This is a genomic window from Streptomyces sp. NPDC055189 (assembly GCF_053606765.1).
In genome coordinates, this window is sequence record NZ_JBSGSG010000032.1 from 1 (window position 1) to 56776 (window position 56776).

Annotated in this window: 53 protein-coding genes (1 of these 53 cut by a window edge); 38 read left to right on the forward strand and 15 right to left on the reverse strand. The window is 70.7% G+C overall.

Going from position 1 to position 56776, the window contains the following annotated elements; translation table 11 throughout:
* Positions 1-138: 138 nt before the first annotated feature.
* The 3 genes from ACWFR3_RS22780 to ACWFR3_RS22790 are packed head-to-tail and all read left to right on the forward strand — an operon-like array spanning position 139 to position 3291.
* A complete protein-coding gene (locus ACWFR3_RS22780; protein ID WP_249586856.1) occupies positions 139-1296 on the forward strand; it encodes an ROK family glucokinase in 1158 nt (385 codons plus the stop codon).
* A 4-nt stretch (positions 1297-1300) separates the two neighbouring features.
* Positions 1301-1903, forward strand: coding sequence for a sugar kinase (locus ACWFR3_RS22785; protein ID WP_453736436.1), 603 nt, complete (start codon positions 1301-1303; stop codon positions 1901-1903).
* A 53-nt stretch (positions 1904-1956) separates the two neighbouring features.
* The gene (locus tag ACWFR3_RS22790; protein WP_453736437.1) at positions 1957-3291 is read left to right on the forward strand and encodes a sulfite oxidase; all 1335 of its coding nucleotides are present in this window, start codon (positions 1957-1959) and stop codon (positions 3289-3291) included.
* 16 nt (positions 3292-3307) lie between these two features.
* On the opposite strand, the gene ACWFR3_RS22795 is transcribed toward ACWFR3_RS22790, so the two are convergent.
* Positions 3308-4246, reverse strand: a complete 939-nt coding sequence (locus ACWFR3_RS22795) for an ornithine cyclodeaminase family protein (RefSeq protein ID WP_453736438.1) — start codon at positions 4244-4246, stop codon at positions 3308-3310.
* A gap of 282 nt (positions 4247-4528) precedes the next feature.
* On the opposite strand from ACWFR3_RS22795, the gene pcaDC reads away from it, so the two are divergent.
* The 3 genes from pcaDC to ACWFR3_RS22810 are packed head-to-tail and all read left to right on the forward strand — an operon-like array spanning position 4529 to position 7315.
* A complete protein-coding gene (pcaDC, locus tag ACWFR3_RS22800) occupies positions 4529-5824 on the forward strand; it encodes a bifunctional 3-oxoadipate enol-lactonase/4-carboxymuconolactone decarboxylase PcaDC (RefSeq protein ID WP_453736439.1) in 1296 nt (431 codons plus the stop codon).
* A gap of 33 nt (positions 5825-5857) precedes the next feature.
* Positions 5858-6490, forward strand: a complete 633-nt coding sequence (locus ACWFR3_RS22805) for an MBL fold metallo-hydrolase (protein ID WP_453736505.1) — start codon at positions 5858-5860, stop codon at positions 6488-6490.
* A gap of 45 nt (positions 6491-6535) precedes the next feature.
* The gene (locus ACWFR3_RS22810) at positions 6536-7315 is read left to right on the forward strand and encodes an exodeoxyribonuclease III (protein WP_453736440.1); all 780 of its coding nucleotides are present in this window, start codon (positions 6536-6538) and stop codon (positions 7313-7315) included.
* Positions 7316-7359: 44 nt separating this feature from the next.
* On the opposite strand, the gene ACWFR3_RS22815 is transcribed toward ACWFR3_RS22810, so the two are convergent.
* Positions 7360-9141, reverse strand: a complete 1782-nt coding sequence (locus ACWFR3_RS22815; RefSeq protein WP_453736441.1) for an SGNH/GDSL hydrolase family protein — start codon at positions 9139-9141, stop codon at positions 7360-7362.
* A gap of 286 nt (positions 9142-9427) precedes the next feature.
* Between ACWFR3_RS22815 and ACWFR3_RS22820 the strand changes: the two genes are divergently transcribed.
* The 11 genes from ACWFR3_RS22820 to ACWFR3_RS22870 all read left to right on the forward strand — a co-directional run bounded on the left by ACWFR3_RS22820 (position 9428) and on the right by ACWFR3_RS22870 (position 24045).
* Positions 9428-9931, forward strand: coding sequence for a tetratricopeptide repeat protein (locus tag ACWFR3_RS22820; RefSeq protein ID WP_453736442.1), 504 nt, complete (start codon positions 9428-9430; stop codon positions 9929-9931).
* A gap of 162 nt (positions 9932-10093) precedes the next feature.
* On the forward strand, positions 10094-11641 hold the full coding sequence (gene yczR, locus ACWFR3_RS22825; RefSeq protein WP_453736443.1) for a MocR-like transcription factor YczR: 1548 nt from the start codon (positions 10094-10096) through the stop codon (positions 11639-11641).
* A gap of 468 nt (positions 11642-12109) precedes the next feature.
* Positions 12110-13300 carry a cupin domain-containing protein gene (locus ACWFR3_RS22830; RefSeq protein WP_453736444.1) on the forward strand — a complete coding sequence of 397 codons (1191 nt, stop codon included), beginning with the start codon at positions 12110-12112 and terminating at the stop codon, positions 13298-13300.
* Positions 13301-13352: 52 nt separating this feature from the next.
* Entirely contained in the window at positions 13353-14636 is a 1284-nt protein-coding gene (locus tag ACWFR3_RS22835) for a JmjC domain-containing protein (protein ID WP_453736445.1), read from the forward strand.
* Positions 14637-14645: 9 nt separating this feature from the next.
* The gene (locus ACWFR3_RS22840; RefSeq protein WP_453736446.1) at positions 14646-16001 is read left to right on the forward strand and encodes an MFS transporter; all 1356 of its coding nucleotides are present in this window, start codon (positions 14646-14648) and stop codon (positions 15999-16001) included.
* A complete protein-coding gene (locus ACWFR3_RS22845) occupies positions 15998-17944 on the forward strand; it encodes a M13-type metalloendopeptidase (RefSeq protein WP_453736447.1) in 1947 nt (648 codons plus the stop codon). Before ACWFR3_RS22840 ends, ACWFR3_RS22845 begins: the two co-directional genes overlap by 4 nt.
* 35 nt (positions 17945-17979) lie before the next feature.
* Positions 17980-19275: a tetratricopeptide repeat protein gene (locus ACWFR3_RS22850; RefSeq protein ID WP_453736448.1), complete on the forward strand. Its 1296-nt coding sequence runs from the start codon at positions 17980-17982 to the stop codon at positions 19273-19275.
* A gap of 224 nt (positions 19276-19499) precedes the next feature.
* A complete protein-coding gene (locus tag ACWFR3_RS22855) occupies positions 19500-19649 on the forward strand; it encodes a hypothetical protein (protein WP_453736449.1) in 150 nt (49 codons plus the stop codon).
* A 421-nt stretch (positions 19650-20070) separates the two neighbouring features.
* Positions 20071-22008, forward strand: coding sequence for a S9 family peptidase (locus ACWFR3_RS22860; protein WP_453736450.1), 1938 nt, complete (start codon positions 20071-20073; stop codon positions 22006-22008).
* 40 nt (positions 22009-22048) lie between these two features.
* On the forward strand, positions 22049-23335 hold the full coding sequence (locus ACWFR3_RS22865; protein ID WP_453736451.1) for a hydantoinase/carbamoylase family amidase: 1287 nt from the start codon (positions 22049-22051) through the stop codon (positions 23333-23335).
* Positions 23336-23457: 122 nt separating this feature from the next.
* Complete coding sequence (locus ACWFR3_RS22870; protein WP_453736452.1) at positions 23458-24045, forward strand: LOG family protein; 588 nt, start codon at positions 23458-23460, stop codon at positions 24043-24045.
* Position 24046: 1 nt separating this feature from the next.
* Here the strand turns inward: ACWFR3_RS22870 and ACWFR3_RS22875 are convergent, their stop codons facing one another.
* Positions 24047-25048, reverse strand: a complete 1002-nt coding sequence (locus ACWFR3_RS22875; protein WP_453736453.1) for a helix-turn-helix transcriptional regulator — start codon at positions 25046-25048, stop codon at positions 24047-24049.
* 227 nt (positions 25049-25275) lie between these two features.
* On the opposite strand from ACWFR3_RS22875, the gene ACWFR3_RS22880 reads away from it, so the two are divergent.
* The 8 genes from ACWFR3_RS22880 to ACWFR3_RS22915 all read left to right on the forward strand — a co-directional run bounded on the left by ACWFR3_RS22880 (position 25276) and on the right by ACWFR3_RS22915 (position 31095).
* Positions 25276-25569, forward strand: a complete 294-nt coding sequence (locus ACWFR3_RS22880; protein ID WP_453736454.1) for a hypothetical protein — start codon at positions 25276-25278, stop codon at positions 25567-25569.
* Between the two features lie 24 nt (positions 25570-25593).
* The gene (locus ACWFR3_RS22885; protein ID WP_453736455.1) at positions 25594-25869 is read left to right on the forward strand and encodes a hypothetical protein; all 276 of its coding nucleotides are present in this window, start codon (positions 25594-25596) and stop codon (positions 25867-25869) included.
* A 51-nt stretch (positions 25870-25920) separates the two neighbouring features.
* On the forward strand, positions 25921-27150 hold the full coding sequence (locus tag ACWFR3_RS22890) for a hypothetical protein (protein ID WP_453736456.1): 1230 nt from the start codon (positions 25921-25923) through the stop codon (positions 27148-27150).
* A gap of 200 nt (positions 27151-27350) precedes the next feature.
* Complete coding sequence (locus ACWFR3_RS22895; protein WP_453736457.1) at positions 27351-27791, forward strand: DUF6278 family protein; 441 nt, start codon at positions 27351-27353, stop codon at positions 27789-27791.
* 121 nt (positions 27792-27912) lie between these two features.
* Positions 27913-28656, forward strand: coding sequence for an amino acid ABC transporter ATP-binding protein (locus ACWFR3_RS22900; protein ID WP_453736458.1), 744 nt, complete (start codon positions 27913-27915; stop codon positions 28654-28656).
* 16 nt (positions 28657-28672) lie between these two features.
* Complete coding sequence (locus ACWFR3_RS22905) at positions 28673-29578, forward strand: glutamate ABC transporter substrate-binding protein (protein ID WP_453736506.1); 906 nt, start codon at positions 28673-28675, stop codon at positions 29576-29578.
* Between the two features lie 9 nt (positions 29579-29587).
* Positions 29588-30232, forward strand: a complete 645-nt coding sequence (locus ACWFR3_RS22910; RefSeq protein WP_249586797.1) for an amino acid ABC transporter permease — start codon at positions 29588-29590, stop codon at positions 30230-30232.
* Positions 30229-31095 (forward strand): amino acid ABC transporter permease, encoded by an 867-nt coding sequence (locus ACWFR3_RS22915; RefSeq protein ID WP_453736459.1) that lies wholly within the window; start codon positions 30229-30231, stop codon positions 31093-31095. The genes ACWFR3_RS22910 and ACWFR3_RS22915 overlap by 4 nt, the downstream gene beginning before the upstream one ends.
* 40 nt (positions 31096-31135) lie before the next feature.
* Here the strand turns inward: ACWFR3_RS22915 and ACWFR3_RS22920 are convergent, their stop codons facing one another.
* The 3 genes from ACWFR3_RS22920 to ACWFR3_RS22930 form a co-directional block, all read right to left on the reverse strand.
* Positions 31136-32731, reverse strand: a complete 1596-nt coding sequence (locus ACWFR3_RS22920; protein ID WP_453736460.1) for a CocE/NonD family hydrolase — start codon at positions 32729-32731, stop codon at positions 31136-31138.
* Positions 32732-32857: 126 nt separating this feature from the next.
* Positions 32858-34060 carry an Ig-like domain-containing protein gene (locus ACWFR3_RS22925; protein WP_453736461.1) on the reverse strand — a complete coding sequence of 401 codons (1203 nt, stop codon included), beginning with the start codon at positions 34058-34060 and terminating at the stop codon, positions 32858-32860.
* 146 nt (positions 34061-34206) lie between these two features.
* Positions 34207-34965, reverse strand: a complete 759-nt coding sequence (locus ACWFR3_RS22930) for a hypothetical protein (protein WP_453736462.1) — start codon at positions 34963-34965, stop codon at positions 34207-34209.
* Positions 34966-35069: 104 nt separating this feature from the next.
* On the opposite strand from ACWFR3_RS22930, the gene ggt reads away from it, so the two are divergent.
* Positions 35070-36881, forward strand: a complete 1812-nt coding sequence (ggt, locus tag ACWFR3_RS22935; RefSeq protein ID WP_453736463.1) for a gamma-glutamyltransferase — start codon at positions 35070-35072, stop codon at positions 36879-36881.
* A gap of 72 nt (positions 36882-36953) precedes the next feature.
* On the opposite strand, the gene ACWFR3_RS22940 is transcribed toward ggt, so the two are convergent.
* Positions 36954-38831, reverse strand: a complete 1878-nt coding sequence (locus ACWFR3_RS22940; RefSeq protein WP_453736464.1) for a hypothetical protein — start codon at positions 38829-38831, stop codon at positions 36954-36956.
* Positions 38832-38984: 153 nt separating this feature from the next.
* Here ACWFR3_RS22940 and ACWFR3_RS22945 point away from each other — a divergent pair, with 153 nt between their 5' ends.
* Entirely contained in the window at positions 38985-39242 is a 258-nt protein-coding gene (locus ACWFR3_RS22945) for a helix-turn-helix domain-containing protein (protein WP_453736465.1), read from the forward strand.
* A gap of 12 nt (positions 39243-39254) precedes the next feature.
* Here ACWFR3_RS22945 and ACWFR3_RS22950 read toward each other — a convergent pair whose 3' ends face one another.
* Positions 39255-40106, reverse strand: coding sequence for an NmrA family NAD(P)-binding protein (locus ACWFR3_RS22950; protein WP_453736466.1), 852 nt, complete (start codon positions 40104-40106; stop codon positions 39255-39257).
* On the reverse strand, positions 40103-40654 hold the full coding sequence (locus tag ACWFR3_RS22955) for a nuclear transport factor 2 family protein (RefSeq protein ID WP_453736467.1): 552 nt from the start codon (positions 40652-40654) through the stop codon (positions 40103-40105). The genes ACWFR3_RS22950 and ACWFR3_RS22955 overlap by 4 nt, the downstream gene beginning before the upstream one ends.
* Positions 40655-40817: 163 nt before the next feature.
* On the opposite strand from ACWFR3_RS22955, the gene ACWFR3_RS22960 reads away from it, so the two are divergent.
* From ACWFR3_RS22960 to ACWFR3_RS22985, 6 genes are all read left to right on the forward strand, one after another.
* A complete protein-coding gene (locus ACWFR3_RS22960; RefSeq protein ID WP_453736507.1) occupies positions 40818-41360 on the forward strand; it encodes a TetR/AcrR family transcriptional regulator in 543 nt (180 codons plus the stop codon).
* Between the two features lie 106 nt (positions 41361-41466).
* Positions 41467-43233, forward strand: coding sequence for a hypothetical protein (locus ACWFR3_RS22965; protein ID WP_453736468.1), 1767 nt, complete (start codon positions 41467-41469; stop codon positions 43231-43233).
* A gap of 192 nt (positions 43234-43425) precedes the next feature.
* Positions 43426-44268, forward strand: a complete 843-nt coding sequence (locus ACWFR3_RS22970; RefSeq protein WP_453736469.1) for a nitrilase-related carbon-nitrogen hydrolase — start codon at positions 43426-43428, stop codon at positions 44266-44268.
* Positions 44265-45548: an aspartate aminotransferase family protein gene (locus tag ACWFR3_RS22975; protein WP_453736470.1), complete on the forward strand. Its 1284-nt coding sequence runs from the start codon at positions 44265-44267 to the stop codon at positions 45546-45548. Before ACWFR3_RS22970 ends, ACWFR3_RS22975 begins: the two co-directional genes overlap by 4 nt.
* 51 nt (positions 45549-45599) lie before the next feature.
* Complete coding sequence (gene hydA, locus ACWFR3_RS22980; protein ID WP_453736471.1) at positions 45600-47003, forward strand: dihydropyrimidinase; 1404 nt, start codon at positions 45600-45602, stop codon at positions 47001-47003.
* A gap of 11 nt (positions 47004-47014) precedes the next feature.
* Entirely contained in the window at positions 47015-48031 is a 1017-nt protein-coding gene (locus tag ACWFR3_RS22985; RefSeq protein WP_453736472.1) for a TIGR03842 family LLM class F420-dependent oxidoreductase, read from the forward strand.
* A 37-nt stretch (positions 48032-48068) separates the two neighbouring features.
* On the opposite strand, the gene ACWFR3_RS22990 is transcribed toward ACWFR3_RS22985, so the two are convergent.
* Both ACWFR3_RS22990 and ACWFR3_RS22995 read right to left on the reverse strand, forming a co-directional pair.
* The gene (locus tag ACWFR3_RS22990; protein WP_453736473.1) at positions 48069-48614 is read right to left on the reverse strand and encodes a YceI family protein; all 546 of its coding nucleotides are present in this window, start codon (positions 48612-48614) and stop codon (positions 48069-48071) included.
* A gap of 53 nt (positions 48615-48667) precedes the next feature.
* Positions 48668-49141 carry a carboxymuconolactone decarboxylase family protein gene (locus ACWFR3_RS22995; RefSeq protein WP_453736474.1) on the reverse strand — a complete coding sequence of 158 codons (474 nt, stop codon included), beginning with the start codon at positions 49139-49141 and terminating at the stop codon, positions 48668-48670.
* 168 nt (positions 49142-49309) lie between these two features.
* Here ACWFR3_RS22995 and sigJ point away from each other — a divergent pair, with 168 nt between their 5' ends.
* The 3 genes from sigJ (at position 49310) to ACWFR3_RS23010 (ending at position 51797) form a co-directional block, all read left to right on the forward strand.
* The gene (sigJ, locus tag ACWFR3_RS23000; protein ID WP_453736475.1) at positions 49310-50263 is read left to right on the forward strand and encodes an RNA polymerase sigma factor SigJ; all 954 of its coding nucleotides are present in this window, start codon (positions 49310-49312) and stop codon (positions 50261-50263) included.
* A gap of 196 nt (positions 50264-50459) precedes the next feature.
* Positions 50460-50603 (forward strand): hypothetical protein, encoded by a 144-nt coding sequence (locus tag ACWFR3_RS23005; protein ID WP_453736476.1) that lies wholly within the window; start codon positions 50460-50462, stop codon positions 50601-50603.
* A 138-nt stretch (positions 50604-50741) separates the two neighbouring features.
* Complete coding sequence (locus ACWFR3_RS23010) at positions 50742-51797, forward strand: PucR family transcriptional regulator (RefSeq protein ID WP_453736477.1); 1056 nt, start codon at positions 50742-50744, stop codon at positions 51795-51797.
* A gap of 20 nt (positions 51798-51817) precedes the next feature.
* On the opposite strand, the gene ACWFR3_RS23015 is transcribed toward ACWFR3_RS23010, so the two are convergent.
* Entirely contained in the window at positions 51818-52105 is a 288-nt protein-coding gene (locus ACWFR3_RS23015) for a DUF3040 domain-containing protein (protein ID WP_453736478.1), read from the reverse strand.
* Positions 52106-52303: 198 nt separating this feature from the next.
* On the opposite strand from ACWFR3_RS23015, the gene ACWFR3_RS23020 reads away from it, so the two are divergent.
* Both ACWFR3_RS23020 and ACWFR3_RS23025 read left to right on the forward strand, forming a co-directional pair.
* Positions 52304-53257 carry a HAMP domain-containing sensor histidine kinase gene (locus ACWFR3_RS23020; protein WP_453736479.1) on the forward strand — a complete coding sequence of 318 codons (954 nt, stop codon included), beginning with the start codon at positions 52304-52306 and terminating at the stop codon, positions 53255-53257.
* Positions 53258-53259: 2 nt separating this feature from the next.
* Complete coding sequence (locus ACWFR3_RS23025; protein ID WP_453736480.1) at positions 53260-53922, forward strand: response regulator; 663 nt, start codon at positions 53260-53262, stop codon at positions 53920-53922.
* 29 nt (positions 53923-53951) lie between these two features.
* On the opposite strand, the gene ACWFR3_RS23030 is transcribed toward ACWFR3_RS23025, so the two are convergent.
* From ACWFR3_RS23030 to ACWFR3_RS23040, 3 genes are all read right to left on the reverse strand, one after another.
* Positions 53952-55388 (reverse strand): flotillin family protein, encoded by a 1437-nt coding sequence (locus tag ACWFR3_RS23030; protein ID WP_453736481.1) that lies wholly within the window; start codon positions 55386-55388, stop codon positions 53952-53954.
* 109 nt (positions 55389-55497) lie between these two features.
* The gene (locus ACWFR3_RS23035; RefSeq protein ID WP_453736482.1) at positions 55498-56013 is read right to left on the reverse strand and encodes a hypothetical protein; all 516 of its coding nucleotides are present in this window, start codon (positions 56011-56013) and stop codon (positions 55498-55500) included.
* Positions 56014-56208: 195 nt separating this feature from the next.
* Positions 56209-56776 carry the end of an NAD-binding protein gene (locus tag ACWFR3_RS23040; RefSeq protein ID WP_453736508.1) on the reverse strand. 1409 nt of this gene lie beyond the right edge of the window, so 568 of the gene's 1977 nt are visible here — the last part of the coding sequence; the start codon falls outside the window, past its right edge; the stop codon is at positions 56209-56211.

The following is a 56776-nucleotide window of genomic DNA, read 5'->3' on the forward strand; positions in this document are numbered from 1 at the left end:
GCCGCCCGGCAGACGCGACTGCGGCTTTTCTGTGGTTGCTCGCGCAGTTCCCCGCGCCCCTACGGGGCGCCCCCGGGTTTCCGGGCGCCCGGAGTCCCGTTGTGCGCGCCCCCGCGAGCGTGAGGCAGAATCGCCGCAATGAGCACCTACCGCGACCTCGCGCACCGCGGCTCCGCCCGAGCCACCGTTCTGCGGACCGTGGGCACGCGTGAGCGCCGATCACATCTGACGGCGCCCCGCGTCCCCACCGTCGGCATCGACATCGGCGGCACGAAGGTGATGGCGGGCGTCGTCGACGCCGACGGAAACATCCTGGAGACCCTCCGTACGGAGACCCCGGACAAGTCCAAGAGCCCCAAGGTCGTCGAGGACACCATCGTCGAGCTGGTCCTGGACCTCTCCGACCGGCACGACGTGCACGCGGTGGGCATCGGCGCGGCGGGCTGGGTCGACGCGGACCGCAACCGCGTCCTGTTCGCCCCGCACCTCTCCTGGCGCAACGAACCCCTCCGCGACCGCATCTCCGGCCGCCTCGCGGTCCCCGTGCTCGTCGACAACGACGCGAACACCGCCGCCTGGGCGGAGTGGCGCTTCGGCGCGGCCCGCGGCGAGGACCACCTGGTCATGATCACGCTGGGTACGGGCATCGGCGGCGCGATCCTGGAGGACGGTCAGGTCAAGCGCGGCAAGTTCGGGGTGGCCGGGGAGTTCGGCCATATGCAGGTCGTCCCCGGCGGCCACCGCTGCCCGTGCGGCAACCGCGGCTGCTGGGAGCAGTACAGCTCCGGCAACGCCCTGGTCAGGGAGGCCCGCGAGCTCGCAGCGGCCGACTCGCCGGTCGCGTACGGGATCATCGAGCGGGTCAAGGGCAACATCCCCGACATCACCGGCCCCCTGATCACCGAGCTGGCCCGGGACGGCGACGCGATGTGCGTCGAGCTCCTCCAGGACATCGGCCAGTGGCTGGGCGTCGGCATCGCGAACCTCGCGGCGGCCCTCGACCCCTCCTGCTTCGTCATCGGCGGCGGCGTCTCGGCCGCCGACGACCTCCTGATCGGCCCGGCACGCGACGCCTTCCGCCGTCAGCTGACGGGGCGCGGCTACCGCCCCGAGGCCCGTATCGCCCGCGCCCAGCTCGGCCCCGAGGCGGGCATGGTGGGCGCCGCCGACCTGGCCCGCCTGGTGGCCCGCCGCTTCCGCCGGGCGAACCGCCGCCGGGTGGAGCGCCACGAACGCTACGAGCGTTACGCCGAAGCCCGCCGCACCAACGACCGCACCTCTCAGGGAACTCAGTAGACAGATGACCGTCCCCCGCCAGCCCTCGTCCCCGGAGTCTCCGGAATCCCCGGATACCGCCGACGAGGGTGGCCGCCCCCGAGAGGGCCGCCGCCACATGATCCGCCGCCGCTGGCTGACGGCCACGATCATCGTGCTCCTGATCGGCGTACCGGCCGGCTATCTGGTGATCTCCGCGAACCAGAGCCGCAACAGCGGCCGCGACAAGGAGGCCAAGTACTCCGCGACCGGCCTCACCGCCGGCTGGCCCTCCAAGGTGCAGCGCCGCCTCTACGACGTGCCGATCGCCCCGTACTCCAGGGAAGTCGCCTACTACGAGACGAACAACTGGCGCACCAGTCGCCTGTACGCCCAGTTCCTGACGAGCAACAAGGGCCTGGACAAGTTCCTCAAGCAGATCGGCACGAGCACCGGCGAGCTGGAGAGGAACGACATAACGATCAGCAAGCGCGACCGCAAGGTGGTCGGCTGGCAGTTCACGGATCCGGGCCCCTGGCTGGGACTCACCCATCAGAAGAAGGACCCGGCGCCGACCCTGGACGTGGTGGTGAACCGCGTCAACCGGGATCACCCCATGGTCTATGTAGTGTCTACGACAACCCCGTAACTGGCGTGTTTCATCGGTGAGTTGCCGCGCGGTCGACTCGTACGATGACGCGCATGATCTCCAAAGAGACGTCCGAAGGGGCATCCGAAGAGGGGTACGACAGACGCCGGCGTGCCCAGTGGCTCGCGGGGGAGGCGCGCGCGGACGGGGTCGCCCGCAGGGACATGCTGCGGCTCCTTGCCGCGGCGTCGGTCACGGCGGGTGCCGCGGGCGCGCTCCCGGCGCTGGGAGCACCGCGGGCGACGGCGGCCACCGGTGCGGCGCCGACCACCGAGGCTGGTGCGGCACCGACCACCGCGGCCGCTTCCGGAATCGTGAAGCCGCTGCCCGCCGACCGCTTCACGATCCGGGGCACGAACGCGGAGACGAAGTTCGAGGCCCTCGCGGGGACCCCCTTCCTCACCCCCGCGTCCCACTTCTTCGTGCGCAACCACACGGCGACGCCGCGCCTGGACGCCGGGACGTGGAGCCTGAAGATCTGGGGCGACGGCCTGAAGGGCGGCGGGGCAAGGGAGTTCACGCTCGCGGACCTCAGGAAACTCCCGTCGGTGACGCGCACCGCCTTCGTCGAATGCGCGGGCAACGGCAGGAGTTTCTTCACCACCCAGCAGGGTCAGCCCGCCTCGGGCACGGCCTGGACCCTGGGCGCGATCGGCAACGCCCGCTGGCGCGGCGTACACCTCTCCGAAGTCCTGCGCCGGGCAGGTGTGTCCCGCGACGCGGTGGACGTACTGCCCAGGGGCCTGGACGCGGACTACGTCACGGACGACGGCACGAACCTGGGCAGGGTGCGCCGCCCGCTCCCGATCTCCAAGGCGCTCGACGACGTCATCCTCGCCTACGAGATGAACGGCGCCCCGCTCCCTCCTGACCACGGCTACCCGGTGAGGGTCCTGGTCCCGGCGTGGGTGGGCATCGCGTCGATCAAATGGGTGGGCGACATCGAAGTCTCGGCGCAGCCGCTCTACTCCCCGTGGAACACGCAGTTCTACCGCCTGTTCGGCGAGCACTACCCGCCGGAGGGCAGCACCCCCCTGACCCGCCAGACCCTGAAGTCCGCCTTCGAACTCCCCTTGAACGCAAGCGTCGACGCGGCCACGACCCACCACCTCACGGGCCGCTCGTGGTCGGCCGCGGGCGCGATCACCCGCGTGGACATCAGCACGGACGCGGGCACGACATGGCACCGGGCCCGCCTCAAGGACACCCCGCACCGCGCCACTTGGACCCGCTGGACCATTCCCTGGCGCCCCGGGTCCCGGGGCCCGACGACACTCCTGGCCCGCGCCACGGACAGCACCGGCCGAACCCAGCCGGAGGCGACGGTGCACAACAGTCAGGGGTATCTGTTCGATGCGGTTGTGCGGCACGCCGTGACGGTGGTCTGAGGGTGGGTAGCCGAGGTCAGCAGAGGCCCGCCCACCGCTCGTAGGCGGCCGCTCCCACGCCCAGGTCCTCCCAGGCCATCCCCGCCGACTTGAACAAGCGGGGACGGTCCTCGGCGAGCTTCACCTCGCCCCGCACCAGCTCGGCCAGCGTGCGCAGGCGGCTCATGGCGAAGGCGCCCGCGTCCACCGCGAGCACGATGTCGCCGCACTCGCGCAGTGCCACCTCGTGGGACTCGGCCACCACCAGCCCGCGGCGCAGCAGTTCTTCGTCGACCTCGCGTGCGTCCGGCTCGTGCGACCCCACCGCGGCGACCGTGGCGTGGGGCGGCAGCAGTGCGCTGTCGAAGAGCGGTTCGCGGGCCGTGGTGCAGCAGCAGACGACGTCGGCGGTGGCGACGTCCGCCGGGGTCGCGGGCGCCGCCGACAGGCCCGCATCGCGGCACCGGTCCACGAAGGCCGCCACCCGCTCCGGGTTCCGCGCCACCACGTCCACGTGGGTCAGCGACGGGCGCACCGCGCGGACCGCCTCCACGTGGCCCCAGGCCTGGGGCCCGGTGCCGAAGACCAAGAGGCGGCGGGCCTCCGGGACCGCCAGGTGGTTGATCGCCGCGCCCGACACCGCGGGGGTCCGCAGGGACGTCAGCGCGATGCCGTCGAGGAGGGCCAGGGGCGTGTGGGTCGTTCCGTCCAGGAGGAGGTACACGCCCTGGATACGGGGGAGGTCGCGGGCCGCGTTCTCCGGGGTGACCGTGGCGATCTTCACGCCGGTGTACGCCGTCGTGGAGGACGGCATCAGGAGCAGTTGGCCTCCCGGTACACCCACGACTCCCCGCGGAGGCTCGGCCTCCGGGTCCAGACCAGTCCGCAGGACGGCCTCCACCGCCTCGACGGCGGCGGACATCGGAACGAGCCGGGCGATCGCCTCGGCGTCGATGTAGGGCGGGGCCTCGCTCATGCGTGGTTCCTTTCAGATGTTCTGCGCGCTTCGGGGTGTTCTGCGCGCGGTCTCTTCGCGCGCATCACATCACGCTCATGATCACCCTCGTATGGAAGATCTCCACAGAACGCCTCCGGTGTGTGGTCGGTGGCGTGGGGCGGGGTGCGAGATGAACGCCCCTGGTGGCGGCGGTAGTTCAGGGTGCATGCGGTGCCGGAACCCGCGGCGGGGCGCGCTTTTCCGGTGAGACCTTTGGCACCCTCTTACTCACGCGTCAGCTCCGACCGTTAGCGTAGAGCGGTGAGCGAGACGACTACCCCTGCCCTCCAGTACCGCTTCGACGGCCCCGAAGACGCACCCGTGCTGATCCTCGGGCCCTCGCTCGGTACCACCTGGCACATGTGGGACCGGCAGGTGCCCGAGCTGATCAAGCAGTGGCGCGTGTTCCGCTTCGACATGCCCGGACACGGGGGCGCCCCCGCGCACCCCTGCGGCTCCGTCGGCGAGCTCGCCCAGCGGCTCCTGGCCACGCTCGACGAGGTCGGCGTGCAGCGCTTCGGCTACGCGGGCTGCGCGTTCGGCGGCGCGATCGGCGCCGAGCTCGCCCTGCGCCACCCGCAGCGCGTCGCCTCCCTGGCGCTGATATCCGCATCGCCGCGCTTCGGCAGCGCCGACGAGTTCCGCCAGCGCGGCGTCATCGTGCGCAGCAACGGCCTCGACCCCATCGCGCGCACGTCCCCCGAGCGCTGGTTCACGCCCGGCTTCGCCGCCGCGCAGCCCGCGATCACCGACTGGGCCGTACAGATGGTGCGTACGACCGACCCCGGCTGCTACATCGCCGCCTGCGAGGCCCTTGCCGCCTTCGACGTGCGCGCCGAGCTGGGGCGCATCGGCGTGCCCACGCTCGTCCTGGTCGGGTCGGAGGACCAGGTCACCGGGCAGGGCGAGGCCCGTACGCTCGTCGCCGGCATACCGGACGCCCGCCTCGCCGTGGTGCCGGGCGCATCGCACCTCGCGCCCGTCGAGCAGCCCGCCGCTGTCACCGACCTCCTCGTACGGCACTTCTCCACCGCCTGGCCGCTCGCGAACGACACGGGTACGCACGCGGCGATCGGCGCGCCGCCGGTCAAGCCGGTGCTCGCACCGCCGATCCCTGTCTTCCCCGTCGCCGAGATCGGCCCCACGGAGCAGCCCGAAGCCGTGGGCGGCGGGCGCCCCGACCCGTACGAGGCGGGGATCAAGGTCCGCCGCGAGGTGCTCGGCGACGCGCACGTCGACCGCGCGCTCGCCGCGGCCGACGACTTCTCCGAGGACTTCCAGGAGCTCATCACGCGCTACGCCTGGGGCGAGGTCTGGAACCGGCCCGGCCTCGACCGGCGCTCCCGCAGCTGCGTGACCCTCACCGCGCTCGTGGCGGGCGGCCACCTCGACGAGCTGGCCTTCCACACCCGCGCCGCCCTGCGCAACGGCCTCACTCCGCAGGAGATCAAGGAAGTGCTGCTCCAGGCGGCGGTCTACTGCGGCGTACCCGCGGCGAACTCCGCCTTCAAGGTCGCCCAGGCCGTGATCCGAGAGGAAACCACGCCCCAGGAGTAGCAGGATGGGGGCATGACGACTGCCGCGAAGCGCATCAAGCTCACCAAGAAGACGCACGCCTGTGTCCGCCTGGAGAGGGACGGTCAGAGGCTCGTCATCGACCCGGGCGGCTTCACCGAGGAGGACGCGGCGCTCGGCGCCGACGCGATCCTGGTCACGCACGAGCACCCCGACCACTTCAACGAGGACCGGCTGCGCGCCGCCATGGAGGCCAACGCGGCAGCCGAGATCTGGACCCTGCGCTCCGTCGCGGAGAAGATCTCGGCAGCCTTCCCGGGGCGGGTGCACACCGTCGGGAACGGCGACACCTTCACGGCCGCCGGGTTCGACGTGCAGGTGCACGGCGAGCTGCACGCCGTGATCCACCCGGACATCCCGCGCATCACCAACGTCGGCTATCTGGTGGACGGTTCGGTCTTCCACCCCGGCGACGCGCTGACCGTCCCCGACCAGCCGGTGGAGACGCTGATGCTGCCGGTGATGGCGCCCTGGAGCAAGATCTCCGAGGTCATCGACTATGTCCGCGAGGTCAAGCCGCAGCGCGCCTACGACGTCCACGACGCGCTGCTCACGGATCTGGCCCGCCCCATCTACGACTCGCAGATCGGATCCCTCGGCGGCGCCGAGCACCTGCGGCTCACTCCGGGGGAGTCGGCCGAACTGTGACCGGCCACCCCGGCACTGTCAGTGGCGGCCGGTAGGTTGTGAAGCATGCGCATTGCCACCTGGAACGTGAACTCGATCACCGCTCGGCTGCCGAGGCTGCTCGCCTGGCTGGAGAGCAGCGGTACGGATGTGCTGTGCATCCAGGAGACCAAGACCACCGCCGAGGGATTCCCCGCCGACGAGCTGCGCGAGCTGGGCTACGAATCGGCGGTGAACGCGACCGGCCGGTGGAACGGAGTCGCGCTGCTCTCCAAGGTCGGCCTCGAAGACGTGACGATCGGCCTGCCCGGCGGCCCCGACTACGAAGGGGTGCAGGAACCCCGCGCGATCTCCGCGACCTGCGGCCCCGCGCGGGTCTGGTCGGTGTACGTGCCCAACGGCCGCGAGGTGGACCACGCGCACTACGGCTACAAGCTGCAGTGGTTCGAGGCCCTGAAGGCCGCGGTCGCCTCCGACGCGACGGGCGCGCGGCCGTTCGCGGTCCTCGGTGACTTCAATGTCGCCCCGACCGACGCGGACGTATGGGACCCCGCCCTGTTCGAGGGCGCCACGCACGTGACCCCCGCCGAGCGCGCGGCCCTCGCGGCCCTGCGGGAAGCGGGCCTCTCGGACGTCGTGCCGCGCCCCCTGAAGTACGACCACCCGTTCACCTACTGGGACTACCGCCAGCTCGGCTTCCCCAAGAACCGCGGCATGCGCATCGACCTGGTGTACGGGAACGAGGCGTTCGCGAAGGCCGTGACGGACTCGTACGTGGACCGCGAGGAGCGCAAGGGCAAGGGCGCGTCCGACCACGCGCCGGTCGTGGTGGACCTGGAGGTCTGACCAGCTCCCCGCGCCCCCTCGGGGGCGCGGGGAAGCCCGTGTCGCTACGGCTCCAGCAGCCCCAGATCCACCGACTCCGCGATCGCCGCGAGCCCCGCGTCGCCCGGATGCAGATGGTCCCCGCTGTCGTACGCGGCGAGCATCCGCGAGGGATTCGCCGGGTCGCGAAGGACCGCGTCGAAGTCCAGGACGGCATCGAAGTCGTCGCCGCCGCGCAGGTAGTCGTTGATCTTCACGCGCTCGGCGTCCGCAGCCGCCGTGCACAGGGACTCGCCCTGGCAGGGCGCGATCGTCGCCGCCACCACCCGCAGGCCCCGCGCGTGCGCCCGCTCGGCGATCTCCCGCATCCCGGCCGTCACCTGATCCGCCGGCGCACCCCAGCGGACGTCGTTGACGCCCTCGAAGAGCACGACCGTACGGGCCGACGTCTGGGCGAACACATCACGGTCCAGGCGATGCAGCGCGCTCACGCCGCCCGTGTCGGTGGAGACGCCGTCGCCGGGGTAGCGGTCCGCGATCACCCGGTTCGCGGAGATCCCCTGGTTGAGGACGCCGAAGCGCGGCACCTCGTCCTGCTGGAGCAGCCGCGTCGCGAGCACGTTGGGCCAGCGGTGGTTCGCGTTCTGGGTCGACTTCACGCCGTCCGTGATGGAGTCGCCGAGCAGCACTACGGAACCGGGCCCGCCGCTCACGTCGACTCCGGTGAGCAGCGGCCAGGTGGAGATCGTCGAGGTGTACGCCTCCGGGGAGCCGTCCGCCGCGTGGTCGCCGGGGCCGCTCACGTACGAGGTCTGGATGGCCTGGCTGTGGACGGGCGCGGTCGTCACGATCTCCGGGAGGTGGAAGCTGACCAGGAGGTTGGTGTCCGCGGGCACGTCGAAGTCGAGCGGGTCGCTGAACGCCTGCGTGCCCGCGGGGACTTCGGTGCCTCCCTTGCCGCCGAAGGACAGCCGCCGCGGCTCGCCCCGAGCCCCCGCTCCGGACTCCTGCACCGCCACCGTCGCACTTCCGATCCGTACCGGAGCCGAGGCGAACGTGTTGTCGAGCCGGATCCGCACCCGCGGCCCGCCCGTGCTCGTGTGGACGACGAGGCGCACGGTCCGGTCGGCCCACGGACCCACCGCCGTGTACCCGGCCGTCGATGCCGACCAGGTACCGGTCCACCCCTTCGTCGCCTGGCGCACGGAGAGCGAGAAGACGTGCAGGTCCGGGGCGCCCGGGTCCTTCGGCAGGGTCACCGAGGCGACCTCGCGCCCGCGCGCCACCGGTACCGTCACCACGTACAGCCGCGCCTTCTCGGCGAGTTGGCCGCCGGGGGTGTTCACGTGCGGGAGCGCGACCGCCTTGGTGGCGAGGGGGCCCGAGCGCCAGTCCGGTGCCGTCAGGCGGTACGTCCCCCTGGACCCGTCCCGGTAGCGCACCGTCCCCGTGCCGCTCGCGTCGCCGCCCGTGCCCGCGACCAGGAACGCTAGGGCGTCCCCGCGCCCGCGAAGGCGTACGGACTGCCCGTCGGATCGGACGTTGTCCGCCTGGCCCGTGCGGGTGCGCGGCCAGGTGAGCTTCGCCCCGTCCACGCCGAGCGAACGGCCCGGAGTCCAGCCCGCCGCCGTCAGGTCCCGCGCCGAGAGAGAGCCGCCCGAGCCGTCGAAGTCCGCGTCGGCGGGCCGCGCGTCGTCGCTGACCGCCCTGTTGTCGAAGAGCCGCTCCAGAGGGAGCGGCCCGGGTCTGTGCGGCGCGGCCTGCGCCGTCGCCACAGGTACGGCGGCGGTGAGCACCGCGAGTACGGCCGCCGCCCCCCACGAACGTCGGCCCGGACGGTGGAGCATGTGGACCCCCATGGCTGTAGCTGACGTGACGACAGGTGCGCCATGAAGCTAAGGAGGCCGAGGAGAAGCGTCAATGAGGTACGCGTGAACATGACCCGAACTCGCCGGGATGCCGCATCCATGCGGGTGGCGACGTGTCAGATGGGCCATCTCGACGTCATCGCCGGGGGTTCGGCCCTGCGCCTTGACGCACAGATCGGTGCCGCGAAAGGGCGATGCGCAGGGCGCGGCCGTGCGCACCTGAACGACCTTGGTGTAAAGCGCACTTCTCTGTGAAGCTGTCGCGATGACAACAACACCAGAATGGGAGCAGCGCTCCACGGACCTGTGGGCCGCCATCGGCGAGTTCGACGCAGCTGACTTCCGCGCGAAGATCGGAGCGCTGGCCGATGAGCTCCCCGAGGGGCACCCGGTCGGGTACTTCGAGCGTGCTTCGGCGAACGACTCCACCGGCGAGGGCGAGGCGGCCGTACCGCTCTACCGGAAGGCGCTGGAGGCCGGGCTTACCGGAGAGCGCAGGCGGCGAGCCGTGATCCAGATGTCGAGCACGATGCGCGCGCTCGGTGACGCGGAGACGAGCGTCGAACTGCTCACCGCGGAGCGGGAGAACGGCTCCGACAAGCTCGACGACGCGGTCACCGCCTTCCTGGCGCTCGCCCTGATCGACGTCGGGCGTGAGCGGGAAGCAGCGGCGCTGGCCCTGGGCGCGCTCTCCAAGCACCTGCCGCGCTACAACCGCTCTCTGGCGAACTACGCGAAGATCGCCGTCGGCGAGGAGCCGACGGCGTAACCGCCCGCCGCACAGGCCACGGCCCCACCCCCGGTAACCCTTCCACCGGCGGCGGGGCCGTTCTGTTTCCGGCTCCCTGCCCGTACGCACAGGTACGCACGGGGTCGGTGTTCAACTTCCGTATCGCGTCGCCGAATTGGCGGGATCGGTAGATTGACCCGCGTGACGAAGCCGGAGGGCGCCGCGGTGGCGGGGCAGACGCAACAGGCGCGGGGCGCGGTGATCCCGGCCGGGCGGCTCGGGGACCTGCTGGCGGACATGGCCGCCGGGCGTCCCGCCTACCGGCACCTCGCGGCCGGCGTCCGCGCGCTCATCCTCGACGGCAGGATCGCCGTCGACGCGCGGCTGCCCGCGGAACGGGAGCTGGCCCCCGCACTCGCGCTGAGCCGTACGACCGTCAGCGCCGCCTACGAACTGCTGCGCAAGAGCGGGTACGCCCGCAGCCGACGCGGGTCGGGCACCTGGACCGTGCTTCCCGAAAGTTCGTTTCCCGCGGGAGCGCCGGGGGTGTCGGGGGCCTCAAGGTCGTCGGGGGCGTTCGCCGCACCGCCCCCGACGTCCCCGCCCTCCCTGCCACACCCATCACACCCACCACTCCCGCGGTCCTCCCGCCCCACGCTGCTGCCGCCGCCGGAGAGCGTCGTCGACCTCGTCACGGCCGCGCTGCCGATGGCCCCGGACGTGCTCGCCGCGGACCTCGCCGACGCGGCGCTTCGCCTGCCGCATCGCGCCCGCACCCCCGGCTATCACCCCTACGGGCTGCCCGAGCTGCGCACCGCCGTCGCCGCCCGCTACACGGCGCGCGGTCTGCCCACGGACCGGGAGCAGATCCTTGTCACCGCGGGGGCGCAACAGGCACTGAGCCTCACCTTGGCGCTGCTGTGCGGCCCGGGCGACCGGGTGCTCGTGGAGACCCCGTCGTACCCGAACGCACTCGACGCGATCCGGCGTGCCCAACTGCGCCCCGTCCCGGTCCCGGTCACCGAGGATGGCTGGGACGGCGAAGTGCTCGCCTCCGCGATGCGCGCGACCGTGCCGCGCCTCGCGTACCTGATCCCGGCCTTTCACAACCCCACCGGCAGTCTGATGCCGCCGGACCAGTGTGCCGACGTGCTCGGCGCCACGCGGCGGACCGGTACCTGGCTGGTGGTCGACGAGACGCTCGCCGACGTGGCTCTGGACACGGGGCCACCACCGCCGTTCGCCACGTACGGCGCGGGGGCCGACCACGTCATCTCCGTGGGCTCGCTCAGCAAGTGCTACTGGGGCGGGCTGCGCGTCGGCTGGCTGCGCGCCTCACCGAGTCTCGTCGCCGAACTGGCCGAGGTGCGGGCGACGGTGGACGTATCGGGCTCCGTCCTCGACCAGCTGCTCGCCCTCTCGCTCATCGAGCGAGGGGACGATTGGCTCGCCGAACGCGTCGATCAGGTACGACACCGGCGCCGGGCCCTCGTCGACGCCCTTGAGCGCCATCTGCCGCACTGGTCCTGGAGGCTGCCGCCCGGCGGTCTGTCGCTGTGGGCGGACCTGGGGCAGCCCATCGCCTCCGCTCTCGCCGAACGCGCCCTCGCCCAAGGGGTGCGCATCGGGGCGGGGGCACGATTCGGCGCCGAACCGGGGCTCTACGAGGACCGGCTGCGCATTCCGTACACGTTGTCTCCCGCCGTCCTGACCGAGGCCGTACGCCGGCTGGCGGCGATCCTGGCCTGAGCCCCTCTGGGGACTCGGGGGACGGTCGTACCGGCTGCCCCGCATCGCGTTCAACTGCGTACGTCCGCGGTTGAACGCGTTTTTCGTGTGCGCACCCGCGGAACTGTTCGGCGAAATGTTCAACTCGCTCGTGCCGCGGCCCTGTTCAGGTTTTCGTCGATTGACGCGGAAAGCCCCGGCGGGCGAATATCTCATCACCGCCGAAACACAGAGGCGGAAAACCAAGAAAAAAGAGGAGTGAGCAACATGGAGAACACCGTGGAGTTCGACGACATCGAGTTCATCGAGACCTCTGCCGAACTGCTGGCGACGTCGTACTACGTCAACATCCAGTAATTCCCTGCTGCGGCCGGAGGGGCGGTATGCGTCGTCCGCCGCCCCTCCGCCGCAACATAAGCGGGCTGACGTCAGTGTCACGTCATCGAGGCATTGTTCGTCCCACGCCGACGCGCACCGGAAGGAATGAAGATGAACAACTATAAGTTCGAAGATCTGGTGGGGGACGAAAAGGTCTTCTTTGCCGAGTACTTCAACAAGAAACCGATGCTGCGGAAGGCGAGCATGCCGGGGGATGTGCGCGACATCCTCTCCATCCGCAAGCTCGACGAACTGCTTCACCTCGAAGTGGTCCGTCCGCCTTACATCAAGGTGAACCACAACGGCTCCGGTGTCCCCGAGAAGGGATACACGCGCAGCGTCGTGGTCCAGGGCGTCAACATCACCGACACGGTCGTGCCGGAGAAGATCTACGAGCTCTTCCGCGCCGGGGCCACCGTCACCTGGTGCTCGCTCAACCAGATAGTCCCTGAACTCCGTGACTTCACCCGGATGATCAGCGACAAGATGGCCGTCAGGACCGATGTCGTCGGCTTCATGACCCCCACCAAGAAGCGGGGTTACCTGCCGCACCACGATCCGGTCGACCTCTTCATCGTGCAGCTCGAGGGCACCAAGCGGTGGAAGCTGTGGAACCCGCCGGCCGAGCGCCTGGGCGACAACGCCTCCTACACCGACGAGCAGCTCGGCGAGCCGGCCATCGAGGTCCTCCTGGAGCCCGGCGACGTCCTCTACCTGCCGTACAACACGCCGCACGCGGCCGCCGCCGAGGACAAGGTGTCGCTGCACCTGTCGATCATGATGCGCCCCCGCATGTGGAAGGACCTGCTGCGGGAGACCTTCGAACAGGTCGCCGACGACCCCGAGTTCAACGAGTACCCGCACATCGGGGACCTGCGGGGCTCCGGCGTGGAGTCGATGTTCCGGCAGAAGGTCACCTCGCTCGCGGCCCGCATGGAGTCGCTCGAGGCAGGCCACGAGCTGGACCGGCTCGCCGACCTGGGCCGCCACATGCCGGGCAGCTCCCACGGCACCACGTTCCAGACCATCGCCGAGACGGACGGGCTCACCCCGGACGCCCTGCTGCGTCGTACCGGAGCGGCCGTGGAGTTCGGCGCGAACGAGGGCGGCCGCACCCAGATGACCGTCAACGGCCACAAGATCGCCGTGCCGGCCCCGGTGGCCGAGCGCCTCGCGGACCTCGACGACGGTGAGTCGATCCCCGCCGGCGAGATCTTCCCGGGAGCCCCGGCGGAGCGGGCGACGAAGGCCGCCCAGGGCCTGACCCGGCTCGGCGTACTCGAGGTCGCAGGGGCGCGCTGACCGCGGCGCGGAAGCACCGGAACGAGAACAACGGGAGCAACGGGAGCAACGGATGCCAACGTCACGTCTGCTGGAGGCGAAGAGCGTGGACACCTCCACGACCACCCACGGCTTCGAGGACCTCGTCGGCGACGCCGGAGTCTTCTTCTCGGAGCACTTCAACAAGAAGCCGCTGCTGCGCAGGGGTGCGCTCGAAGGCAGCACCCGGAGCCTCGTTTCGGTGCGGCAACTCGACGACATCGTCGCCATGGAAGCCGTGTCACCCTCCTATCTGCGCGTCGCCAAGGACGGCCGCGGTGTACCCGCCAAGGCGTACACCCGCACCGTGGCCGACCGAGGCGCCGCGCTCACCGACGCCGTCATTCCGGAACAGGTCTACGAACTGTTCCGGTCCGGCGGCACCATCACCTGGAACGCCCTCAACCACTTCCTGCCGTCCGCCCGGCACCTGGTGAACGTCTTCGCGCAGACGTTCGCGTGCCCCAGCGAGGTGGTCGCCTTCCTCACCCCCGCGGGCAAGGACGGCTACGCCCCGCACCACGACCCGGTCGACGTCTACGTCATCCAGATCGAGGGCACCAAGGACTGGCGGATCTGGGAGCCGCCCGGCGACCGCCGTGCCGACAAGGCCTCCTACTCGCCCGAGGACCTCGGCGCGCCCGTCATCGAGACGACGCTGCGCCCGGGCGATGTCCTGTACCTGCCCTACGGGACACCGCACGCCGCCGCCGCGAAGGCCGAGGTGTCCCTGCACCTGTCGGTCACCGTCGAGCCCCGGCGCTGGCGCGACCTCGTACGCGAGACGGTGGAGCACCTGGTCCAGGGCCCGGAGTTCGACGGATTCCCGCACCTCGGCGGTGGCGCGACCGATGACGGTGCGACCGAGGACGGCGCGACCGATGACGGCGCGGCCGACGGCGGTGCCACTCTCGGCGGGATGCTGCGCCGGCTCGCCGACCGGCTCGAGAAAACCGATGCGCAGGCAGAGGCCGGGCGGCTCCTCGCGGACGGCCGCCACCGTGCCGGCGCCGGCCGGTCGCGCGAGTTCGAACGGCTCGCGTCCGCGGACGTGCTCGCTCCCGGCACCCGGCTGCGCCGCAGCCCCGTGCCGGTCGAGATCGGACCGAGCGACGGCACGAAGAGCGGACTGCTCGTCAACGGCCACCGGCTCGCCGTCCCGGACGCCGTCGCCGACGTGCTGCGCTCTCTGGAGAACGGCGGCGTGGTCCCGGCGGCCCACTTCTTCCCGGGCGTCTCCGAGGCCCGGTCCGTGCACGCAGCCCAGGGGCTGACCCGTCTCGGGGTGCTGGAAACCGCAGACCACATGAGGAGCTGAACCATCACCATGGCCGACACCACACAGGGGCCCGTGACGCCCACGAGTGCTGCCGAGGCCGCGCCGGCCTGGCGGGACGTCTACGTCCTCGCCGGAATGCGAGGACTCTCCTTCGCCGGTGACATCGCGGCCGCCACCGCCCTGACCCTGCTGCTCCAGGCGAACGGCGCCGGATCGTACGCGGTCATGGCGATGCTGCTCGCGGCCGTCCTGCCGCCCGCCCTGCTCGCACCCGTCACGGGAGCGTTCGCCGACCGGTTCGACAGCCGCAGGCTGATCGTCACGGTCGCCTCGGCGCAGATCCTCGTCTGTCTGGCGATGACGCAGACGACATCGCCGATCCTGCTGATCGTCCTGGCCGTCCTGCTCTCCACCGGTCTCGCCTTCACCCACCCGGTCTTCGCCGGGCTGCCCGGGGCGATGGTCGGCAAGGAGAACGTCCCGCGGGCCTCGGGGATCTCACAGACCACCGCCATGACCGGCATGGTCGTCGCCCCCGGCATCGCGGGCTTCCTCACCGCCCACTTCGGCGTCAACGTCTCGCTCCTGATCGACGCGGCGACCTTCGGGATCGTCGTGCTCGGCGCCCTGACGATCCGTACCCGGCTGCACAAGAAGGACCCCGCGAAGAAGGCCGGCGCCGGTGCCGAGAAGGCCGCGGGTCCCGCCTACCGCGTGTCGACCGACCGCTTCCTGCGCTCCGTACTGGTGATCAGCGGTGTGGTGATGGCCGCCGCGAGCATCATCAACGTCCTGATCGTCTTCTACGTGCGGGACACCTTCCACGCGTCGGAGGAGACGTACGGCCTGGTCATGTCCTCGTGGATGGCGGGCCTCGTGCCCGGTGCGCTCCTGGTGCGCCGGATCAAGCGGTTCAGCCACGAGACGATCCTCATCGGGTCGTTCCTGTGCATCGCGGTGGGCATCGTGGGCGCGGGTCTTGCCCCTGGCGCCTGGTGGATCGTGCCGTTCTACGTGATCGGCGGGTTCGGCAACGGCGCTCAGGCCACGGTCACCCACATCGTCATCAACCTGCGGGTGCCCGACAGCCACCGCGGCAGGGCGTTCGCCGCGCTCGGCGCGGTGTCCAACACCGGCCCCGCCGTGGGCTATCTGATGGGCGGCGTGGTCCTCGGCTTCATGGAGCCGCGGTACGCCTTCCTGCTGGCGGGCGCCTGTGCGCTGCTGGCCGTGCTCGCCTTCCACCGGGGCGTGCTGCGGGCCGCCGACGACGCCGTGCCGGAGGCCGACAGCGCCCCGGCGAGCGACAGCGCCCCGGAGGCCAACACGGCCCCGGCCGCCGAGGCCACCCCGGAACCGGCCGCGGACACAGCGGCCGACCTGAGCCGGGCCGCATCGCGATGAGCGGCGGGATCACGGCGCACGACGTCGAGACGGACCCGGCGACCAGGCCGCAGGACGACTTCTACGCCCACGTCAACGGCCGGTGGTCGGACGCCTTCGAGCTGCCCGGGCACCGGGCCGAGGCCACCATGCTGTCCCTCCTGGCCGAGAAGGTGCAGGACGACGTCGTCGCCGTGATCCGCAGCAGTACCCCGGGACAGCAGATCGCCGATCTCTACGCCAGCTTCATGGACGAGGCCGGCATCGAGGAACGCGGCCCCGCCGATCTCACCGCGGTGCTCGACACCGTCCGGGCGGTCACCACCCGGACGGAGCTGGCCCGGCTGATGGGCGCTCTTCAGCGCGAAGGAGTCGGCGGTCCCGTCGAGGCGACCGTCGCCACCGACACCGCGGGCACCCGCGGTTATCTGCTCACCCTCACCCAGTCGGGACTGGCCCTGCCCGGCGGCGTGGCCCCCTATCTGGACCCCTCCGCGGGGCCGCTGCGCGAGCAGTACGCCGAGCATGTGCGGCGCATGATGGAGCTCGCCGGGCAGCCGGACCCCCGGCACGCGGCGGATGCCGCCCTGCGTGTGGAGAGCGCGCTCGCCGCCGCCCACACCCCGCCGGACGCCTCGGGCCGCATCAGGGCCAGGGCACAGACCTGCACCGCGGCCGAACTCGCTGCCGGGAGCGGCTCGTTCCCGTGGGGCGCCTGGCTGGAAGGTCTCGGCGGCATCCCGGCCGGCGCGCCCGTGCAGATTCGCCCCGGACCCTTCCGCACCGCGCTCGACCAGTGGTGGACGGCCACGGACCTCGAGGACCTGAAGCTCTGGCTGGTCTGGCTGCGGGTGCACGAAGAGGCGCCGTTCGGACCCGCCGCGACGTTCGCCGAGAACTTCCGCTTCTACGGCCAGGTGCTGACCGGGTCGCGGCAGCCGAGGCCCCGGTGGATGCGGGCGACCTCCTTCGTGCAGACCGTCCTCGGCGACGAGGTGGGGGAGCGCTACCTCAAGGAGCACCTCGCGCCCGGCACCCGCAAGGCCGCGGAGGATCTGGTGGCCGCGCTCGTGCAGGCCTACCGAGGCCGCCTCGAACAGGCAGGGTGGATGGCCGAGAGCACCCGGGCGGCGGCGCTCGCCAAGCTCGACGCCATGCACTTCGAGCTGGGCCACCCGCGGGACGCCGCAGCGTACGGCGCACTGCGCACCGACCCCGCCGATCTGCCGGGCAACGTCCGGCGCGGCCGCACCCGGCGCTTCGACCGCCAGCTGCGCAGGCTGGCGGGGCCGGTCGACCGCTCGGAGTGGAAGGTCCCGCCGCAGGCGGTCACCGCCTACTACCGGCACGGGCTGAACCAGGTGGTCGTTCCCGCCGCCCTGCTGCAGGCGCCCCTGTTCGACGCGGGCGGCGACATGACACGGAACTTCGCCCTGCTCGGCTCCATCGTCTGCCACGAGATGTCCCACGCCTTCGACAGCCGCGGCTCGCGCCACGACGCCGACGGCCGGCTGCGCGAGTGGTGGACCGAGGCGGACCGCGCCGAGTACACGCGCCGGACCGCGCTGCTCGTGGACCAGTACGACGGCTACGTCCCCGACGGCCCGGACGGCCCGGACGGGCAGAGCGTCAGCGGTGCCAGGACGCTGGGCGAGAACATCGCCGACATCACCGGACTCGCCGTCGCCCACAGCGCGTTCGCCGCCCACCTGGAATCGACCGGCCCGACCGACGCCGAACGGGTCGCCGAGACGCGGAGGTTCTTCGTCCTGTGGGCCACGATGTGGCGGGCCAAGCGCACCCCGGGGCGGATGCGGGAGCGCCTGGCGAACGACCGGCATGCCCCGCCGCAGTTCCGCTGCAACGGAGCGCTCGGCCATGTCCCGGCTTTCTACGAGGCCTTCGGCGTCACCGAGAACGACCCCATGTCCATCCGACCCGAAGCCCGGTTCACGCTGCTGTGACCCGGCAGGGCCGTCGGCCGACGAGGAGCCACACCATGGCCGCCACACACACGACCGTCTCCGCGCGGAAGCAGCTGTCCCGGGGCAGCGCCAGGGCCGACGACGGGCCCTTGTCCGCGTACGAGCCCGCCGACCACGCCTATCACCACGCGTTCCAACTGCTGCAACTCGTGCCGGGCCCGGACATCGCCGTGCCCGCGGCCGCCTCGCTGCTGGCCCTCGACGCGGGCCGTGCGGCCGTGCTCCTGGACCGCTTCGTGGCCGACGGACTGTGCGAACGGACCGCTCCGGGCCGCTTCCGCGCCCGGCCGGGAGCCGCACGCCGGGCCGTCGCCCGCTGCGGCGAGGGCGTGGCGCGGCGCCGCCTGATCGACCACTACCTGCACAGCGCCCACCGGGCGGACCTGCTCATCGCCCCGCACCACCGCGCGCTGCCCCTCGCGCCGACGGGCCCGGGCTGTGTGCCCGAGGAACCGGCCTCCAGGGAAGCGGCGCTGAAGTGGCTGGACGCCGAGCACGACACCCTGATCGCCGTCCGCGAACTCGCCGCGGACACCGGCAGGCACCTGGTGGTGTTCCAGCTCGCGAACTGCCTCAACGGGCACTACGTGCGGCGCGGTCGCACCGGTGAGCAACTGGCCCAGTGGGCGGACGCGGTGCGCGCCGCCCACACGCTGGCCGACCCGGAGGCCCAGATCACCGCGCACCGGTACGCGGGGCAGGCGGCAAGCCGAGCCGGCCTGCACTCCCGGGCCGTCACCCAACTGGGCCGTGCGGTGCGGATCGCGGAGCGCCACGGCGAGCCCGGACCGCAGGCCCATGCGTACTACATCCTCGCCTGGGTCGAGGAGATGGCCGGAAGGGACGCACAGGCGCTCGGTCACGCGGTGTGCGCGGCCGGGCTGTTCCGGCGTGCGGGCGAGTGGAGCGCCGAGTCCGACGCGCTGAACGCGGCGGGTTGGTACCACACGCGGCTCGGCGACCTCGTGCAGGCCGAGCAGTACTGCGCCCGCGCCCTCGGCATCGCCCGCGAGTACCGCTACCGCGGAGGCGAGGCGGCGGCGCTCGACAGCCTCGGACTGCTCGCGCAACGGGGCGGTCGGCACGACGAGGCTCTGGTCAGCTATCGGGCGGCGCTCGACCTGTGCCGGGAGCTCGGCAACACGTACCAGGAGGCGGGGGCCCTGGACCGCATCGGCGACAGCTGTGCGGCGGTCGGACGGTTCGACGAGGCCCGCCGGGCGTGGGCCGGGGCGCTCGATCTGTACCGCGGCCAGCGGCGGCTCGACGAGGCCGGAGCGGTCGAGCGGCGGCTGGCGACGGCCGGGTGAGACCACCGGTCGGAAGGAGATGTCCCGGGAGCGAGCGCTCCCGGGATTTTTCTTTGTCCAACTGGGCACGTCCGCAGTTGAGCACGTGGCCCAAGTAGGCCATGGACGGTTTGACCAGCCGCGTTCCCCTGTCGGCCGATCCCGCGGCGCGGCAGCATCTCTCCCGTCGGAACGAACCGAACACAGGGGAGAGAGACATGACGGTCGGGAAAACGATACCGGGCATGATCGCGGCTGGCGTACTCATCGTCGCGGCCCTCGTCACGGGCGTCGTCACGAGCGCCCCCGCGACGTCCGGCACGGCCTCCTTCTCTGTTTCCGCGGCCGGCGCGACGACGGACGGCGACTCGGGCTGGCAGCGGACCGACTCCTGAAGGAATTCAGAAAGTGCTCAACTTTCCATGTCGCGCGCCTTGTTCAGCTTTTCGCTCATTGACGGATGAGGCCTCCTCGCGGGAATATTTCATCACCGCCGGAACACAGCGGCGGAAATCGAATAAGAGGAGTGAGCATCATGGAGAACACCGTGGAGTTCGACGACATCGAGTTCATCGAGACCTCTGCCGAGCTGCTGGCGACGTCGTACTACGTCAACATCCAGTAATTACCTGCTGCGGCCGGAGGGGCGGGGTCATCGCAGGCCGCCCCTCCGCCGCAACATAACAGGTATACCGAGGGTGCCTCCCGAGGCACCCTCGTATTATTTTGCCGTGACGTCAGGAGGATTCCTGGCGTCATTTTCGTTCAATTTGAAGGGCGTTGACCGAGGCAATGCGGCGGAAATAGTTTCGTTGCATGAAGCCTACGGACATTGACCTTCTGCCCGTCCTCGGACGGCCCACGTTGTCGGGCGACGGCCGGTTCGCCGCCGTCACCGTCACCCGGTCCGACCTTGCCGCCGAGGGATACGTCTCCGAGCTGTGGCTGGCCGAGACCGACGGCAGTACGCCGGCCCGGCTGCTGACCCGCGGCCCGCACGACGCGGCTCCCGCCTTCTCTCCCGACGGCCGCCATCTGGCGTTCCTGCGGCCGGTTCCGGGCGGCCCCGGCCAGCTGCATCTGCTGCCCATGGACGGCGGCGAGGCCCGTGTGGTCACCGGCCACCCGATCGGGGCGGGACAGCCCGTGTGGAGCCCGGACTCCAGGCTCCTCGCCTACACGGCGCGCGTGCCCGAGCCCGGCCGCTACCGCGGCGCCCCTGAGAGCGAGGCCCCGCGCCGCATCACCAAACTCCGCTACCTGGCCGACGGGTTCGGCTACACCGTCGACCGCCCCCGGCACGTCTTCGTGACCGACCCGTTCGCCGGCGATCCGATGGCCGCCACGACGCGGGTCACCGAGGGAGCCCACGACCACTCGGACGTCGCGTGGAGCCCCGACGGCAAGCTGCTTGCGTTCACCGCGGCCCGTCATGCCGAGGCCGGCGACGACCTGCGCAACGACCTGTGGCTGTGCGCTCCCGACGGCACCGGCCTGCGCCCGCTCACCGACGGCGGGATGATCCTCGGCTGCCCCCGCTTCTCCCCGGACGGCACCACGGTGGTCTTTGCCGCCGAGCCGCTCGACGAGAACAACAACGCCTTCGCGACCGCGAGTTACGGCCTGTGGTCCGCGCCGCTCGACGGTTCGGCGGCCGCTCGCCGGCTCACCGACGAGAACTACCACCTCAGCTTCGCGAGCCAGATGATCCACCCCGTCGCCGACGGCGTGCTGTTCGCCGCCGACCACCGCGGCGAGGTCCACCTGGTCCTCGTGCCCTACGACGGCGGCGAGCCGAAGCCCCTCATTACGGGCGCCCGGCAGGTCAACGCGTACGCGGCCGTGGACGGTGCGGACGGCCTCACGGTCGCGGCGGTCGTCTCCAGTGCCACCAGCGCCGGCGACCTCGTCGGCCTGCGGGCCGGCGAGGAGCACGAACTGACCGGTTTCGGCCGGACACTCGTCGAGCAGACCGACGTGCTGCCGATGGAGGAGTTCATCGCCACCGCGCCCGACGGCTACGAACTGCAGGGCTGGATCGTGCGCCCGCCCGGCGAAGGCCCGCACCCGGTGCTGCTCCAGATCAAGGGCGGCCCGTACACCCAGTTCGGATACACGCTGAACGGGCCCGCCGCCTTCGACGAGGCGCAGGTGTACGCGAGTGCCGGCTACGCGGTGGTCCTCGGCAACCCGCGCGGCTGCTCCGGCTACGGACAGGCGCACGGCATGTACGTGGCCGACGACCTGCCGCGCAAGTCGGCTCCGGACCTGCTGGCCCTGCTCGACAAGGCCCTCGAGGCGCCGGACCTGGACGCGGACAGGGTCGGGGTGATGGGCGGTTCGTTCGGCGGCTACATGTCCGCCTGGATGTCGGCTCACCACGGCGACCGGTTCCGTGCGGCGATCGGCGAGCGCGGCCTGTACGCCGTGGACAGCTACGCGGCATCGAGCGACGACGGCGTCAATGTCGCCATCGCGCTCTACGGATCCGACCAGTCCCGCTGGGCCGAGAAGAGCCCGCTGACGTACGCGGACTCGATGCGCATCCCGATGCTCCTGATCCAGTCCGAGGAGGACCGGCACTGCCCGACGGAGCAGGCGCAGCGGATGTTCGTGGCGCTCAAGACCCGCGGCGTGCCCGTGGAGTTGCTGCTCTTCCCGGGCGAGGGGCACGACATGTCGCGCTCCGGTCTGCCGAGCCACCGGGTGGCCAGGTTCGAGGCGATTCTCGAGTGGTGGGGCCGCCACCTCTGAGCCCTGTCCTCATTTCCGACTGACTGGTCCTGGAGGAACCATGAGTCAATCAGTGGCCCATCACCGGACAGCCCCGCCGGCCGTCGACGGTGGCCGCCTGCTGCGCCGGGTCGAAGAACTCGGGAACATCGGCCGCTCGCCGGCCACAGGGGGCATCACCCGCGAGGGCTTCAGCCCCGCGGACCGGGAGGCCCGCGCGTACGTCGTCGAGGAGGCCCGCGCCGCGGGACTCACCTCGTCGGTGGACGCGGCGGGAAACATCATCATCCGCTCCCGGCCCGCGGCGACCAGCGCCGACCGGCCCGCCCTGCTGATGGGCTCCCACCTGGACACCGTCGTGGGCGGCGGCCGGCTCGACGGCGCCTATGGAGTGCTGGCCGCCCTCGAGGTCGTGCAGGCGTGCGCCGAGTCGGGCGGCCGCGGCCGGTACGAGCCGATGGCCGTCGCCTTCACCAACGAGGAGGGCGCGCTCTTCCCGCAGCCCTTCTTCGGGTCGTCCGTCCTGGCGGGCCGGCTCGCCGACCTGCCCAGGGAGCCCCTCGACCACGAAGGCGGTTCGCTGCGCGGACCGCTGGCGCTGGCCGGCGGCGACCTGGACGCACTGGGCAGCGCGGTGTGGCTGCCCGAGTCGGTGGCCGCGTATCTGGAGATCCACATCGAGCAGGGACCGGTGCTCGAGCGCAGCGGTGACCGCATCGGCGTCGTCGACGGCATCACCGGCCGCACCGTCCTGACCGTCGAGATCCGCGGCACGGCAGGTCACGCGGGCACCACCCCGATGGCGGGGCGACGCGACGCGCTCGCGGCCGCGGCCCGCGTGGTCTCGGCCGTCGAATCCATCGCGTACACCCGGGACCTGTGCCGTGTCGCCACGGTCGGCAGGCTCGACATCCACCCCAACTCGCCGAACACCATCGCCGACACGGTGCGGCTGAGCATCGACCTGCGGGACACGGTCGCCGCCAGGATGCACGGGGCCGAGACCGCCCTCCTGAAGGAGCTGGAGGCGGTCGCCGGAGGGACCGGCACCGAGATCGAGGTCGTCGCCCGTACACACTCCGGGCCCGTGTCCACCAGCGCGGAACTGCGCGGCCTGATCGAGGAGAACTGTGCCGAACTGGGCGTGCCCCACCGGGCGATGCCCAGCGGCGCCGGCCACGACGCGCAGGTCGTCGCCGACGTCACGCCCGTAGCCATGATCTTCGTCCCGAGCATCGGAGGCGTCAGCCATGTCCCGCATGAAGACACCGCCCCCGCCGACCTGGTCCTCGGAGCAGAGGTCCTGCTGCGCACCGCCCTCAAGGCCGCGCGCATCCGCCCCTGCTGACCCTTCGGCACCCGCTTCCGCCGGCTCTTCGGCACCCTCCCCGGCGAGCGCCGGGCGCACCGTCCTGGACATCCTGGTATGCCACTCCCTCAGCTGGAGTGACCCGAATCATGAGGATTTCGATGCAGAGCGTAGTTGAGAAGAGCGCCAAGATCGCGGTCTTCTGCGGTGCGCGCCCCGGCGTGCACCCGGAACATCTGCTTCTCGCCGAGGAGTTCGGCACGACGCTGGCCCGCCGCGGCCTCGACCTGGTGTACGGCGCCGGCGGTGTGGGCGTGATGGGCGCGGTGGCCGACGCCGTGCTGGCGGCGGGCGGCAGTGTCACCGGGGTGATTCCCCGTCTCCTGCACGAGAGGGAGCGCTCCGACAAGGCTCCCGGCGCGGTCTTCGTCGTCCGCTCCATGCATGAGCGCAAGGCCCTGATGTACCGCTTGTCCCTCGGCTTCGCGGTACTGCCCGGCGGCCTTGGCACGCTCGACGAGCTGATGGAGGTGGCGACCTGGAACCAGTTGTCGATCATGCGCAAGCCGATCGTGGTGGTCAACCACCGGGGCTTTTTCGACCCGATGCTGCGCATGCTGGACCACTTGGTCGAACAGGGCTTCCTCAAGGCCGAGGAGCGGGCCCTCATCCAGGTCGCGCACGACGCCGGGGACGCCGTCGACCGGCTCGGTGCCGGACACGCGGTGCCGGTCCCGGTGACGGCGTAAGTCAGTCCGGCGTCACCGGGAGATGTCCGTTGCGCACGGCCCGTACCCCGGCCTGGAATCGGCTGCGGGCATCCAGGTGGGCCATCAGGGTGTTGGCGATGCGACGAGCCGTGCGGGTCGAGACGCCGAGGCTGCGGGCGATCGAATCGTCCGTGCGGCCCTCCGCCAGCAGGCGGAGAACCTCGTTCTGCTGGGCCGTCAGGCCGTCCTGTTGCTGCGGCGGGTCGGCGGTCAACGGCTCGGCGGACGCCCAGGTGCTGTCGAAGAGGGCGCAGAGCGTGGCGATCATTCCGGGTGCGCTGAGGACCACCGCGCCCACCGACGTGTTGTCGCTGTCGGCGGCCATGATCGCCACTCGCCGGTCGCAGATGATCATCCGGTTGGGCAGCGAGGGCGCGACGCGCACCTGGGCGCCGCGCTCCGTCAGCCACTCGGCGTGAGCCGCCGTCGCCGCGTCGCCGCGGATGCTGCAGAGGTATATGGTCCGCATGCGCACGCCGCGTTCGAGCAGCCGCTGATTGAGCGGCCGGGACGCCTGCATGTTCGTGGGCGTCTGCGGGCCCCCGGGCGCGAAGGTCAGAAACTCCTTCTCCACCTGGTTGTTGAGCGCGAGCAGATAGTCCCGTATGGACTCCAGGCCGGTGAGGTACTGCACTCCGGATTCCGATGTGTCCACCCGGTGCTGGGTGAACTCCGAGATCAGCCGGGCCGCCGCCGCCCGGCTCGCCTCGATCTTCTGCTGCTGCGCGGTGATCTCGGCCTGCTGCCGTGCGAGCAGGATCTCCATCCCGATGTGCGGGCTGAGCGCGTGCATCCGGGTGGGGTCCTCGGTGGAGACGCGTACGAGCGAGAGTTCGCTGAGGCGGGTGAGTGCTTCACGCACCTCTTGCTCGGAGAGCGCCAGTCGGGCCGACATCGCGGCAACTCCGCCGTCATCGGGCGAAGCGAGCAGATCCCGGTAAACGGATTCCGTTGCCGAGTCGAGGCCGAGCTGATCGAGCATGCGGTCTCCTCCCCCAAGAGAGCCCCATCGGGCAGGCGGACGCGGCACTTTCGGACAAATGAAGGTGCAAGCGCTTCCGCTGGACGGCAGCATAACCAGGGTCTTCGCGCTGGTGAGGGGTCCGGAGAGTTTTTTGCCATCCGATGGTGATATGTAAATCCATTCAATGTTCCGTCTTGCGGAAGCGACATTCCGTTTCTCCCGCAGGGTGCCAGCGAGGGTCGGTCATGTATCTCGTCCATATCCACCTGCGGCCGCTCGACGTCGGCGGGTCCCTGCCGGGCGACACCGCCGCCACCGTGATGTCGGCCGGGTCGGGGGCGGGGCTCGAACACGTCGCCGTACACCTCAGGAGCGGCGCGCACCCGGTGATCGGTGTCTATGTGCGGGCGGCGACGCTCCAGGCGGCGGAAGCGGTGACCGAGGACGCCTGGTGGCGGGCGAGCGCGACCGACCGGAGCCTCAGCGCCTGGGTGCCGTTACGGGTGGAGGTCCCCCTGCTGCCGGAGTGGCCCGCATAGCGCTCCTCGTGGCCCAAGTAGGCCATGGACGGTTTGACCAGCCGCGATCCTCTGTCGGCCGCTTCCGCGGCGCGGCAGCATCTTTCTCGTCGGAACGAACCGATCACAGGGGAGAAAGACATGACGGTTGGCAAGACGTTTCTGAGCACGATCACGGCAAGCGTGCTCATCATGGCGGGAGCCGGCACCGCGAGCGCAACGGTTCTGGCGGCCGGCCCCTCATCGTCTGCCGCGGTCACCGCGCCCCTCTCCGCCGACGGCGGCAATTCGGCGACGGACGACGACTCGGGCTGGCAGTGAGCCGGCTCCATCCCGAACGGGCGGACCTGACGTCGAGGGTGAGGGGTCAAGGTGAGTGTGAACGGGCGGATTCAGCCGGAGGCGGAGAGCTCGGACTATGTGCTGGCGCTGCGGGACGGGGTGCTCGGGAAGGCGCCGGTGGAGTCCGTCGCGACCGGTGCGCTGCGGGTGGCCTTCGAGCTGCGGGTGGAGGGCGAGGACGAGGAGTACGTGCGCCAGCTCGCGGAGTCGGAGACGCCGTGGCCGCCGATCGTGGTGCATCGCGTGTCGATGACGGTGGTGGACGGCGTGCACCGGCTGCGGGCGGCGGTGCTGCGGGGCGAGGAGCGGATCGCGGTCAGGTTCTTCGAGGGGGACGTGGGCGACGCGCGGCTCCTGTCGGTCGCGGCCAACGTGGTGCACGGGCGGGCTCTCTCCGTGGCCGACCGGGTGGCTGCGGCGGGGCGGATCTTCGAGGTGCGGCCGGGGTGGTCGGACCGGGCCGTCGGGGCTGTCGCGGGTTTGTCGGCGAAGAAGGTGGCGCAGGTCAGGCGGGGACGCGGCGGGGAGGTCGCGGAGCTGGGCGGCCGGATGGGGCGCGACGGCCGGGTCAGGCCGGTCAGTTCGGCGCGGGGGCGTGAACTGGCCTGTGAGCTGATTCGCGAGAACCCGGCGGCCTCGTTGCGCCAGATCGCCCGGCGGGCGGGCATCTCACCGGCGACGGTCGCCGACGTACGAGATCGCATACGCAGGGGAGAGGACCCCCTGCCCCCACGGCAGCGTCTGGCGGTGGTCGCCCCCGGCGAGGAAGCAGCGCCGGGCGGAGAAGCTGCCCTGAACAGCGGAACGGCCGCCCGGGCCCGGCCCGTTGCGGCTCTGGAAACGGCACCCCCGGAGTGCGCGGGGACGCCGGCGGACGCACCCGGCGAGCCGCTCCCGCACTCCGGTGCGATGTCCCTGGTGCGCTCGCAGGCCGCGCAGCGCGGAGTGGACCTCTGGCCGAGAGGCGGTAAGGGGCCCGTCGAACTGCTCGCCATCTTCGACGTGTTGCGCCGCGATCCGTCCCTGCGGCACAACGAGGCAGGCCGCAACGTGCTGCGGATGCTGGACGCGTGCGCCGCCGTCGTACGGGACAGGCGGCGGATCGTCGACACCGTCCCGGCGCACTGCAAGGAGTCGATGTCCCGGCTCGTGGACGGCTATGCCGAGGTCTGGCAGCTGCTGGCCGACGATCTCCGGCGGGCGGGCATGGCGGGCATGGGGGACGCGGGCCTAGAGAACCCTTCGTCCCTCGGTGCGTAGCAGTACCCCGGGGAGTCCGTGCCCGCGGTCGACGTGAGGGGCCCGTCCGGGCCGACCACGCGGCCGCGGGCTGTACGGCGTGATTCGGGCGATTCCGTGATCAACTGATGCAAGATACATTCTTGGAGACAGGGACATCCGCGGCCGGGAATTGGGCAGCGGATGGGAGATGATCTCGTGCGACCACGGAGAGGCCGGTCATGAACAGCTCCTTCTTCGGCAGGTGGCGCCGACAGCAGTCCGCCGACCCGGGTTCGGTACTCGCCTCGGCGTTCGACGAGGATCCGGCGGGCGTGGCCGAACTCCTCTCCGAATGCGAACTGCTGCGCTCCCAGGCCGCCACCGCCGGCCTCGAACTCGACGACTCCCCGGCCTCGTTGGCCGCCCTCGACCAACTCCTGCCGCGCTGGCGCGACGACCCCGAACTGCTGCCGTGGCTCGGCAACGACGCGGGCCTCTATCTGGGTTCGGTCATCGTCCGCACGGTGCCCGGCACCACCTGGCACGTCTGGCCCGCCGGCAGCCCCGCCGTGCGGCTCGCTTCGGGGCGCGAGATCCAGGTGGTGGAGGCGGGTCTCGACTGGGCCGTGCACGGCGCTCCTGAGCTGTCCCAGGTCTTCGCGGAGGCCGCGGAAGCGTAGTCGCAGTTCGATGTAACTACAAATACGGTTAATGCCCATACGTGCGTGTCGTCCAATAAGTCCCGTTTTCGCGTGGATAGTTTGCGCGGACCGACACCGGCGAGAGTGGGCAGGGCAGGGCATGGCCGTCGATCCGCTGATCGAGCTGCGTGATGTGAACAAGTACTACGGGGAGTTGCATGTCCTGCAGGACATCAACCTCACCGTCGGCAAGGGGGAGGTGGTCGTGGTCATCGGCCCGTCAGGGTCGGGGAAATCAACGCTCTGCAGGACGATCAACCGTCTGGAGACGATCCAGTCGGGAGCCATCGCGCTGGACGGGCAGCCGCTCCCGGAAGAGGGCAAGGCACTGGCCACGCTCCGTGCCGACGTCGGCATGGTCTTCCAGTCCTTCAACCTCTTCGCGCACAAGACGGTGCTCCAGAACGTCTCCCTCGCGCCGGTCAAGGTGCGGGGCAGCAAGAAGGACGAGGCCGAGCGGCGCTCCCGCGAGCTCCTGGACCGGGTGGGCCTCGCGTCCCAGGCCGACAAGTACCCCGCGCAGCTCTCGGGCGGCCAGCAGCAGCGTGTGGCCATCGCACGCGCGCTCGCCATGGAGCCCAAGGTGATGCTCTTCGACGAGCCGACCTCCGCCCTCGACCCCGAGATGATCAACGAAGTGCTCGAGGTCATGCAGGGCCTCGCCCGCGACGGAATGACCATGGTCGTCGTCACTCACGAGATGGGCTTCGCCCGCTCGGCCGCCAACCGCGTCGTCTTCATGGCCGACGGCCGCATCGTCGAGGACCGGGCCCCCGAGGACTTCTTCAACAACCCTCAGAGCGACCGGGCCAAGGACTTCCTCTCCAAGATCCTCAAGCACTGACGGGGGGCCAGGCATGATGCGTACGACACGTCTGCTCGCGGCGCTCGTCCTCGCCGCGTGTGCCGCGACCGCCTGCGGCAAGGAGGGCAGCCCCCCGGTGAAGGGGCCGCAGCCCGACGAACTGCCCGACTACCAGGTGGCGTCGGGATTCTCGCTGCCGCAGTCCGGCACCTGGAAGAAGGCCAAGAGGCGCGGCCACCTCGTCGTCGGGGCCAAGGAGGACCAGCCGTTCCTCGGCGAGAAGAACCCCGCCACCGGGGCGTACTCCGGATTCGACATCGAGATCGCCAAGATGGTCGCGGCCTCGCTCGGCTTCGAACCGAAATCGATCACCTTCAAGACGATCGCGTCGGCGAACCGCGAGACCGCCCTGCAGAACGGGCAGATCGACTTCTACGTCGGCACCTACACCGTCAACGACCTCCGCAAGAAGCTCGTGGGCTTCGGCGGCCCCTACTACATGGCGGGGCAGGGCCTGCTCGTGCGGTCCGACGAGGACGACATCAAGGGGCCGCAGGATCTGGACGGCAAGAAGGTCTGCTCGGCGGCCGGATCGACCCCCTACCAGCGGATCCAGAAGGACTACCCGAAGGCGACGCTCATCGCGTACGACACGTACTCGGTCTGCGTCGACAATCTGCTGACCTACCAGGTCGACGCCGTCACCACCGACGACGCCATCCTCATCGGATACGCGGCCAAGGTACCCGACGAGCTCAAGGTGGTCGGCAAGCCGTTCTCGGAGGAGCCCTACGGCATCGGCGTACCCAAGAGCGACAACGCCCTGCGGTTCGCCGTCGACGACGCGCTCGCCGCCCGGGAGAAGAACGGCGACTGGAAGAAGGCCTACGACGCCACCCTCGGCCTCTCCGGGGTCCCGGCGCCGAAGCCGCCCGCCATCGACCGCTACCCGGCGAGCTGAGGAGGCGTCGTGGACGTACTGACAGACAACTTCTCCACCTTCGGCAAGGGGTTCCTCGGAACCGTCGAACTCACCGTGTACGCCTCGATCCTGGCCCTCGTGCTCGGGTTCATCATGGCGTCGTTCCGGGTGGCACCGGTCGGCTCCTTCCGGGCCTTCGGCACCGCCTGGGTGACGGTCCTGCGCAACACGCCGCTCACGCTGCTCTTCTTCGCGGTGCTGCTCGGCCTTCCGCGCTTCGGGCTCGTCCTGCCCTTCAAGGTGTTCGCCGTCCTCGCGCTGGGCTGCTACACCTCCGCCTTCATCTGCGAGGCACTGCGCTCGGGCATCAACACCGTCCCCAAGGGCCAGGGCGAGGCGGCCCGCAGCCTGGGAATGACCTTCGGGCAGACCCTGTCCATGGTGGTGCTCCCGCAGGCCTTCCGGTCCGTCATCCCGCCGGTCGGCTCCACCCTCATCGCCCTCGCCAAGAACTCGGCCATCGCGGGCGCGTTCAGCGTCACCGAACTGCTCGGCACGTACAAGACGCTCAGTGAGCTCGGCTACAACATCATCTGGACGTTCGTCTGGATCGCCGTCGGCTACCTGATCATCACCCTCGCCATCAGCGCGGTCTTCAACGTCCTCGAAAAGCGCTGGGGAGTCGCCCGATGAAAGCCCTCTCCCACGAATCCACCGCCCTCTACGACGTACCGGGCCCGAAGACCGAGCGCAGACACAGGCTCTACGGGCTGCTCTCCACCGTGATCCTGCTCGCCCTGGTCGGCTGGCTGGTCTATCTGCTCTTCGACACCGACCAGTTCACCGCGGCGAAGTGGACGCCGTTCGAGTACAAGGGCATCCAGGAACTCCTCCTGAAGGGCCTGGGGAACACCCTCAAGGCCTTCGCCATCTCGGCGGTGCTCGCACTCGCGCTCGGCTGCCTGCTCGCCATGGGGCGGCTCTCCGACCACCGTCCCGTGCGCTGGGTGGCCACGCTTCTCGTGGAGTTCTTCCGCGCGATGCCGGTCCTGGTCATGATCTTCTTCGTCTTCGTGGCGCTGAAGGTCCAGCCGCTGCCGGCCCTGGTCGCCGGGCTCACGCTCTACAACGGCTCGGTGCTCGCCGAGGTCTTCCGCTCGGGCGTGAACTCCGTGGAGCGCGGACAGCGGGAGGCGGCGTACGCGCTCGGGATGCGCAAGACGCAGGTGATGACGCACGTCCTCGTACCGCAGGCCGTGCGCGCCATGCTGCCCGCCATCATCAGCCAGTTGGTGGTCGCCCTCAAGGACACTTCGCTCGGCTACCTGATCACCTACGAGGAGTTCCTCCACGCCGGGAAGCTGATCGCGTCGAACCTCGACTACGATCTACCTTTCATCCCCGTGGTTCTGGTGATCTCGCCGATCTACATCGGGATGTGCATGCTGCTCTCGTGGTTCGCCCAGTGGGTGTCCAAACGACAGCGGCGCAATCCCAAGACCGAGGCCGCGGACGTGGCACCGGCCGAACCAGGGACGCTGCTGCCGGGTAGGTAGTGGCTAAAGGGGCCAGGGCCCACCCGGCAGCAGCCGGTGATCACTTGTCGCGCAGCGGGACCGACACGTATGACGGGTCGGACGCGGGCGAGGAGAAGGTCAGCTGCGCGCCGGACGGGTTGTGCTCGATGTAGAGCGGGTCGACCGTGTCGACCACCAGGGCGAGCCTGTGTCCTGCCGGGACGTCGTAGGCCGTGGAGAACAACTCCAGGTCCACGCCGAACGGCCGGCCGGGGGTCTTGCCGTGGAAGGTGTACGGCGCGTTGCTGACCAGCTTGCCGAGGCCGAGCGGGCCCACGTCGTAGAGGTACGCGACGAGGGTGCCGCTCTCCTTGGTGCTGGTGAGCGTGGTGTGCAGTTTCGCCGTCCCGCGCACCCGCTGATCCGTGTCGTACTTCTCGGACTGCCAGACGCCCGCGTAACGCCTCGGCAGCAGCGGCATCGAGGCCACCGGCGGGGTCTTGAGGAACTGGTCCAGGGCGTTCGAGAGCAGCACGGTGCCGCCGTTGGCGCCCGAGTCGACGTTCGCGCGGATCGTGGTGGATCCCGCCAGGTCGATCTTCTTCTTCGTCGCGCCGACGGACTTCCAGTCGGGGTAGCCCTCGTAGCCGCCGGTGGAACGGGACTTGAGCTGGACGGGCTGCTCGGTGTCGACGCCGTTCTTCTCGCCCTTGAGGTAGCGGTCGAACCAGCGCTGGGTGGAGGTCCAGGTGTCGTTGGGAAGGCCGAGCAGGCCGGTCAGCTCGGAGGTGGCGTGGTCGCCGGGGCGGAACTCAAGACGCTTCGGGCCCGTCAACTGCTCGTAGAAGTCGGCGTATTGGTTGGGCGGGAAGATGGTGTCGCCCCAGGCGTTGCCGAGCATGACGGCCGCGCCGTTCTTGTTGATCTGGTCGATGTAGGTCGCGGGGGAGCGTTTGGCGCCCCACGCGATCATCTCGTCCTCCTTGTCCAGGTTGGACCCGAGGAAGTCCTTGAGGGTCTGCTGGAGTTCGGGGCTCGGGCGGCCCGTGAGGACACCGGCGCCGCCGAGCAGGCCGGCGGCCTGCTGGTGCTGGGTGCGGCCGCTGTAGATCGAGTCGATCAGGTCGCCCCAGCCGCTGAGCGCGGCGACGGCCTTGATCCGCTTGTCGTGCCCGGCGGCGAGCAGGCTGATGCCCGCGCCGTACGAGACGCCGCCCATGCCGATCTTCCCGGGGTCGGCCGGGGTGTTCTCCAGGGTCCAGTCGATGACCTTGGAGGCGTCCGCGATGTCCTCGGGGCCGCCGGTCTCGATCTCGCCGCCGGACTGCCAGAAGCCGCGCGAGTTGTAACTGACCACCACGTAGCCGGAGTTCGCGAGCTTCTGGGCCTGCGCGACGTACTCGATCTGCGGCATGGCCCAGCTGGTGGGCAGCACGATCGCCGGGAACCTGCTGCCCGCCTTCGCGCCCTTGGGGGTGAAGACGTTGGCTTTGAGGATCGTGCCCCCGTCGCCGGGGATGTCGACGAAGCGCACGTCGGCGGAGCTCGCCGCCTGCGGAGCGGCCGCCGGAGCCGCCTGTGCGGCCGGGGCGAGGCCGAAGGCGGCGCCGGCGACGAGCGTCGCCGACACGGCGCCCACGGTGGTCGTACGCAGAGCCTTGCGCGGTTGTCCCACGGGTCACTCCTTACTCGTGCAAGCAAAGTGACCCGACGGTAACCTCGGGTGCTTACCGGGGGTAACCCGTCGGTAAGTTACGCACCGGTAACGATTGTTGAGTGCTCTACCTCCGCAGGGCGGGCCTCAGCTCAGCGCGCTCTTCGCCTGCCAGTCGGCCCACGAGATGTTCCACTCGCCGTAGCCGTTGCCCGGCGCCGGGACGCCCTTCGAGCCGCTGCCGGAGACCTCGAATGGGTCGCCGACCCGGACCTGGCCGTACAGCCAGGAGGCGTCGGCGTCGCTCATGCCGATGCAGCCCGAGCTGTGGTTCGTGTTGCCGAAGTACGAGGCGTTCCAGGGGGCGGCGTGCGCGTACATCCCCGACCAGGTCAGGCGCATCGAATTGTCGACCATCTTGTCGTAGGCGTCGCCGAGGCCGACCGTCTCGGAGCGCATGTTGATCGTGCCCTCCTTGGCCATCAGGACGGACGTGCCGCCCCAGGACGCCTTGTCGCCGCCGGGGGTGCCCGCCGACATCGGGACGGTCTTCACGCTCTGCCCGTCGCGCACGAGCGTCGCCTGCTTGCTGTCGAGGTCGACCTTGACCTTCTGGTTCCTGCCGACCGTGAAGCCGGTCGAGTAGTCGCGGACGAACCAGCCGCCGCCCGTGCCCGAGTCGACACCGTTGAGCTCGGCGTCCAGCTTCACCTTCGTGCCGGACTTCCAGTAGTTCTTCGGGCGCCAGTCGATGCGGTCCTTGCCGTCGTGGTTCTCGATCCAGCCCCAGGAGCCCGTGGTGTCGTTCGAGGTCGTCACCTTCAGGTGCTTCTCGACCTCGGCCTTGTTCTTCACCGGGTGGTCGAAGACGACCGACAGGGGCTGCGCGACGCCGACCGTGGTGTCCTTGCCGGGCGTCAGGGACAGCTTGTTCACGTGCTCCGGGGCGGCCGTCCTGAAGGAGGCCCGCGCGCTGCCGCCCTCGTCGGTCGTCGCCTTCACCTTGTACGAGGTGCCGGGCGCGGCCTTGCGGTCCGAGGTCCAGGCGGTGCCGTTCGCGGCGACCTTGCCGGAGAGCTCCGTGCCCTTGGAGTCGGTCACCGTGACCCGCTTCAGCTTGCCGTCGGCCAGCTTCACCTCGACCGGGGAGCCCGCCTTGGCCTGCTTGCCCCGCAAGTTGACGGATATGTCCGGCTTGTCCGCACTCGTATCGGCGGACGCGGAGGAGACGCCGCCCGAACAGGCGGTCAGCGCGGCGGTCAGCGCCGCCAGGCCCGCGGCCGTGACCGCGGCCCCGGTGCGGCGGGGGCGTATGGAGTGGCGGCGACTCGGCGAGCTCTGGGGCCTCAAGGGAACGTACCTCCGTGCGAATGTGGAACTGCACGGTGAGAGGGTCAAAGGTCCCGATGGGTTGCCTCTTGACCCGAATTTCCCGACTAGGTCACAGAGGCGGGTTATGGCCCGGATGCGGATGTCGGCGCGCGGTGATCCGCCGACTACTTCGCGCGATGGGACGCGCGGGCCGGTGCGGGCGCGGGGGCCGGGGCCTGGGCGGCGCGCGTGACGTCCCCGACCAGTTCGACGACGTCGGGACCGTACGCCTGGGAGTTGACGACCTTCAGGAGCAGGACGAACGTGTTGGAGCCGTGCTTGCGCGCGAGACGCTCGTGATTCCGGGCGAGATAACGGGTCGCCGCCTGGTTGGTGATCGCGCGCTGGCCGCAGAAGACGAAGACGGGTCTCGCCTCCTGCTCCTGCCCCGCGGTGAGCCGCGCGAGGATCACGTACTCCGTGATGCCGCCTTCCATGCGGTAGCGCTCGCTGCCGATCTGGAACGCCCCGCGGTCCGGGCCCGGCTCCGGGTCGGTGTTGACGCGGACGCCGGGCAGCAGGGAGTGCATGTGCGCGGCCATGCGGCGGTTGACCGTGGGGGAGCCGACGCAGAACTCGGTGCGTTCGCCGAAGCTCTGCTGGGCGGCGTCGTGCGCGACGAGCTGGGCGTGCGCCCCGCAGTCCTTGATCAGGGCGGAGAGTTCCAGGAGCGCGGACACGTCGTGGCGCACGACGGTGAGCTCGGGCCCGCCCGCCTCGCGGTTCACCACGAGCAGCGACTCGGAGTTGTCGGGCAGCCCGAAGAAGGCCTGCTTGCGGCGGAGCTTGCGCCGCCAGAGGTAGGTACGGGCGAGCCAGCCCAGCACGGCACCGAGGCCGGCCGCGATCAGGCCGAGGACGATATTGCGCACGTCTTCAGTCATGGGGGCGCATGCTAGCGGTCTTTAGGACCGGTGTTCGAGGTGGTCCTGACGTGGTGGGCTTCCCGAAGTTACGCTGCGCGGACGGTTGTTGACTGGAGGTACGAATGCGTCGTGCTGTCGTACGGAATCTGACGCTATTGGCGGTCGGAGGGGTGTTGGTATCGGTCGGAGCGGCTGTGCCCGCTTCGTCCCCGGGCCCGGCCGATCCGGCCTCGACGTCCCCGGAGAAGACACCGCTGGCCGTCGGCTACGGAGGCGCGGTCTCCAGCGTCGACGCGGACGCGTCCGCCGCCGGGATCGAGGTCCTGAAGAAGGGCGGCAACGCGGTGGACGCGGCGGTCGCCACGGCGGCCGCCCTCGGCGTGACCGAGCCCTACTCCGCGGGCGTGGGAGGCGGCGGGTACTTCGTCCACTACGACGCGAAGTCCCGCAAGGTGAGCACGATCGACGGCCGCGAGACGGCCCCGCGCACCGCCGACTCCGGCCTCTTCCTGGAGAACGGCAAGCCGATCCCCTTCGCGGACGCCGTCACGAGCGGCCTGGGCGTGGGCACCCCCGGCACCCCCGCGACCTGGCAGTCCGCGCTCGACGCGTGGGGCAGCAAGCGGCTCGGCACGCTCCTGAAGCCCGCCGAGCGGCTCGCGCGCGACGGATTCACCGTGGACGGCACGTTCCGCTCGCAGACCGAGTCGAACCGGGCGCGGTTCGCCGACTTCCCGGACACGGCGAAGCTGTTCCTGCCGGGCGGCGAGCTGCCCGTGGTCGGCTCGACCTTCAAGAACCCCGATCTCGCGCGCACGTACGAGGAGCTGGGGCGCAAGGGCGTCGGGGCGATGTACGGGGGCGGCATCGGCAAGGACGTCGTACGGACCGTGAACAAGCCGCCCGTGGACCCGGCGTCGGGACGCGTCGCCCGGCGCGGCGACCTCTCCGCGAAGGACCTGAAGGCCTACGGGGCGAAGCGGCAGGCGCCGACGAAGACCTCCTACCGCGGGCTCGACGTCTACTCGATGGCTCCCTCGTCCTCCGGCGGCACGAGTGTCGGCGAGGCGCTCAACATCCTGGAGCGGACCGACCTCTCGAAGGCTTCGAAGAAGAAGTACCTGCACCGGTACATCGAGGCCAGCCGCGTCGCGTTCGCCGACCGCGGGCGGTGGGTGGGCGACCCCGCCTTCGAGGACGTACCGGCGAAGGAACTGCTCTCGCAGAAGTTCGCCGACTCGCGGGAGTGCCTGATCCGCGACGACGCGGTCCTGAAGAGCCCGCTCGCGCCGGGCGACCCGCGCAACCCGGCCGACTGCAAGACGGGTGACAAGGCCGCCCCGACGACGTACGAGGGGGAGAACACGACGCACCTCACGGCCGCCGACAAGTGGGGCAACGTCGTCGCCTACACCCTGACCATCGAGTCGACGGGCGGCAGCGGCATCACCGTGCCAGGCCGCGGGTTCCTGCTCAACAACGAACTGACCGACTTCTCCTTCGCGCCGGCCAACCCGGCCGTCCATGACCCGAACCTTCCGGGTCCGGGCAAGCGGCCCCGGTCGTCGATCGCGCCGACGATCGTCCTGGAGAAGGGGAAGCCGCTGGTCGCGCTCGGATCGCCGGGCGGCGCGACGATCATCACGACCGTCCTGCAGACCCTCACGGGCTTCGTCGACCGCGGTCTTCCGCTCGTCGACGCGATCGCCGCGCCGCGCGCGAGCCAGCGCAACGCCGCACAGACCGAGCTGGAGCCGGGTCTCTGGGAGAGCTCGGTGCGGGCCGACCTGGAGGCGATCGGGCACTCCTTCAAGCAGAACCCCGAGATCGGGGCGGCCACCGGAGTGCAGCGGCTGCCGGGCGGCAAGTGGCTCGCCGCGGCGGAGAAGGTGCGTCGGGGCGGCGGCTCGGCGATGGTGGTGCGGCCGCAGTAGAAGCTGGCGGCCCGGCGGGTCCTGCGGCCCGCCGGGCCGGGTGCGTTCAGCTGCCCGCCGGGCCCGGCGTCCTCAGCGGGGCGCGCAGTTCTGCTCCAGCTCGTTGGCCGCCCAGCGGATCGGACCCTCGGGGTCGTCGTGCAGATGACGCAGGGCGGGCAACGCCTCGCGCACCGCGGCGAGTTGGGCGTCGCCCCGGCCGCCGCGGGCCTGGTGGACGTCCGCCAGGTCGGCGATCAGGAGGAGCAGTGTGCTGCGGGCGCGGTTGTCCGGGTCCGTCATGAGGTCGACCAGGAACGGGATCGCGGGGACGGCCGCGGTCGACGCCGCCTCCTTGGAGACGAGGAGGCGGTACAGGTCGTGGACCGCGTCCATGGCCGTCTTCTTGTCGTCCGACGCCACCTTGCCGATCAGCCCGGGGACCTGGTGGCCGGGGCCGCGCGCGGTCCACAGGGAGCCCCAGTCGACGCTCTCCAGGCGCAGCTGGAGGTCCCGGTGCGGCCACAGCCTGGCCAGGTCCAGACGGAGCGCGGCGGTGGAGTCCGCGTCGGTGACGCGCAGGATGCCCGCGGTGTCTCCCGGGTCCGCCGCATCGAGGTCGAGGAACTTGATACCGGTGCCGAGGCGGAGGTTGGCCACCGCGTCGGACGCCAGGTCCCAGACGCGCACCAGGCCGTCCGCCCAGGCCGCGGCGAGCGCGGGCCCGGTCGGCAGGACCGCGGCGCTGAGGGAGACGACCGGGGTGCTCCTGCGGGCGAACGGCGTGCGCATCGGCTTGCGGCGCGTCGACCAGTAGCGGATCACGCCGTGCGCGTCGCCGCTCAGGACCAGGCGGGTGCCGTTCGCGAGCTCGATGCAGGTCACGGAGGTCACCGGGGCGCGGTGCAGGGAGAGGGTGATGGTCTCCGGGTCCTCGTCGTCCGTCTCGCGGACGTGTACGGAGCCCTCCGTGTCGCCCGCGACGAGCAGCGTCGGGCCGTGCAGCGAGGCCACCGACCGGAGCGCGCCGGGTGTTTCGACCAGCGCGGCGGCCGCTCCGGCGACGGCGGCCGGCTGCGGGTGCTGGCGGGTGAGGACCGTCCACCGGCCGCGCGGGTCGGCGTCGCCCGCGGAGAGCGATACCGGGCCCAAGTCCTCAAGGGGAAGCGGCACTTCGGAGGGTGGGCGGATGTCCTTGTCCGTCCACTCGACGCCCAGCGTCCGGGCGACTTCGAGCAGTGCCTCGCGGGTCCGGGCATTGATCACGATCTTGAAATCGGCTCCGGGCCCGCGGCCGTGACGTATGACCGCGTCCGGAGCACCGTAGGAGAGCGCGTCGGTGCCCGACTCCTGCCAGGGCAGCAGTCCCAGTTCGCGGTACGAGGACTCCAGGCGGCGCACGATCTCGGGGTCGGCGTCGACGGTGCCGCGGCGGAACCGCAGCGTCCAGCCGTAGTGGGCGGGCATCCGCTCGAAGGCGAGCTGCATCAGGAACTCGGAGAGCGAACGGCTCTGCACCACCCATGCGCCGCCGACGCTCACGACGACCCGCGGGTCGGGCAGTTCGGCCTCGGCGGCGAGATAGCCCCACTCGTGGGCGTAGTGGTACTCGGACATGAACACGCACACGCGCGGGTCGCCACCCGGACCGATGAGCCCGCCGTCCGGGTCCGCCCCGAATTCGGAGATCCTCGGCGGCCACTGCGTGTGGACCCAGTACAGGCGCGGGTTGAAGGCGAAGGAGTTGAGCGGGGAATCCCACCATTCGTTGAGCGCGAGGGGCACCGGCAGGTTCCAGTCGATGCCGTGTTCCTTGTTCTCGCCGCCCCAGCGGGAGTGGCCGGGCTCGCCGCCCGGATCCACGTATCCCCACTCCCGCTGCACCTCGTCGAGCAACGCCCAGCGCGAGCGCCCCTGTTGACGCGCAAGCCGGTCCGCGAACTGTCCGTAATCGATGATCTCGTGAGTCACCGGTGCATCGTATGGATGATCTTCATGACGGATGTCCGCACGGCGTCACAATGCGTCGGGAGTTCGGTCCGGATGCGTCGAGAGTTCGGTCCGACCAATAATTATACCGGTATGAGAATGGGTTTCTGAGTGCGTTTGGATTACAGTGGCCCCATGGTGCGGACCCCTCTGACCCCGGAAGAGCGCGAACGCGGCGAGCAGCTCGGTCGCCTGCTGCGTGCGGCGCGCGGTGAGCGGAGCATGGTGGAGGTGGCCGCGAGCGCCGGGCTCTCCGCGGAGACGCTCCGGAAGATCGAGACGGGCCGGGCGCCGACGCCCGCGTTCTTCACCGTGTCCGCGCTGGCCGTGACGCTGGGGCTCTCGCTGGACGAGGTGGCCCGGGCGTGCGTCCTGATGCCCGCCCCGGCGTGAGGGCCGACTGCGTCAGAGCGTCGGAGTCCACTCGGCGGCATGCGCGGCGGCCAAGTCCGCGAAGCTGCGGGCCGCCCGGCCGGTGATCCGTTCGACGGTGGGGGCCACGCGGTCCTCGGATCCGTGCGCGATGCTGTCGTCCATGGCGGCGAGTATGCGGGCGAAGTCCTCCGGAATCCCGGCGGCGGCCAGTCGCTCGCGGAAGTCCGCCACGGGGACGGAGCGGTGGCGGATCTCGCGCCCCGCCGCCTTGGAGACCGCCTCCGCGACGTCCGCGTAGCTCAGCGCCTGCGGCCCTGTGATGAGGTGCGCCGCGTTGTGCGCCCGCTCGTCCGTCAGAGCCCGTACGGCGACGGCGGCGATGTCGTCCGCGTCGACGAAGCCCACGCGCCCCTGTCCGGTGGCGGTCACGATCTCGTCCGCGGTGCGGATGCTGTCGCCGTGGGGATGGCCTCGCGTGACGAAGTTCTGCATGAACCAGGAGGGGCGCAGCACGGCCCACTCCGGGGCCAGATCGCGCAGCGCCCGGTGCACCTCGCCGGTCCCCGGGTCGCCCTCGGCGATCGCGGAGGAACTCAGCAGCACGAATCGGCGTACGCCCGCGTCCAGTGCGCGCTCAAGGAACGGCACCATCAGCCGGGAAGGCTCGGTGTCCCCGATGGGCGGCACCAGGTAGACGCCGTCCACGCCGGTGAGGGCGGGGTCGTGGGTGGCGGGGTCGGTCCAGTCGAAGCGGACCTGACGGGTGCCCGGCGCCGGGGTGCGGCTTCCGACGCGTACGGATGTGCCCCGGTCGGCCAGGGCGGTCGCCACCCGGCTGCCCGTGGTGCCGGTGCCGCCGGTGATCAGGAAGCGCATGGTCATCGGGCCTCTCCGGAGCGGGTGGCGCCGACGGGGATCTCGCCGTCGAAGGCGTCGGCGGCCAGCGCGCCGTTCCAGTAGTCGCGAAAGCGCGTGATCCGCCCGTCGTGGACGGTGACGACCTGGATGTACGGCATGTCGAACGCTCGCCCCGTGGCCACCGCCCGGCCGGTGCCGCGCAGCTCGGCGACGATGGTCGCGGGGTCGTCGGTGCGGTGGACGGTCAGGTCCTCGAAGCTCCGCAGGTCTATGTGGTCGGGGTAATCGGCCATGTAGTCGCGCACGGCGTCGCGACCGACGAGCCGACTCGGGGCTCCGGGGAGCGCGAAGGGGAACTCGAAGACTCCGTCCGGGGCCCAGAGGGCGACCCAGCCGTCGATGTCCTTGGCGAGGAGGAGGTCGAGGGAGCGGGCGAACACGATGGCCGCGTCGTTCCTGTCATTCGCGTCGGTCGCGTCGGTCGCGTCAGTCGCGTGGGTTGCCGAGGGGTGCGTCGTGGGGTGCGCCGCAGAGTGGCGTGAAATATCCGCTTCTGCGCGGTGTGTCGTCATGGCTACGAAGTTAACCTGACCCCGGGTCCGTTTACAAGTACCGGACCTGGGGTCGACTTATGCTGGAGCCGGGCACGTCGCCCTGCCCGCCCCGCCCCACCGAGGAGGAATCATCGCCGCCCGCAAGGAGAGAGCCGACTCCGTCCGCAACCGAGCCGCGCTGCTGGCTGCCGCCGCCCGGCTGTTCGAGGACGCGGCCGACCCCGACAGCGTCAAGATGGCCGACATCGCCGAAGCGGCCGGAGCCGGCAAGGGTACGGTCTTCCGGCACTTCTCCGACCGCATCGGCCTGATCGGGGCGCTGGTCGTCGAGGAGACGCAGCAACTGCGCGCGCAGGTCGTCGACGGCCCGCCACCCCTGGGGCCCGGCACGCCGGCGGCCGAGCGGGTACCCGCGCTCATGGCTGCACTCCTCGACCTCAAGCTGAACCAGCGCGCGCTGATGCTCGCCCTGGAGCGGGCGGGCACCGGCAGCCCGTACCTCAACCCGGCCTATGACCTGTGGCACTCCGAAGTCGCCGGGATGCTGGCCGGCGCACACGGGCGCGAGGGGGCCGACTATCTCGCGCACGCCCTGCTCGCCGCGGTCCGCGGCGACCTGGTGGAGCACCTGACCAGCCAGGGCGCGAGCCCCGGGCAGCTGCACGCGGGGCTGCGGCTGCTGTGTGCGTCCGTCCTCGCTCATGGCGCGGGCGGAGAGGAGTGAGACGCTCCGCAGTGGCCGGAAGACTGCGTGTAGTCGTCCCGTAACGCAAGTGGTGTTATCTTCCGAGCCGGAAGAATCCAGGCTCCCTGGGGCGGTGCTGGCTCGGATGGCAGTTGGACAACTCCCGGATCAGGTCCGGGAGTTCGCGAAGTACCTGAGAATCCTGTTGGCGCAGCTGGATACCGGCGCCGGGTGGTGCGGCGTGTTCTGGGCCCGTGACCCCGAGGGGATGCAGGCGTGCCTGGACGGTGCGGAAGTGCCGCCGTGGGACGTGGTGGAGGCGCTGCTGCACGATCTGGCCGCGGGGTACGGGACGCAGGCCGCCGAGCGGGAGACGGGGCTCGCGAGGGAGCTGCACGGCGCCTCGCTGGCCGCGTACGACGCACGGCCCGGTGGCCGCGAACTGCTCGGCGAGCGCCTCGACATGATGCTCACCGAGCAGCGGTTCGCCGTGGAGCGGCAGGCGGAACTGGGCCTCTCGCTCGACGCGGCGGCCACGCCGGGCGAGGCGGAGCGGCTCAACCGCGATCTGGCCTGGGCCCGCGACGACCATGAGCGGGCGACCGCGCGGTGTGCGGAACTCAGGGAGCGCATCGAGCGGTTGGACCATGCCGACCGCCCGCAGTGGGTCGACTTCGGGGCTCCCGTTTCGGACGACTTCGCGGGGGAGGAGGCGGACGACTTCGAGGGGAAGGTGCCGGTCGGCTTCGGCGGACGGCTGGCGGAGGGCGCCGGGGCCGAGGATTCCGACGGCTTGGACGGCTTGGACGGCTTGGGTGGCTTCGAGGGCTTGAGCGGGCTCGATGACCTCGACGTTCTCGACGGGCGGGCGCCGACCACCGCCTTCGGGGCCCTGGCCGTGGAGGGCTTCGGAGCCGCCGCGGCGGGTGAAACCGGCGGACATTCGCAGGAACTCGGCCGCCGCACAACGGAGTTCGGCAACTCTCCGTCCGGCCGGGACGATGCCCCGACGCCCGACTCCCGCACGCTCTCCGTCGAGGACCGTACCGGGGCCCGCGCCCACCCCGACACCGACACGGACTCCGACCGCGGCATCGACTCGGCCGACTTCGACTCCCTGCCCGTCCAGGACTCGATCGCCCCGCCGCCTCGCGTCCCCAAGCAGGGCCGCAGGGCCCGCGACACGTCCCGCCGCCCGCGCCGCCTGCTGGGCGCACGTTTCGCGGGCTTCTCCGGGTCCGACGACGGCGCGCACACGGGCACGGGTATGGGCACGGGTACGAACACGAACGAGAGCGCGGACGCGTCCAACAGCGCAGCCCCGCCGAAGGCGGCCCTCCAGCAGCCCGCACACACGAGCCGCGACGCCGCCCGGCCGGACCGCGAGGCCGACCGGGCCACCGCCGATGCCGTCGCCGCCCTGATCAAGCTCCGCGGCGAGGGCCGCAGCGGCGAGGCGCACGGCGTACTCGTCGAGGCGGTGGGCTGGCCCGCGGCCCGGCTCCCCGCGCTCGCCGGTGAACTGCACCGCGCGGGGCTCGGCGCCGACTGGTCGACGCTGCTCTGGGAGGCCGCGTCGCTGCCGCCCGAACCGCTCGTCGCGCTGGCCGACGCCCTGGCCGGAGCGGGCCGCGCCGACGACTGCCGAAAGCTCCTTCGGCAGGGCGTCTCACGGCCCGCCCCGGAGATCGCGGAGGCGGCGCTCGCGCTGGTCGACGCGGGCCGCGAGCGCGAGGCCCGCGCCCTGCTCGACGCCTATCTCCGCGTCCGTACTCCCGAGGACGTGGCGGGCTGCGCGCACTCCGATCCCTACCGCCTCATCCCGCTGCTCCTGGAGACCGCCCGCGGGGTGTCGGACGAGTGCCACTGGGATCTCGTACACGCGTTGCGTGTTGCGGGCTTCAGTGCCTGACCGTGCCTGACACAGCCGTTTCGTTTGTGCTTTCGCGTCCGCTTCTCGCCCGCTTGGGTGCGAAACATGATCGACTGCGCCGGTTAACGGCGATGGTCTTGCCCAGCCCGGCGACGAGGCTTACGTTTTCTGCTCTACGCATCAAGTCTACGGGCGTAGAAGCTCTCTGACGTCCCGTCGAAGGAGCAGCTCATGGCCAACGTCGTACGCGCCGCACTCGTCCAGGCAACCTGGACGGGCGACACCGAATCCATGATTGCCAAGCACGAGGAGCACGCCCGCGAGGCGGCCCGCCAGGGTGCGAAGATCATCGGTTTCCAGGAAGTTTTCAACGCCCCCTACTTCTGCCAGGTGCAGGAGCCCGAGCACTACCGCTGGGCCGAATCCGTGCCGGACGGACCCACGGTCACGCGGATGCGGGAACTGGCGCGCGAGACCGGCATGGTCGTCGTCGTCCCGGTCTTCGAGGTCGAGCAGTCCGGGTTCTACTACAACACCGCAGCGGTGATCGACTCCGACGGCTCGTATCTCGGGAAGTACCGCAAGCACCACATCCCCCAGGTCAAGGGCTTCTGGGAGAAGTACTACTTCAAGCCGGGCAACGCGGGCTGGCCCGTCTTCGACACGGCGGTCGGCAAGGTCGGCGTCTACATCTGCTACGACCGCCACTTCCCCGAGGGCTGGCGCCAGCTCGGCCTGAACGGCGCCCAGATCGTCTACAACCCCTCGGCCACGTCCCGCGGCCTCTCCGCCTATCTCTGGCAGCTCGAACAGCCCGCGGCGGCTGTCGCCAACGAGTACTTCATCGCCGCGATCAACCGCGTCGGCGTCGAGGAGTACGGCGACAACGACTTCTACGGCACGTCGTACTTCGTCGACCCGCGCGGCCAGTTCGTCGGCGAGACCGCGAGCGACAAGGCCGAGGAACTGGTCGTCAGGGACCTGGACTTGGGCCTGATCGAGGAAGTACGCCAGCAGTGGGCGTTCTACCGGGACCGCCGACCCGACGCGTACGAAGGGCTGGTACAGCCGTGAAGGACCTGCACACCCGCCACCTGGCCGTCCTGCCCGAGTGGCTCGCGCTCTACTACGCCGACCCGCTGGAGATCACCCACGGCGAGGGGCGCCACGTCTGGGACGCGGACGGCAAGCAGTACCTCGACTTCTTCGGCGGCATCCTCACCACCATGACCGCCCACGCCCTGCCCGAGGTCACCAAGGCGGTCAGCGAGCAGGCCGGGCGGATCATCCACTCGTCCACGCTCTACCTCAACCGGCCGATGATCGACCTCGCCGAGCGGGTCGCGAGCCTCTCCGGCATCCCGGACGCCCGCGTCTTCTTCACCACGTCGGGCACCGAGGCCAACGACACGGCCCTGCTCCTGGCCACCGCGCACCGCCGCTCCAACCAGATCCTGGCGATGCGCAACAGCTACCACGGCCGCTCCTTCACGGCCGTCGGCATCACCGGCAACAACGCCTGGTCGCCCACCAGCCTCTCGCCGCTCCAGACGCTGTATGTGCACGGTGGCGTCCGCAGCCGGGGCCCGTACGCCGCGCTGAGCGACGCCGAGTTCATCGAGGCCTGCGTCGCCGACCTCAAGGACATGCTCGGGCAGACGCGCGGAGGAGTGGCGGCGCTGATCGCCGAGCCCGTCCAGGGCGTCGGCGGCTTCACCTCGCCGCCCGACGGGCTCTACGCCGCCTTCCGCGAGGTCCTGCGGGAACACGGCGTGCTGTGGATCTCGGACGAGGTGCAGACCGGCTGGGGCCGCACCGGCGACCACTTCTGGGGCTGGCAGGCGCATGCCGCGAGCGGCCCGCCGGACATCCTCACCTTCGCCAAGGGCATCGGCAACGGCATGTCGATCGGTGGCGTCGTCGCGAGCGCCGAGGTCATGAACTCCCTGGACTCCAACTCCATTTCGACCTTCGGCGGTTCACCGGTCACCATGGCGGCCGGGCTCGCCAACCTCACGTATCTCCTGGAACACGACCTCCAGGGCAACGCCCGGCGCGTCGGCGGTCTGCTCATCGAGCGGATGCGCGCCATCTGCGCCCAGCTGCCCGTCGTGCGGGAGGTGCGGGGCCGGGGGCTGATGATCGGCATCGAGCTGATCGACCCCGAGACGGGCGAGGCCGATCCGCGGGCGGCTGCCGCCGTGCTCGAAGCGGCCCGCGAGGGCGGACTCCTGATCGGCAAGGGCGGCGGCCACGACACAAGCGTCCTGCGCATCGCCCCGCCCCTCTCGCTGACCGTCGCGGAGGCGGAAGAGGGGGCCGCAGTCCTCGAAAGGGCCCTGCAGAGCGTCTAGTTCAGCTGGCCGCACGCACGAACGTACGAGCATGAAAGGGAGCGCCCCATCATGAGCACCCGTACCTTGATCCGCGGCGGACTCGTCATCACCGCCGCCGAAGAGACCCACGCCGATGTGCTGATCGAGGACGGCCGGATCGCCGCGCTCGCCGCCCACGGCTCGGATGCCGCCGAGGCATGGACCGCGGACCGCGTCATCGACGCCACCCACAAGTACGTGATCCCGGGGGGAGTCGACGCGCACACGCACATGGACTTCCCGTTCGGCGGCACGTTCTCCTCCGACGACTTCGAGACGGGCACCCGCGCGGCGGCCTGGGGCGGCACCACCACCATCGTGGACTTCGCGGTGCAGACCAAAGGGAAGGCGCTGCGGGCGGGTCTCGACACCTGGTACGCGAAGGCGGACGGCAAGTGCGCCGTCGACTACGGCTTCCACATGATCCTTTCGGACGTCAACGAGAAGACGCTGAAGGAGATGGACCTGCTTATCGAGGAAGGGGTCAGCTCGTTCAAGCTCTTCACGGCCTATCCGGGCGTCTTCTTCAGCGACGACGGCCAGATCCTGCGGGCGATGCAGCGGGCCGCCGTCAACGGCGGGCTGATCATGACGCACGCGGAGAACGGCCTGGCCATCGACGTACTGGTGGAGCAGGCGCTCGCGCGGGGCGAGACGGATCCGCGCTATCACGGAGAGGTGCGCAAGTCGCTCCTGGAGGCGGAGGCGACGCACCGCGTGATCAAGCTCGCCCAGGTGGCGGGCGCGCCGGTGTACGTGGTGCACGTGTCGGCGCAGGAGGCGGTTGCGGAGCTGGCAAGGGCCCGCGACGAGGGCCTGCCGGTGTTCGGCGAGACCTGTCCGCAGTACCTGTTCCTGTCCACGGACAACCTCGCGGAGCCCGGCTTCGAGGGCTCCAAGTACGTCTGCTCGACGCCGCTGCGGCCGCGCGAGCACCAGGCCGCGCTGTGGCGGGGCCTGCGCACGAACGACCTCCAGGTGGTGTCGACCGACCACTGCCCGTTCTGCTTCGTGGGGCAGAAGGAGTTGGGCCGCGGCGACTTCTCCAAGATCCCGAACGGTCTGCCGGGCGTCGAGAACCGCATGGACCTCCTGCACCAGGCCGTGGTTGACGGGCACATCAGCCGCCGCCGCTGGATCGAGATCGCCTGCGCGAGCCCGGCCCGGATGTTCGGCCTGTATGGCAAGAAGGGCACGATCGCGCCGGGCGCGGACGCCGACGTCGTCATCTATGACCCGGCCGCCGAGCAGGTCATGTCCGCCGAGACACACCACATGAACGTGGACTACTCCGCGTACGAGGGAAAGCATGTCATGGGCCAGGTGGAGACGGTCCTGTCGCGCGGTGAAGTGGTCGTCGAGCAGCGGAAGTTCACCGGCCGTGCGGGCCACGGCGCGTACGTCCCCCGCGGCACCACCCAGTATCTCGGTTAGGAGGCGCGACCATGGACTTCGGACTCGTCCTGCAGACTGATCCGCCGGCCTCGCAGGTCATCAGCCTGATGAAGCGCGCCGAACGGGGCGGCTTCCGCTACGGCTGGACCTTTGATTCGGCGGTGTTGTGGCAGGAACCCTTCGTCATCTACAGCCAGATCCTGGCGAACACCGACCGGCTGATCGTCGGCCCGATGGTCACCAACCCGGGCACCCGCACCTGGGAGGTGACCGCGTCGACGTTCGCCACGCTCAACGACATGTACGGCAACCGCACCGTGTGCGGCATCGGCCGCGGTGACAGCGCGATGCGGGTGGCGGGCCGTACGCCCAACACCCTCGCCCGGATCAGCGAGGCGATGAAGGTCATCCGCTCGCTGGCGTCGGGCGGGGAAGCGGACCTGGGCGGCACCACGATCCGCTTCCCGTGGATCAAGCCGGACGCTCGACTCCCGGTGTGGATGGCCGCGTACGGGCCCAAGGCGCTGAAGATGGCGGGCGAGGAGGCCGACGGTTTCATCCTCCAGCTGGCCGACCCGTATCTGACGGAGTCGATGGTGAAGGCGGTCAGGGACGCGGCCGTGGCGGCGGGCCGCGACCCGGCGGCGGTGAAGATCTGCGTCGCCGCCCCCGCCTATCTGACCGAGGACGACTCTCCGGCCGCGCTCGCCCACGCCCGCGAGCAGTGCCGCTGGTTCGGCGGCATGGTCGGCAACCACGTCGCCGACCTGGTCACGAAGTACGGCGAACACTCGGACCTGGTGCCCGAGGCCCTCACCGACTACATCAAGGCCCGCGAGGGCTACGACTACTCCCACCACGGCCGCGCCGACAACCCCGACACGGCGTTCGTCCCGGACGACATCGTGGACCGTTTCTGCGTGATCGGCACGGCTGAGCAACATGTAGCCAAGTTGCGGGAGTTGAGGTCCCTGGGCGTGGACCAGTTCGCGCTGTACGCGATGCACGACGCCCGCGAGGCCGTCATCGACGGGTACGGCACCACGGTCATCCCCGCCCTGTCGTGAGCGACCCTCATGGGCGACACCGGCCTCGCGGGTGGTGTCAGGGCAGACGGACCGCGATGACGTCGAACTCCAGCGTCACCTTCGGGCTCACCATCAGCGAGGTCGCGGCGTTCTGGTTCACCCCCCAGTCGTTGCGGTTGATCGTGACGCCGCCCCGGAGCTGGACCCGGAAGTCGCCCGCCGAGTCCGTCTCGGCGGCGGCCAACTCGACGGCCAGTGTGACCGGTTTGGTCACACCGCGGATCGTCAGGTCGCCCGTGACCTTGTAGGCGGACTCGTCGACCGGCTCCACCCCGGTCGACGTGAAGGTGATGGCGGGGTGCTTTTCCGTGTCCAGGAACATCCCGCGCAGCTGTTCGTCGCGCTTTTGGTGGTGCGTCTGGAGGCTCGCCGCCCGGATCGTGAGGCATGCGCCGGACTTCGACGGGTGGTCTCCGTGCAGATACAGGTGGCCGTCGAATTCCTCGAACTGCCCGCGCACCCTGGTGGACAGGGTGTGCCGGGCGACGAATCCGATCCGGGTGTGGGCGGCGTCGAGGGCGTAGCCGCCGGTCAGTTCACTGAGGCTGATCGTGGTGGGCATGGGGGTCACTCCTCGTTCGGGGTGTCTCGCCGGGGCGGCTCGACCGGGTCGTCTCAGCCCAGCTGTCCGACCTGGTAGTCGCCCGCGGGGCGCTGGGTGAGGACGTTGAGCCTGTTGAAGGCGTTGATGAGGGCGATGCTCGACACCAGGGCGGCGAGCTGGTCCTCGTCGAAGTGCTTGGCGGCGTTCGCCCATGCCTCGTCCGTGACACCACCGGCAGCGTCCGCGATACGGGTGCCCTGCTCCGCCAGCTCAAGGGCGGCGCGCTCGGCCTCGGTGAAGACGGTGGCCTCCCGCCAGGCGGCGACCAGGTGGAGGCGTACCGCAGTCTCCCCGGAGTGCGTGGCCTCCTTGGTGTGTATGTCGATGCAGAAGGCGCAGCCGTTGATCTGGCTGGCGCGGAGCATGACCAGTTCCCGCGTCGTGGCCGGCAACGACGAGTCCGCGATGGGCTTGCCCGCGGCGGCGATGTGCTTGACGATCTTGGACGAGACCGGATGGGCGAGGAAGTCGAAGCGGGTGTCCATGGTGTTCTCCTTCATGGCGGTTCGCGGATCGTGTCCGTTCCTGCAGTGCCGACGAGGCAGCCCGCAGAAATGTGAGGCGGCAGCTGGAACGGGGCGTCCGCCTCACAATCCGGAGGGCTGTCTCGTCGTAGAGATGACGGAAGACGCGGCCAAGGGAGCGGTGACACCATGGGGACCCAGTTCGAGCCCGGAGACGGCCGACCCGATCAGGGCCGCCGACCCGATCCGAGCCTGAGCGTGATCATGAGCGAGCGGCGTCAGCTGATCAATCTCGCCTACCGGCTCCTGGGTTCCCTGGCCGATGCCGAAGACGTCGTGCAGGAGGCCTACGTCCGCTGGTACGCCATGACCCCGCGGCAGCAGGAAGCCATCGAGTCCCCCGGTGGCTGGCTGACGAAGGTCGCCGGCCGCATCTGCCTCGACCAGCTCCGCTCGGCACGGGTCCGCCGCGAGAGCTACGTGGGCGAATGGATTCCGGAGCCGCTGCCCGATCACGCGGAGTGGGCCGACGGGCTGCCGGGCGGTGCGACCGCCGATCCGGCCGACCGGGTCACTCTCGACGAGTCGGTGAACATGGCGTTCCTCGTCGTGCTCGAAGCGATGACACCGGCCGAGCGCGTCGCGTTCATCCTGCACGACGTCTTCCGCTACTCCTTCGGCGAAGTGGCCGAGATCGTCGGCCGGAGTCCGGCGGCCTGCCGCCAGCTGGCCTCGTCGGCGCGCCGCCGCATCCGCGCGTCGCAGGCTCCCGCGACGACGGCCGCCCGGCGCGCCGGCATCGTCAGGGACTTCAAGCGCGCCTGGGAGACCAAGGACATCGACGCGCTCATCGGCCTTCTCGACCCCGACGCCACGGCGCTCGCCGACGGCGGGGGAGTGGTCGACGCCGCGCCCGTGCCCATCGAGGGAGGCGAGCAGATCGCGCGCTACCTGATCGCCGTCACCGGCGACGTGCCCGAGCAGACGATCCTGGAGCGCACGGTCAACGGCCAGCCCGGTCTGGTCGTCCAGCATGGCGGTGTCATCACGTCGGTGCTCGCCTTCGACGTCGCGGGCGACCGCATCAAGTACTGCTGGGCGGTGCGGAACCCCGAGAAGCTCCGGCCCTGGACGGCGTACTGACGCTGCCGCATACTGATCGGCCGCCTCACTGGTTTCGGCGGTTATGCCACGTGGGCGGGTATATGCGATCTTTGTCGTACGGTAAACTAACGATATGAGCCAAGGTGCTCTGTTGAGCGAGTAGTTGCTCAACACTCAAGCGGGCGACGGTGATCGCCGACGGTCGGACAGGCGGGGGCAGGAGATGGGTCGCACTATGCGCGCCGCCCGGCTCCCCGCGGCCGATGCCTCCCGGGACGGCGCCGAAGTGCGCGCTCCCAGGGTCGTACGCATCGACAACTCCGCCCGCGACAGCGTGCCTGATACCGACGGCAGCACAGCGAGCAGCCCGCGCCGCTGAACCCACCCGGAGTCCGTGACCCCCGGTGAAGCGCGCCCAGTTGCCGCCACGCCCGCCCGCATGTCCGACGGGTCGAGCCCGCGCGCCCGCGTCACCTTGCCGTGTCTGCCCGGCCGTCGACCCCACGAGGGAGAGCAGATGACCATTCAGGAGATTCCCGAGCAACTCCTCGACGGCTACGCCGACATCCTCACCGGGGCCGCCGCCACCGGCCGCCGCCTGACCCGCGAGGAGATCACGTCCCGCCGGGCGCTCGGCGCGCAGGCCGCCAACGCCGGGTACGCGTGGCGTGTCCTCATACGCGAACACCTCAACGCCACCCGGATCCACCGCCCCGCGAGCGGCGATCCGGACCACCTGCTCGCCACCGCCGAGCAGGCCATCGACGCCTTCGCCGAAGGCTACGAACGCGCCCAGCGGCAGGTCGTACGCCAGGAGGAGGCCGCCCGGCGCGAACTGGTCGACGACCTGCTGTACGGGCGGGGGGACCTGGGCCGCCTCGCCGCACGGGCCGAGCGGTACGGTCTGCGCCTGTCCCACGCGCACGCGGTGGCCGTGGCCGAAGGGCCGTCCGCCTACGACGAGACCGACCCGGTGGCGCGGGACGTGGAGAGCGAACTGAACGCCCGCTTCGGCGACCGCCACGTCCTGCTCACCACCAAGGACGGCCGCCTGGTGTGCATCGCCCCCGCCCACCAGGACGAGGTCCTCGCCTATTTCGCCAAGCGGGCGCACGCCGCCACCGACGGCGGCCGGATCGCCATCGGCCGGCCCCAGCCCGGATCGGCAGGCATCGCCCACAGCTACGAAGAAGCCGTCAGCACCCTGGAGCTCGCGACGCGCATGGGCTTCGACGAGCCCGTCCTGCGCGCCGCCGACCTGCTGGTTTTCCCCGTCCTCGCCCGTGACCGGCAGGCCCTTGTGGACCTGGTGCTCAACACCCTCGGCCCGCTGGAGGAGGCGCGGGGCGGAGCCGTACCCCTCCTTGAGACCCTGTTCGCCTACTTCGACACGGGGTGCGTGGCGGCCCAGGCGGCGCGGCACCTGTCGCTGAGCGTGCGGGCCCTGACGTACCGCCTGGAGCGCATCCGCACCCTCACCGGGTCCGATCCGGCCGACCCGCTCGACCGCTACACGCTGCAGACCGCGGTCATCGGCGCGCGACTGCTCGGCTGGCCGGCCGCCTCACTGTGAGCCTTGCTGCACCGTGAGCCTCACTGCGAGGGCCGCGGCCTGTGCGGTCGTCGCTCCGGAGGGTCGAAGAGGTGTCCGGCCATGCCGGCGACGACAAGGCCGGTGGCGATGAGCAGTCCGTGGCCGATCGCGATGCCGACGGCGAGGCAGACCAGCGCGAAGGCGAGGACCGCCCAGGCCCGTCCGCGCCGGTACTCGCGCGGACGGCGCGGGCGCCCGCTGGCCAGCGCCCTGGCGAAATCGGGGTCCTGCTGCTCAAGGCGGGCCTCGATGTCGCCGAGGCGGTCGTCGTTGTCGAAGCGGGCCATGGCTGCGTCCCTTCGGTTCCGGTACTCCACCCTCGCCCGAGGCGCGATCCGGTCACCATCAGGGCCGACACCCATCTCCCATGGGGTCTGACCTGTAGTTCTCTGCGTGAATGGGTGTTGGCCCCGATGGACAGACCGGATCCGCGGGGCGCACGCTGACAGTGCGGGAGCCGCCGGCACCGAGAAAGGACGTACCGCGTGTCCCTGTTCTGGCGGATCTTCCTGCTCAACGCAACGGTGCTGTTCCTGGCCGCCGCCCTGCTGCTGCTCGGACCGGCCACCGTCTCCACCCCGGTGCTGCTCACCGAGGCGCTGATCCTGGCCGTGGGGCTCGTCGCCACGCTCGCCGCGAACGCCGCGCTGCTGCGGATCGGCCTCGCTCCGCTGCAGCGGCTGACCAAGGCCATGACCACTACCGACCTGCTCCGGCCCGGCCACCGGGCCGAGGTTTCGGGGCACAGCGAGATCGCCGACCTGATCACGACCTACAACACGATGCTCGACCGGCTTGAGGCCGAGCGGGCGGCCAGCAGCGCACTGGCCCTTTCCGCGCAGGAGGACGAGCGCCGCAGGATCGCCCAGGAGCTGCACGACGAGGTGGGGCAGACGCTCACGGCGGTCCTGCTCGAACTCAAACACGTCGCCGACCAGGCCCCGGGGCCGCTGCAGAACGAGCTGCGCCACGTCCAGGAGACGACGCGGGAGAGCCTCGACGAGATCCGCCGCATCGCCCGCAGACTGCGCCCCGGCGTCCTGGAGGAGCTCGGTCTCACCAGCGCGCTCAGGGACCTCACACGCGAGATCACCGCCCACGCGGGCCTGGCCGTCACGACGCACTTCGACAGCCCGGTGCCGAAGCTGGGCCAGGCGGCCGAGCTGGTCCTCTACCGGGTGGCGCAGGAGAGCCTGACCAACGTGGTGCGCCACTCCGGTGCCCGGCGGGTGGACTTCACCCTGCGCACCGGCCCCGCCGGGGCGGACCTGCGGATCCGCGACGACGGCCACGGCGTCGGCCGGGCCGCCGAAGGCGCGGGAATCCGCGGTATGCGCGAACGTGCCCTGCTCATCGGCGCCGGCCTCGACCTCACCGCGATGCCGGGGGGCGGCACCGAGGTGCACCTCCACGTCCCAGCACCACAAGGGAGCAAGTGACCATGGCCCAGCCGGACACGACGACGAGGATCCTGCTCGCGGACGACCACGCCCTGGTGCGACGCGGAGTGCGTCTGATCCTCGACGCCGAACCCGGCCTGACGGTGGTCGGCGAGGCCGGTGACGGCGCGGAGGCCATCGAGATGGCCCGCGCCGAGGCCCCCGACCTGGTCATCCTCGACATCGCCATGCCCCGCCTCACCGGTCTGCAGGCGGCCCGCGAACTCTCCCGGCTGCAACCCGAAGTACGCATCCTCATGCTGACGATGTACGACAACGAGCAGTACTTCTTCGAGGCGCTGAGCGCCGGAGCCTGCGGCTATGTGCTCAAGTCCGTCGCCGACCGCGATCTCGTCGAAGCCTGCCGCGCGGCCATGCGCGACGAACCCTTCATCTATCCCGGAGCGGTCAGCGCGCTGATCCGCAACTACCTGGACCGGGTCAGGAGCGGGGACAGGCTCCCCGCCAAGACCATCACCGACCGTGAAGAGGAGATCCTCAAGCTCGTGGCCGAGGGCCACAGCTCACAGGAGATCGCGGACCTCCTCTTCATCAGCATCAAGACGGTCGAGCGCCACCGCGCCAACATGCTCCAGAAACTGGGGCTGCGCGACCGCCTCGAACTCGCCCGCTACGCCATCCGGGTCGGACTCATCGAACCCTGATCCCGAACCCTGAGCACAGGGCGGCCGGATCAGTCGGTGACGTCGATCTTGCCGTTGAGCTTGGCGGACTCCGGGGCGGCTGCCGAGCCCGCGGGAGACTTGCCGCCGGTGAGGCCCTTGAGGAGCTCGGCGATGTCGACTCCCGTGGTGGAGCCGAGGAGTTCGACGCCCTGGGCGACATTGTCGGCGACCGTACGGGAGAGCTGGCTCGCCCCGTCCGTGGAGATCACGGTCATCTTGTCGACCGCGCTGAGCGGCTCGGACGCCTTGGCCACCACGCTGGGCAGCACCTCGACGAGCATCTGCAGGACCGCCGCGTCACCGTACTGCGCGAACGCGTCGGCCTTCTTGCGCATCGCCTCCGCCTCGGCGGCACCCTTCGCGCCGATCGCGGCGGCATCGGCCTCGCCCTCCAGACGTACGGCGTCGGCGAGCGCGCCACGCCGGGCCTTCTCGCCCTCACCGGTCAGACGCGCCCGGTCGGCGTCGGCCTCGGCCTGCTTGACCAGGGAGACACGGCGGGCCTCCGCCTCCTGCTCGGCCTGGTAGCGGGCGGCGTCGGCGGGCTTGCGGATCTTGGTGTCAAGCTCGCGGTCGGTCAGGGCGGCCTGCCGCTGGGCGACCTTCTCCTGCTCGGTGAGGACTTCCTGCTGGCGTGCGGCCTCTGCGAGCGGTCCCGCGGCCCCGGCGCGGGCGGCTGCCTCGTCGGTCTCGGCCTTGATCTCGGCCTGCTTGAGGTAGAACGTCCGCTGCGCGACGGCGATCTCCTCCTCGGCCTTCAGGCGGGCCTGCTCGGCGGCGCGGCGTGCGACGGCCTCGGCGATGTCCGCCTCCTGCCGCGCGCGGGCGGCCTCGGGACGGCCGAGGTCCTCCAGGTAGGAGCCCTCGGTGGTGATGTCCTGGATCTGGAAGGCGTCAAGCACCAGACCCTGCCCGGAGAGGCTCGCCTCGGCCTCCTCGGCGACCTGCCCGGCGAAGGCGGCGCGGTCGCGGATGATGTCCTCCACCGACATCCGGCCCACGATGGAGCGCAGCGCGCCGGAGAGCACTTCCTGGGTGAAGCCGACGATGCCGCCCTGCTGGGCGAGGAACCGCTGGGCCGCGGCGCGGATGGAGTCCTCGGTGCCGCCGACCTTGACGATCGCGACGCCCTCCAGGTTGGCCTTCACGCCACGCAGCGTGACCGCGCCGCGCACCGCGATGGGGATGTGCCGCGAGGAGAGTTCGAGCGTGAACTTCTGCTGGACGAACGGCACGACGAACACGCCGCCGCCCACGACGACCTTCTGGCCGCTGTTGTCGGTGAAGATGCGGCCGGTGTCGGGATCGGTGGACTTCTTGCCGCGCCGCCCGGTCACGATGAAGGCCTCGCTGGGCCCGGCGACCTTGTAGCGGGTCACGACGACGAGCGCGAGCAGCACGAGGAGTACGACGACTCCGATGACGGCGGTCAGGACTGGACTCATGGTGAATTCCCCCCTGCCTCCCGGGGGCGGCAGATCGGTGATGTTGTACTGAGGCGTGGGCCGTGGGCCGTGGGCCGTGGGCGTGTGGCGGTTGCGTGGGCGTGAGGTGTCAGCGCTGCACGGGGCGGACCGCGACCGAGGTCGGCGACAGTGCCGCCTCCACCCAGATCTCGGTACCGCGGGTGACGGCCACGGTGCTCTTCGCGGAGAACTTCACGGGCTGGCCCGCCAGTTGGAGCAGCACCTCGCCGTAGCCGTCGACCGGGATCGCGGTGACCACGGCCCCCGCGGTGCCCACGAGGTCGGCTCCCCGCGGGGTGGACGCGGTCTGATCCCGCATCAGGGCCCGGCTGAACTTCCACGTCAGCCAGGCCGCTCCCACGCCCACGGCGGCACCCATGGCGGTGGCGGCGACGACGCCGAGCCCGGTCGTGCCGAGCACGATCGCACCGCCGAAGCCGAGCATGGACACGAATCCGGCAATGACGGGAAGGGACAGCAGCCCGTCGAAGAGTCCGTCGAGGACTCCCATGCCGTCGAAGAGACCTTCAAGAACCCCGTCGAAGACGAGGGAGAGGACCAGCAGGGCGATTCCCGCGATGCCGAGCCCCAGGAAGACATTCACCTGAGCACCTCCCCAACTTGCCGGATGTCTCGGTGAGGTGGGGATCGTCGCATGCGGGGGAGTTGGTCCGCATTGCCGTGATCCGGCAATCATTACGGGTCTTCGATGCCGGTCTGTGTGCCGGTCTGCGTGTTGGTCTGTGTGTCGGTCTGTGGTGCCTGTCCGGCTGGTCTACGTGCTGGTCCGTATGCCGGTCTAGGCGTCGCCGGAGCCCGTCCGTGCGCGGGTGTGCCGGCCGAGGAGTTCGGCCAGGCCCTGCCGGGTCGCGGCCAGGACGACGCGGTCCTGGGAGCGCAGCACATAACCGGGGTGGAGGTTCCAGACGAGGCCGGCCGGGTGGTCGGTGCCGTCGTCGGGGCGGGAGGCGGTCAGGTCGGGGAGGCGGTCGTCGGGTGCGGCGGAGTCCAGGGCGATGACCCGCCAGACCCCGGGCCGGAACGATTCCTCGATGGTCCGCCCCTCGAGGCGGGGGTTGCCCGCGACGTCGAGGGCCGCGAAGAGCAGTACGCGCCGCTCCACGGGGATCGCGCCCAGGATCTGCCGCCCCATCATGGCCCCGGCGAACGCGGGGGCGGCCAGGGTGGAGACGCTGCGGCTGCGGGTCAGGGCCTGCGGGTGGGCGGCGCGCAGGGTGCGGTAGACGGCGGTGGCGAACGTGTCGTCGTACAGCCGGAGGGCCACGCGGACATGGGGCTTGATCGAGCGGGCGTACAGGGCCGCTTCGAGGTTGGTGGTGTCGACGCTGGTGAGGGCGAGCAGTGCG

Excerpts from the sequence above, each read along its gene's own strand:
- ACWFR3_RS22875 (WP_453736453.1), bottom strand. The coding sequence starts at position 25,048 with ATGCTCGATCAGCTCGGCCTCGACTCGGCAACGGAATCCGTTTACCGG.
- ACWFR3_RS23005 (WP_453736476.1), top strand. The coding sequence starts at position 50,460 with ATGCGCGCCGCCCGGCTCCCCGCGGCCGATGCCTCCCGGGACGGCGCC.
- ACWFR3_RS22870 (WP_453736452.1), top strand. The coding sequence starts at position 23,458 with ATGCAGAGCGTAGTTGAGAAGAGCGCCAAGATCGCGGTCTTCTGCGGT.
- ACWFR3_RS22915 (WP_453736459.1), top strand. The coding sequence starts at position 30,229 with ATGAAAGCCCTCTCCCACGAATCCACCGCCCTCTACGACGTACCGGGC.
- ACWFR3_RS22820 (WP_453736442.1), top strand. The coding sequence starts at position 9,428 with ATGACAACAACACCAGAATGGGAGCAGCGCTCCACGGACCTGTGGGCC.
- ACWFR3_RS22780 (WP_249586856.1), top strand. The coding sequence starts at position 139 with ATGAGCACCTACCGCGACCTCGCGCACCGCGGCTCCGCCCGAGCCACC.
- ACWFR3_RS22900 (WP_453736458.1), top strand. The coding sequence starts at position 27,913 with ATGGCCGTCGATCCGCTGATCGAGCTGCGTGATGTGAACAAGTACTAC.
- ACWFR3_RS23010 (WP_453736477.1), top strand. The coding sequence starts at position 50,742 with ATGACCATTCAGGAGATTCCCGAGCAACTCCTCGACGGCTACGCCGAC.
- ACWFR3_RS22815 (WP_453736441.1), bottom strand. The coding sequence starts at position 9,141 with ATGCTCCACCGTCCGGGCCGACGTTCGTGGGGGGCGGCGGCCGTACTC.
- ACWFR3_RS22830 (WP_453736444.1), top strand. The coding sequence starts at position 12,110 with ATGAACAACTATAAGTTCGAAGATCTGGTGGGGGACGAAAAGGTCTTC.
- ACWFR3_RS23030 (WP_453736481.1), bottom strand. The coding sequence starts at position 55,388 with ATGAGTCCAGTCCTGACCGCCGTCATCGGAGTCGTCGTACTCCTCGTG.
- ACWFR3_RS22835 (WP_453736445.1), top strand. The coding sequence starts at position 13,353 with ATGCCAACGTCACGTCTGCTGGAGGCGAAGAGCGTGGACACCTCCACG.
- ACWFR3_RS22945 (WP_453736465.1), top strand. The coding sequence starts at position 38,985 with ATGGTGCGGACCCCTCTGACCCCGGAAGAGCGCGAACGCGGCGAGCAG.
- ggt (WP_453736463.1), top strand. The coding sequence starts at position 35,070 with ATGCGTCGTGCTGTCGTACGGAATCTGACGCTATTGGCGGTCGGAGGG.
- ACWFR3_RS22865 (WP_453736451.1), top strand. The coding sequence starts at position 22,049 with ATGAGTCAATCAGTGGCCCATCACCGGACAGCCCCGCCGGCCGTCGAC.
- ACWFR3_RS22810 (WP_453736440.1), top strand. The coding sequence starts at position 6,536 with ATGCGCATTGCCACCTGGAACGTGAACTCGATCACCGCTCGGCTGCCG.
- ACWFR3_RS23025 (WP_453736480.1), top strand. The coding sequence starts at position 53,260 with ATGGCCCAGCCGGACACGACGACGAGGATCCTGCTCGCGGACGACCAC.
- ACWFR3_RS22955 (WP_453736467.1), bottom strand. The coding sequence starts at position 40,654 with ATGACGACACACCGCGCAGAAGCGGATATTTCACGCCACTCTGCGGCG.
- ACWFR3_RS22855 (WP_453736449.1), top strand. The coding sequence starts at position 19,500 with ATGATCGCGGCTGGCGTACTCATCGTCGCGGCCCTCGTCACGGGCGTC.
- ACWFR3_RS22970 (WP_453736469.1), top strand. The coding sequence starts at position 43,426 with ATGGCCAACGTCGTACGCGCCGCACTCGTCCAGGCAACCTGGACGGGC.
- ACWFR3_RS22965 (WP_453736468.1), top strand. The coding sequence starts at position 41,467 with ATGGCAGTTGGACAACTCCCGGATCAGGTCCGGGAGTTCGCGAAGTAC.
- ACWFR3_RS22895 (WP_453736457.1), top strand. The coding sequence starts at position 27,351 with ATGAACAGCTCCTTCTTCGGCAGGTGGCGCCGACAGCAGTCCGCCGAC.
- ACWFR3_RS22995 (WP_453736474.1), bottom strand. The coding sequence starts at position 49,141 with ATGGACACCCGCTTCGACTTCCTCGCCCATCCGGTCTCGTCCAAGATC.
- ACWFR3_RS22840 (WP_453736446.1), top strand. The coding sequence starts at position 14,646 with ATGGCCGACACCACACAGGGGCCCGTGACGCCCACGAGTGCTGCCGAG.
- ACWFR3_RS22905 (WP_453736506.1), top strand. The coding sequence starts at position 28,673 with ATGCGTACGACACGTCTGCTCGCGGCGCTCGTCCTCGCCGCGTGTGCC.
- ACWFR3_RS22785 (WP_453736436.1), top strand. The coding sequence starts at position 1,301 with ATGACCGTCCCCCGCCAGCCCTCGTCCCCGGAGTCTCCGGAATCCCCG.
- ACWFR3_RS22795 (WP_453736438.1), bottom strand. The coding sequence starts at position 4,246 with ATGAGCGAGGCCCCGCCCTACATCGACGCCGAGGCGATCGCCCGGCTC.
- ACWFR3_RS22985 (WP_453736472.1), top strand. The coding sequence starts at position 47,015 with ATGGACTTCGGACTCGTCCTGCAGACTGATCCGCCGGCCTCGCAGGTC.
- ACWFR3_RS22860 (WP_453736450.1), top strand. The coding sequence starts at position 20,071 with ATGAAGCCTACGGACATTGACCTTCTGCCCGTCCTCGGACGGCCCACG.
- hydA (WP_453736471.1), top strand. The coding sequence starts at position 45,600 with ATGAGCACCCGTACCTTGATCCGCGGCGGACTCGTCATCACCGCCGCC.
- ACWFR3_RS22880 (WP_453736454.1), top strand. The coding sequence starts at position 25,276 with ATGTATCTCGTCCATATCCACCTGCGGCCGCTCGACGTCGGCGGGTCC.
- ACWFR3_RS22885 (WP_453736455.1), top strand. The coding sequence starts at position 25,594 with ATGGACGGTTTGACCAGCCGCGATCCTCTGTCGGCCGCTTCCGCGGCG.
- ACWFR3_RS22790 (WP_453736437.1), top strand. The coding sequence starts at position 1,957 with ATGATCTCCAAAGAGACGTCCGAAGGGGCATCCGAAGAGGGGTACGAC.
- ACWFR3_RS22950 (WP_453736466.1), bottom strand. The coding sequence starts at position 40,106 with ATGACCATGCGCTTCCTGATCACCGGCGGCACCGGCACCACGGGCAGC.
- ACWFR3_RS22845 (WP_453736447.1), top strand. The coding sequence starts at position 15,998 with ATGAGCGGCGGGATCACGGCGCACGACGTCGAGACGGACCCGGCGACC.
- sigJ (WP_453736475.1), top strand. The coding sequence starts at position 49,310 with ATGGGGACCCAGTTCGAGCCCGGAGACGGCCGACCCGATCAGGGCCGC.
- ACWFR3_RS23015 (WP_453736478.1), bottom strand. The coding sequence starts at position 52,105 with ATGGCCCGCTTCGACAACGACGACCGCCTCGGCGACATCGAGGCCCGC.
- ACWFR3_RS22990 (WP_453736473.1), bottom strand. The coding sequence starts at position 48,614 with ATGCCCACCACGATCAGCCTCAGTGAACTGACCGGCGGCTACGCCCTC.
- ACWFR3_RS22850 (WP_453736448.1), top strand. The coding sequence starts at position 17,980 with ATGGCCGCCACACACACGACCGTCTCCGCGCGGAAGCAGCTGTCCCGG.
- ACWFR3_RS22930 (WP_453736462.1), bottom strand. The coding sequence starts at position 34,965 with ATGACTGAAGACGTGCGCAATATCGTCCTCGGCCTGATCGCGGCCGGC.